This is a genomic window from Paenibacillus sp. M2 (assembly GCF_046713495.1).
In the GTDB taxonomy this organism is placed as follows: Bacteria; Bacillota; Bacilli; order Paenibacillales; family Paenibacillaceae; genus Paenibacillus; species Paenibacillus amylolyticus_B.
Window position 1 is genome coordinate 3,805,748 of the sequence record NZ_CP169648.1, and the last position, 57,671, is coordinate 3,863,418.

Annotated in this window: 46 protein-coding genes and 1 pseudogene (2 of these 47 running past the window's edge); 35 read left to right on the forward strand and 12 right to left on the reverse strand. The window is 44.2% G+C overall.

All coding sequences use genetic code 11. The annotated features are described in order from the left end of the window. On the forward strand, positions 1-983 hold the end of the coding sequence (locus ACETMN_RS17120) for an S-layer homology domain-containing protein (RefSeq protein WP_411734812.1). The gene continues 3,583 nt to the left of window position 1, outside the view; the window shows 983 of its 4,566 coding nt (coding positions 3,584-4,566); its start codon lies beyond the left edge, outside the window; the stop codon is at positions 981-983. 179 nt (positions 984-1,162) lie between these two features. Continuing rightward, entirely contained in the window at positions 1,163-3,274 is a 2,112-nt protein-coding gene (locus tag ACETMN_RS17125; protein WP_411734813.1) for an alpha-galactosidase, read from the forward strand. A gap of 66 nt (positions 3,275-3,340) precedes the next feature. Here ACETMN_RS17125 and ACETMN_RS17130 read toward each other — a convergent pair whose 3' ends face one another. Continuing rightward, a complete protein-coding gene (locus ACETMN_RS17130; RefSeq protein WP_411734814.1) occupies positions 3,341-5,143 on the reverse strand; it encodes a sensor histidine kinase in 1,803 nt (600 codons plus the stop codon). Positions 5,144-5,363: 220 nt separating this feature from the next. Between ACETMN_RS17130 and ACETMN_RS17135 the strand changes: the two genes are divergently transcribed. The 3 genes from ACETMN_RS17135 to ACETMN_RS17145 all read left to right on the forward strand — a co-directional run bounded on the left by ACETMN_RS17135 (position 5,364) and on the right by ACETMN_RS17145 (position 8,935). Then, positions 5,364-6,278, forward strand: a complete 915-nt coding sequence (locus ACETMN_RS17135) for an ABC transporter permease (RefSeq protein ID WP_373564964.1) — start codon at positions 5,364-5,366, stop codon at positions 6,276-6,278. A 28-nt stretch (positions 6,279-6,306) separates the two neighbouring features. After that, positions 6,307-7,197, forward strand: coding sequence for a carbohydrate ABC transporter permease (locus ACETMN_RS17140; protein WP_029880772.1), 891 nt, complete (start codon positions 6,307-6,309; stop codon positions 7,195-7,197). A 133-nt stretch (positions 7,198-7,330) separates the two neighbouring features. Continuing rightward, entirely contained in the window at positions 7,331-8,935 is a 1,605-nt protein-coding gene (locus ACETMN_RS17145; RefSeq protein WP_192131369.1) for an extracellular solute-binding protein, read from the forward strand. Between the two features lie 363 nt (positions 8,936-9,298). On the opposite strand, the gene ACETMN_RS17150 is transcribed toward ACETMN_RS17145, so the two are convergent. Continuing rightward, positions 9,299-9,571 carry a winged helix-turn-helix transcriptional regulator gene (locus ACETMN_RS17150; RefSeq protein WP_256975362.1) on the reverse strand — a complete coding sequence of 91 codons (273 nt, stop codon included), beginning with the start codon at positions 9,569-9,571 and terminating at the stop codon, positions 9,299-9,301. 54 nt (positions 9,572-9,625) lie between these two features. Between ACETMN_RS17150 and ACETMN_RS17155 the strand changes: the two genes are divergently transcribed. Beyond that, positions 9,626-9,727, forward strand: coding sequence for an ester cyclase (locus tag ACETMN_RS17155; protein ID WP_244660857.1), 102 nt, complete (start codon positions 9,626-9,628; stop codon positions 9,725-9,727). A 135-nt stretch (positions 9,728-9,862) separates the two neighbouring features. Here ACETMN_RS17155 and ACETMN_RS17160 read toward each other — a convergent pair whose 3' ends face one another. From ACETMN_RS17160 to ACETMN_RS17175, 4 genes are all read right to left on the reverse strand, one after another. Next, positions 9,863-10,333 carry a DinB family protein gene (locus ACETMN_RS17160; protein WP_091020117.1) on the reverse strand — a complete coding sequence of 157 codons (471 nt, stop codon included), beginning with the start codon at positions 10,331-10,333 and terminating at the stop codon, positions 9,863-9,865. 103 nt (positions 10,334-10,436) lie between these two features. Continuing rightward, positions 10,437-11,018 carry a TetR/AcrR family transcriptional regulator gene (locus tag ACETMN_RS17165; protein ID WP_091020115.1) on the reverse strand — a complete coding sequence of 194 codons (582 nt, stop codon included), beginning with the start codon at positions 11,016-11,018 and terminating at the stop codon, positions 10,437-10,439. Then, the gene (locus ACETMN_RS17170) at positions 11,015-11,476 is read right to left on the reverse strand and encodes a DUF1348 family protein (RefSeq protein WP_091020113.1); all 462 of its coding nucleotides are present in this window, start codon (positions 11,474-11,476) and stop codon (positions 11,015-11,017) included. Before ACETMN_RS17170 ends, ACETMN_RS17165 begins: the two co-directional genes overlap by 4 nt. 240 nt (positions 11,477-11,716) lie before the next feature. Beyond that, a complete protein-coding gene (locus tag ACETMN_RS17175) occupies positions 11,717-12,553 on the reverse strand; it encodes an alpha/beta fold hydrolase (protein WP_192131367.1) in 837 nt (278 codons plus the stop codon). A gap of 422 nt (positions 12,554-12,975) precedes the next feature. Here ACETMN_RS17175 and ACETMN_RS17180 point away from each other — a divergent pair, with 422 nt between their 5' ends. The 3 genes from ACETMN_RS17180 (at position 12,976) to ACETMN_RS17190 (ending at position 15,596) form a co-directional block, all read left to right on the forward strand. Continuing rightward, a complete protein-coding gene (locus ACETMN_RS17180) occupies positions 12,976-13,173 on the forward strand; it encodes a hypothetical protein (protein WP_411734815.1) in 198 nt (65 codons plus the stop codon). 236 nt (positions 13,174-13,409) lie between these two features. After that, complete coding sequence (locus ACETMN_RS17185; RefSeq protein WP_091020108.1) at positions 13,410-14,600, forward strand: glycine C-acetyltransferase; 1,191 nt, start codon at positions 13,410-13,412, stop codon at positions 14,598-14,600. A gap of 36 nt (positions 14,601-14,636) precedes the next feature. Beyond that, positions 14,637-15,596, forward strand: coding sequence for an L-threonine 3-dehydrogenase (locus ACETMN_RS17190; protein WP_411734816.1), 960 nt, complete (start codon positions 14,637-14,639; stop codon positions 15,594-15,596). 348 nt (positions 15,597-15,944) lie between these two features. On the opposite strand, the gene ACETMN_RS17195 is transcribed toward ACETMN_RS17190, so the two are convergent. Continuing rightward, on the reverse strand, positions 15,945-16,538 hold the full coding sequence (locus tag ACETMN_RS17195) for a TetR/AcrR family transcriptional regulator (RefSeq protein ID WP_105598929.1): 594 nt from the start codon (positions 16,536-16,538) through the stop codon (positions 15,945-15,947). A gap of 198 nt (positions 16,539-16,736) precedes the next feature. Here ACETMN_RS17195 and ACETMN_RS17200 point away from each other — a divergent pair, with 198 nt between their 5' ends. The 12 genes from ACETMN_RS17200 to ACETMN_RS17255 all read left to right on the forward strand — a co-directional run bounded on the left by ACETMN_RS17200 (position 16,737) and on the right by ACETMN_RS17255 (position 29,461). Next, a complete protein-coding gene (locus ACETMN_RS17200) occupies positions 16,737-17,396 on the forward strand; it encodes an SDR family NAD(P)-dependent oxidoreductase (protein ID WP_091020102.1) in 660 nt (219 codons plus the stop codon). Between the two features lie 39 nt (positions 17,397-17,435). Beyond that, positions 17,436-18,080: an NAD(P)-dependent oxidoreductase gene (locus ACETMN_RS17205; protein ID WP_411734817.1), complete on the forward strand. Its 645-nt coding sequence runs from the start codon at positions 17,436-17,438 to the stop codon at positions 18,078-18,080. A 56-nt stretch (positions 18,081-18,136) separates the two neighbouring features. Then, on the forward strand, positions 18,137-18,769 hold the full coding sequence (locus ACETMN_RS17210; RefSeq protein ID WP_411734818.1) for a DsbA family oxidoreductase: 633 nt from the start codon (positions 18,137-18,139) through the stop codon (positions 18,767-18,769). Positions 18,770-18,947: 178 nt separating this feature from the next. Continuing rightward, entirely contained in the window at positions 18,948-19,139 is a 192-nt protein-coding gene (locus tag ACETMN_RS17215; protein ID WP_411734819.1) for a hypothetical protein, read from the forward strand. A gap of 134 nt (positions 19,140-19,273) precedes the next feature. Next, positions 19,274-19,939 (forward strand): GntR family transcriptional regulator, encoded by a 666-nt coding sequence (locus ACETMN_RS17220; protein WP_091020097.1) that lies wholly within the window; start codon positions 19,274-19,276, stop codon positions 19,937-19,939. 17 nt (positions 19,940-19,956) lie between these two features. Continuing rightward, on the forward strand, positions 19,957-21,648 hold the full coding sequence (ilvD, locus tag ACETMN_RS17225; protein ID WP_091020096.1) for a dihydroxy-acid dehydratase: 1,692 nt from the start codon (positions 19,957-19,959) through the stop codon (positions 21,646-21,648). Between the two features lie 1,102 nt (positions 21,649-22,750). After that, positions 22,751-23,746: a glycoside hydrolase family 43 protein gene (locus ACETMN_RS17230; protein WP_411734820.1), complete on the forward strand. Its 996-nt coding sequence runs from the start codon at positions 22,751-22,753 to the stop codon at positions 23,744-23,746. A gap of 377 nt (positions 23,747-24,123) precedes the next feature. Then, positions 24,124-25,062 carry a VanZ family protein gene (locus tag ACETMN_RS17235; RefSeq protein WP_091020093.1) on the forward strand — a complete coding sequence of 313 codons (939 nt, stop codon included), beginning with the start codon at positions 24,124-24,126 and terminating at the stop codon, positions 25,060-25,062. 810 nt (positions 25,063-25,872) lie between these two features. Continuing rightward, on the forward strand, positions 25,873-26,835 hold the full coding sequence (locus tag ACETMN_RS17240) for a phosphatidylinositol-specific phospholipase C/glycerophosphodiester phosphodiesterase family protein (RefSeq protein WP_411734821.1): 963 nt from the start codon (positions 25,873-25,875) through the stop codon (positions 26,833-26,835). Further along, the gene (locus ACETMN_RS17245; protein ID WP_036613934.1) at positions 26,822-27,520 is read left to right on the forward strand and encodes a response regulator transcription factor; all 699 of its coding nucleotides are present in this window, start codon (positions 26,822-26,824) and stop codon (positions 27,518-27,520) included. The genes ACETMN_RS17240 and ACETMN_RS17245 overlap by 14 nt, the downstream gene beginning before the upstream one ends. A gap of 307 nt (positions 27,521-27,827) precedes the next feature. Beyond that, a complete protein-coding gene (locus ACETMN_RS17250; protein WP_411734822.1) occupies positions 27,828-28,796 on the forward strand; it encodes a sensor histidine kinase in 969 nt (322 codons plus the stop codon). A gap of 245 nt (positions 28,797-29,041) precedes the next feature. Further along, positions 29,042-29,461: a polymorphic toxin type 8 domain-containing protein gene (locus ACETMN_RS17255; RefSeq protein WP_411736423.1), complete on the forward strand. Its 420-nt coding sequence runs from the start codon at positions 29,042-29,044 to the stop codon at positions 29,459-29,461. Here ACETMN_RS17255 and ACETMN_RS17260 read toward each other — a convergent pair. Beyond that, positions 29,390-30,454, reverse strand: a complete 1,065-nt coding sequence (locus ACETMN_RS17260) for a GntR family transcriptional regulator (protein ID WP_307535912.1) — start codon at positions 30,452-30,454, stop codon at positions 29,390-29,392. The two genes, ACETMN_RS17255 and ACETMN_RS17260, sit on opposite strands and share 72 nt — an antisense overlap. 262 nt (positions 30,455-30,716) lie before the next feature. On the opposite strand from ACETMN_RS17260, the gene ACETMN_RS17265 reads away from it, so the two are divergent. From ACETMN_RS17265 to ACETMN_RS17285, 5 genes are all read left to right on the forward strand, one after another. After that, positions 30,717-32,054 carry an ABC transporter substrate-binding protein gene (locus tag ACETMN_RS17265; protein ID WP_307535910.1) on the forward strand — a complete coding sequence of 446 codons (1,338 nt, stop codon included), beginning with the start codon at positions 30,717-30,719 and terminating at the stop codon, positions 32,052-32,054. 84 nt (positions 32,055-32,138) lie between these two features. Further along, a complete protein-coding gene (locus tag ACETMN_RS17270) occupies positions 32,139-33,035 on the forward strand; it encodes a carbohydrate ABC transporter permease (protein WP_307535908.1) in 897 nt (298 codons plus the stop codon). Position 33,036: 1 nt separating this feature from the next. Beyond that, positions 33,037-33,885, forward strand: coding sequence for a carbohydrate ABC transporter permease (locus ACETMN_RS17275; RefSeq protein ID WP_124115006.1), 849 nt, complete (start codon positions 33,037-33,039; stop codon positions 33,883-33,885). Positions 33,886-33,912: 27 nt separating this feature from the next. Continuing rightward, entirely contained in the window at positions 33,913-34,896 is a 984-nt protein-coding gene (locus tag ACETMN_RS17280) for a family 43 glycosylhydrolase (RefSeq protein WP_411734824.1), read from the forward strand. A 377-nt stretch (positions 34,897-35,273) separates the two neighbouring features. After that, a complete protein-coding gene (locus tag ACETMN_RS17285; protein ID WP_411734825.1) occupies positions 35,274-37,259 on the forward strand; it encodes a glycoside hydrolase family 127 protein in 1,986 nt (661 codons plus the stop codon). A gap of 136 nt (positions 37,260-37,395) precedes the next feature. On the opposite strand, the gene ACETMN_RS17290 is transcribed toward ACETMN_RS17285, so the two are convergent. Continuing rightward, on the reverse strand, positions 37,396-38,289 hold the full coding sequence (locus ACETMN_RS17290) for a helix-turn-helix transcriptional regulator (protein ID WP_091020072.1): 894 nt from the start codon (positions 38,287-38,289) through the stop codon (positions 37,396-37,398). A gap of 332 nt (positions 38,290-38,621) precedes the next feature. Between ACETMN_RS17290 and ACETMN_RS17295 the strand changes: the two genes are divergently transcribed. Further along, entirely contained in the window at positions 38,622-45,938 is a 7,317-nt protein-coding gene (locus ACETMN_RS17295) for a DUF5695 domain-containing protein (RefSeq protein ID WP_411734826.1), read from the forward strand. A gap of 128 nt (positions 45,939-46,066) precedes the next feature. Here ACETMN_RS17295 and ACETMN_RS17300 read toward each other — a convergent pair whose 3' ends face one another. After that, a complete protein-coding gene (locus tag ACETMN_RS17300) occupies positions 46,067-47,296 on the reverse strand; it encodes a sugar efflux transporter (RefSeq protein ID WP_091020069.1) in 1,230 nt (409 codons plus the stop codon). A 792-nt stretch (positions 47,297-48,088) separates the two neighbouring features. On the opposite strand from ACETMN_RS17300, the gene ACETMN_RS17305 reads away from it, so the two are divergent. Together ACETMN_RS17305 and ACETMN_RS17310 are read left to right on the forward strand one after the other, a co-directional pair. Then, entirely contained in the window at positions 48,089-48,484 is a 396-nt protein-coding gene (locus tag ACETMN_RS17305) for a VOC family protein (protein ID WP_091020067.1), read from the forward strand. A gap of 29 nt (positions 48,485-48,513) precedes the next feature. Next, positions 48,514-49,047: a DinB family protein gene (locus tag ACETMN_RS17310; protein WP_091020065.1), complete on the forward strand. Its 534-nt coding sequence runs from the start codon at positions 48,514-48,516 to the stop codon at positions 49,045-49,047. Between the two features lie 184 nt (positions 49,048-49,231). On the opposite strand, the gene ACETMN_RS17315 is transcribed toward ACETMN_RS17310, so the two are convergent. Then, a complete protein-coding gene (locus ACETMN_RS17315; RefSeq protein WP_091020063.1) occupies positions 49,232-49,837 on the reverse strand; it encodes a GNAT family N-acetyltransferase in 606 nt (201 codons plus the stop codon). Between the two features lie 502 nt (positions 49,838-50,339). Between ACETMN_RS17315 and ACETMN_RS17320 the strand changes: the two genes are divergently transcribed. Both ACETMN_RS17320 and ACETMN_RS17325 read left to right on the forward strand, forming a co-directional pair. Next, positions 50,340-50,828, forward strand: a complete 489-nt coding sequence (locus ACETMN_RS17320) for an NUDIX hydrolase (RefSeq protein WP_091020061.1) — start codon at positions 50,340-50,342, stop codon at positions 50,826-50,828. A 200-nt stretch (positions 50,829-51,028) separates the two neighbouring features. After that, on the forward strand, positions 51,029-51,706 hold the full coding sequence (locus tag ACETMN_RS17325) for a hypothetical protein (RefSeq protein ID WP_223199714.1): 678 nt from the start codon (positions 51,029-51,031) through the stop codon (positions 51,704-51,706). A gap of 750 nt (positions 51,707-52,456) precedes the next feature. Here ACETMN_RS17325 and ACETMN_RS17330 read toward each other — a convergent pair. Then, positions 52,457-52,749: pseudogene (locus ACETMN_RS17330) on the reverse strand (phosphatidylglycerol lysyltransferase domain-containing protein); the annotation flags it as partial. Between the two features lie 135 nt (positions 52,750-52,884). Here ACETMN_RS17330 and ACETMN_RS17335 point away from each other — a divergent pair. From ACETMN_RS17335 to ACETMN_RS17350, 4 genes are all read left to right on the forward strand, one after another. After that, entirely contained in the window at positions 52,885-54,021 is a 1,137-nt protein-coding gene (locus tag ACETMN_RS17335; RefSeq protein WP_091020059.1) for a GntR family transcriptional regulator, read from the forward strand. A 169-nt stretch (positions 54,022-54,190) separates the two neighbouring features. Next, the gene (locus ACETMN_RS17340) at positions 54,191-54,973 is read left to right on the forward strand and encodes a hypothetical protein (RefSeq protein WP_256975357.1); all 783 of its coding nucleotides are present in this window, start codon (positions 54,191-54,193) and stop codon (positions 54,971-54,973) included. Positions 54,974-54,982: 9 nt separating this feature from the next. Further along, positions 54,983-56,416, forward strand: coding sequence for a hypothetical protein (locus tag ACETMN_RS17345; protein ID WP_411734828.1), 1,434 nt, complete (start codon positions 54,983-54,985; stop codon positions 56,414-56,416). 27 nt (positions 56,417-56,443) lie between these two features. Beyond that, positions 56,444-57,671 carry the start of an alpha-mannosidase gene (locus ACETMN_RS17350; RefSeq protein ID WP_411734829.1) on the forward strand. It continues 1,847 nt past the right edge of the window, so 1,228 of the gene's 3,075 nt are visible here — the first part of the coding sequence; it begins with the start codon at positions 56,444-56,446; its stop codon lies beyond the right edge, outside the window.

Genomic DNA, 57,671 nt, shown 5'->3' on the forward strand with positions numbered 1-57,671 from the left:
AGCTCGGCAACCATCCACTGGAAGTGAAATCAGGCAAGCTAACCCTGCAAATCCCTGCGAGTTTGTTCCAGCAGCTATTGGATAAGTTACCAGCAGGGCAACAGGATGATAGTACAATTTCCTTGAAAATGGTTCCGCTTGGCAGCAAGGCCAGGGAGGTCGTTGCTGCAGTGGAAACATCTTCCCGGGCAACGGTTTCCCTTAAGGGAGAAATCTATGAATTCAGCCTTTCGGCAACAACCAAATCAGGTACAACCGAAACACTCTCTGTGTTTGATCACCCCATTACGCTGAGCCTGGCAGCAGCTGAGGGCTTCGACCCTTCACAGGGAGGAATGTATTATATTAACGAAAATGGAGAACTGGAATTTTTAAAATCCGATTATGCGAATGGTGTATTAACGACTAAAGTGAGCCACTTTAGCAAGTATGCTGTTCTGGAACTGAATCGGACGTTCGCTGATGTTCCGGCCAATCATTGGGCTAGCTCTGTCATCAAGGAGTTAGCGGCTAAGCTGTTTGTTGATGGCACAAACGAGGAACAATTTGAGCCAGGACGTGCAATCACCCGCGCGGAATTCACCACCATGCTCGTTCATTCTCTGGGGCTGACCGTAGCAGGGGAAGTACACTTTACAGATGTAGCGACAGATGACTGGTACGCGGAACCCATCTCGATTGCGACCCAAGCCGGTATTGTGAAGGGACGAAGCGCAGTCAGCTTCCAGCCGGATTCAAAGATTACCCGGGAGGAAATCACGGTGATGCTGATGAAGGCATATGAACTGAATGTTGGAAACGTGCCTGTTGGTTCTACCGATATCTTGTTTACCGATATGGATCAGGTTTCTTCATGGGCAGCTGATTCGGTAAAGGATGCAGCCCGACTAGGACTGGTCCAAAGACAGGGACAGTTTGTGCCTAAAGGGATTGCTTCCCGGGCAGAAGCGGCTCAGGTCATCTATAACCTGATTTTGAAGTAAGCTTTAAGGCTGCGAATTATATCGCAGCCTTATTTTCATAACTTAGAATGACAGATGATTTCCCCTATGGATTGTAAGAATGCGATATGGCTAACGTAACTCCTGCTTCCTACAATAATAAGTATGTTCACAACACATAGCATTTAGGTACCAAAACACGGAACCTGAAAGGGGTAAACATGACGATTCAATATCATGAACAATTGCGTATATTTGCAATACAGACACAACATTCATCCTATATTTTCGGAATTAATGAGAGAGAACACCTACAGCATCTGTATTGGGGAGATCCAGTGAGTATCGAGGACAGCGTTCCTTTGCTCCATCTACAATCCCACAGCTCTTTTGACGCGGAAGTGGAAGGAGAGGTGGAGGAGTACAGCTTCTGGGGAGGTGCATCTTATACAGAGCCATCTCTGAAACTGCGGATGCCTGATGGTGTCCGCGATCTTCAGGTTAGGTATGACCGTCACGAGATCATAGAACAGGATGGCAGACAGACGCTGATTATTACCTTGAAGGATCAGGCATATGCACTTGAAACACAGCTGGTATATCGGGTTATCCCGGAGTTCGACCTGGTGGAGCGTTACGCCAATATCGTCAATAGGGGACAGGGGGATATTGTGCTGGAAAGCATGCAATCCGCAGCCTGGACTTTGCCATATCTCCAGGATTACCGTCTGACGCATGTTACGGGGAAATGGTCGGGTGAGTTCCAACTGCGCAATACCATTTTGACAGAGGGAAAAAAGGTACTTGAATCGCGGAGAGGTTTCACTGACGGTCATGCCAACCCATGGTTTGCGATTGATGATGGTCTTTCCACAGAAAGCGGCGGTGGGGTATGGTTTGGTGCTCTGGCCTGGAGCGGCAACTGGAAGATTGTTGCGGAGAAGACCCCATTCACGCATGTACGGGTAACAGGTGGCATCCATGATTTTGACAATGAATGGTTGCTGGGTGCCGGCGAAACGTTTGAGACACCTGTCTTTGTCGGCGGATTCAGCCCAGAAGGCTTTGGCGGAATGAGCCACCGTTTGCATCAGTACCAATACAATTACATACTGCCGCGAAGTAAAATCAGTAAAGTGCTGTACAACTCCTGGGAAGCTACCTATTTCGATGTTAATGCCCAGGACCAAATGGCGCTTGCCGAAAGGGCAGCCAAAATGGGTGTGGAACTATTCGTTGTGGATGACGGCTGGTTTGGGCAGCGGCATTCCGACCGTGCGGGGTTGGGTGACTGGAACGTGAACAAAGAGAAGTTCCCGAACGGACTAGTCGAGCTGATTGACCGGGTTCATGGACTTGGGATGGAATTCGGCATATGGGTGGAGCCGGAGTCGGTCAACCCGGATAGTGATCTCTACAGAGCACATCCGGACTGGGTATATCATTTTGAGACACGGGGACGTACGGAGCTTCGTAATCAGCTGCTGTTGAACATTTCCAAGCCAGAGGTCAAGCAATACATTATCGAATTTATGACCGAACTGCTTGGCAATCATGAGATTAAGTTCATTAAATGGGATATGAACCGGACCATTACGGAACCGGGCATGAAGGGTCACCCTATTAACCGTCAGAAAGAAGTATGGGTAAGGCATGTCCAGAGCTTGTATGATATCTGGGCACGGCTGCGAGCCAAGTTCCCGGATGTCGAGTTTGAGACCTGCACAGGAGGTGGCTCGCGGATTGATCTGGGCATCTTTCGTTATGCCGATCAGTCCTGGCCGAGTGACAATACGGATGCGTTCGACCGTTTGAGCATTCAGGAAGGCTTCTCGTATACATACGCACCACGTATGATGACCTGTTGGGTAACCGAGTCGCCTACAGGAATGAACGGCCGAAACGTCTCTCTGAAGTATCGCTTCCATAGTGCAATGATGGGCACACTTGGTATTGGTTCTAATCTGAACGAGTGGAGTGATGAGTGGATTGGGCAGTCCGGGGAATTCATCGATCAGTACAAAGCCATTCGCCACCTGGTGCAATTCGGCAGACAATTCCGCCTGACTGCGCTTCGTCATAAGGGAGTTACCGCTGTCCAGTACAGCGATGCAGCCGGAAGTGACCATGTGCTGTTCGCCTTTCTTCACTCGCAGAAGCTGGGTGAACCGTTGCCAAGACTCCGTTTGACAGGTCTTCAGGCTGACAAGACCTATCTCATTGAAGTGCTGGGGTTATCGGTTAGTGGACGTGCACTGATGAACATTGGGGTGGAATTGCCTATACGCGGTGATTTCGACAGCCTGGTGTATCGCATCCTTGAGCAAGTATAACGTTCTGGAAGAACTGTTTAAAAGGAGTGCTTTGCAAGCCACTAGTGGCTGCATTGCACTCCTTTTTTATTGGATCTCTTTTTGCGGCAGACGGATCTGTACGGTAGTTCCCATACCAAGTTTGCTATACACTTTAACACCGTAGTATTCACCAAATTTCAGCTTAATCCGCCGATCCACATTTGAAATCCCATAACCCCGTCCTTCTTTCTCTTCAAACAAAGCCTCAAGCTTCTCTCGCCGCATGCCCATTCCGTCGTCTATAACCGATAAGATGATACTATTGTTCTCGATGACACCCTTGATATGGATATTTAGAGGCCGATCCTGATTCCAAAGAGCGTGAATGACTGCATTCTCCACAAAAGGCTGCAGCGCAAGCTTCACGGTCGAGTAGGGCAGGATCGATTGATCTATCGTGTAGATGATGTTCAGCTTTCCCTTAAATCGAATAAGCTGAATGGCATTATAGCTCTGCGTCAGTTTTAATTCCTCATTGATGGTCAGGATACTCTTTCCTTTATTCAGGGATATCCGATAAAACTTGGCCAGATGAAGGACCATATCCTGAATCTGTGGATCTTGATGCTTTACGGCCAGAGAGGAGATCGAGCCCAGTGTATTATACAGAAAATGAGGATTGATCTGAGCTTGAAGCAGGTCAAGCTCGGCTTCCTTGCTCTGCAGCTCCTTTTGGTAGACCTCCGTCACCAGGCTTTTCAACCGGGTTGTCATCTGTTCGAATGCAAAGTGAAGCTGGCCGATCTCATCACTGCCCATTTGTTCCTCATGGGTAGGGTTGAAATCTCCCCGTTCAATGCGCCGAATCATCCGTATTAACGTCCTGATGCGTTTGCTGAATAGCGATGCGGTAATATAAATGAGCAGCAGCGCCACGCCGATGAAGCCTAGTGAAATTTTGATAATAAGCTGAGAGAGAGCTTTGGCATCCTTGATAATACTGTCATAAGGGAAAATGGATACCGTTTTCCAGCCGTTTTTGAGCGTGTTATAAACCGCTAGGGCCTTTACGCCTTGATACGTTGTATCAAATCTCCCTGAAGCCGCATCGTCAAAATGTTGATGAAGCAGTTCGGGCAGGCTTGTATTAATTAACTGTTTGTCGGCGGAGGACAGAATCATACCTTTGTCATTTATGATGAAAATATCTTTGCCGCCTGCTTCCTTTTCCATTAAGGAATAGATGACCGACTCCGAGATTTGAAAGACCAGCATCCCGTAGGGATACTGATTACTATTGTTGTTCAGCAGCCGGGCGAGTGTAAACATGGCAGGACCGTTCTCTGTCTGCGGCGTGGAGAGATGAATAATGTTCCCATAGGATTGCTGCAGCTTGTGAAACAGTTCCGTGGTCTGGACTTCGGATGTGATCGGCCGGATATAAAAATTGTCTTTGGGCAGCGACGGATTATCCGAATAAATGAATGCGCTATCAAAATCAGGGTAGGCAGCCATCACGGTGTCAATTCGATTGCCAATGTAATTATAGACGTCCAGATAGGATGGGTCATCCTGATACTCGTTCGTCAGGTAATTGGCAAGGCGGTTATCCAAATAAATGGAGGCGGAAATGTGTTCGTAGCTATCCAGTTTGTTCTCCAGATTTTTAGTGATCTGAGCTGTTGAGTTCGTCATATTGATGTAGATCTGCTCGGTAAGTTTCGTTTTGGTAAGTTCATAGGAAAAATAAACCAATAGCATCATTGGAATGATGGTGACCAGAACAAATACCATGAACAACTTGGAACGAAAGCTCAGGTTAACAAAAGGCATGTATATGTATTTTCGATAGAATTGGCGCATCCGGAAGCCCTCTCTTGACTGAATATTCGTTGCACAGTTCATCATAGCAGAGTGAATATGGAAATCCAATCCTCACTTTGCACAAAAACATCTTTAAAAAGCGGTATCTTTCGGAGAATTCAACTATGGCGAGTAATCCGTGTCAAATTTATGATTAATAGGAGAGAAGTTGAATCAAGATATGGCCGACCATGCTGCTGTATAGAAAAAGGGAGGGTACTTAATGCATAAGGTAAGCGCTATCAAAACAGTCAGGAGCAATAACTTGATAAGCAGACTAAAAGAGCAAAAATGGTTATTCGTGCTTATGCTTCCTGCCTTCATTGCGACATTGTTATTTTCCTATGGTCCGATGTTTGGACTGTATATGGCGTTTACAAATTATCAACCGGGTGGGGGATCGTTCTTTTACCAGTTCTTCCATGCCGAATTTGTAGGTTTCCAATGGTTTGAGTATTTCTTTACTACAGGGGATTTCTACCGGGTTATGCGTAATACGCTTGCGACAAGCTTGCTCACGCTGTTCTTCGGATTTCCTGCCCCGATCATCCTCGCGCTTGTGCTGAATGAAGCGAGACAGGGATTTTTCAAACGTTTTGTGCAGACGGTTTCTTATCTGCCACATTTTATCTCATGGGTTATTGCAGCCAACATTGTGATTACGCTGCTGGCTTCGGATGGAATGCTTAACAACATTCTGGTTCTGCTGGGCATTGTCAAAGAACCCGTTGCTTTTTTGCAAAACGGTCCTCTGTTCTGGTGGATTATCGCATTGTCGAACATGTGGAAAGAGATGGGGTTCAGTGCCATTATGTATCTGGCTGCAATCGCTTCCATTAATCCGGAGCTCTACGAAGCGGCCAGGGTGGACGGAGCCAGCCGGTTTAAGCAAATGTGGCATATTACGCTGCCATCCATGCGTCCTACCATTGTCATATTGGCTATTCTCGCGGTCGGAGGCATTTTGAATGCAGGATTTGAACAGCAATATCTGCTGCAAAATAACACCGTACTTGAATACTCCGAAGTTATTGATATTTATGCTTACAAATACGGACTACAAAACAGCATGTTCTCTTATGGTGCTGCTGTGGGGATGTTCAAATCCGTTGTCGCCTTCATTCTTGTCCTTATCGTGAACCGGATTTCCAGAAAAGTGAACGACCAGGCGTTGTTCTAACTACAGAAGACAGAGGGGAGCGCTTGTAATGATTCTGAACCGATTCGGGGATCGTATTTTCAAAATAATTGTATATTTCATTCTTATTCTCGTATTACTGGTTACATTTCTTCCGTTTTGGAATATACTCGTTCTTTCATTGAACAGCGCGGAGGATACGGTGCGAGGCGGCGTTTATCTTTGGCCCAGAGATTTGACCTTGGACAGCTATCAGCAGATTCTGAAAGATAGCGAGATTTTAAACGGTCTGTGGGTAACCGTCAAACGAACGCTGATTGGCGCACCGCTATCGGTTCTCGTCATTACGATGCTTGCGTATCCGCTAAGTCGGCGGAATCTGATTGGACGCAAAGGCTGGAACCTGTACTTTATCTTTACCATGTATTTCAGTGGCGGACTGATTCCATTCTACATGGTGCTTAAGGCGCTGAATATGATCGATACCTTTTCGGTATTCATTTTGCCCAGTTTGATGAATGTGTTCTATATGATCATTGTCCGTACCTTTATGGAGCAGCTGCCCCATGAGATTGAAGAATCGGCGAGGGTAGACGGGGCTAACGATCTGACAATTTTCTTCCGAATTGTGATGCCGCTGACAACACCTGTACTTGCAACAGTGGGACTTTTTCAAGCGATAGGGCATTGGAATGCGTGGTTTGATTCCTATGCGTTCACCTATAGTTCGGATCTGAAGACTCTGCAAGCCGTGCTCGTGAAAATATTGAATCAATTTCAGACCGGTGGCATGATTTCCCAAACGCAAATGTTGGCTAATTCCGCCAAACGAAACGCCGTTTCCAGCGATACCATTCGAATGGCTGCTACGATGGTAGCCACCTTACCAATCGTTATGGTGTACCCGTTCCTGCAAAAATACTTTGTTAAAGGCATGACTTTGGGAGCGGTGAAAAGTTAATCTGTTCCATAATCCGGTTACAGGGAAGGCTTGTCCGGTGGTCTCTCCCTGAAAGGGGGTGGGCAAAGATCGTTTTGGAAATGCTCAATCTAGCACAACAGGAATTTATTCATTGGGAGGAATTAGGGTGTCAATGACAAAGACTAAAAAATGGATGACCATGGGGATTACAGCTGCATTAGCGGTTGGTTTGCTGGCGGGTTGCTCCTCCAATGATGGGGAGAACAATACAGCTGGTAAAGACGGGGAACAAGGGCCGATTACGCTGACTTGGTTTGATGGCAATACCAAAGGAGAACCATTTACCGATGCAGTTGCCCAGGAAATCACCAAAAAGACGGGCATAGAGATCTCCATCCAACAGCCAACAGGTAATCCAACGGAAAAACTGAGCCTGATGCTCGCCAGTGGTGACTATCCGGATGTGGTAGTCATGAGCCGAGGAGATGCTTCCCTCGACAAATACATTTCAAGTGGGGCATTCATTCCACTGGATGAGTTAATTGAGAAATATGGTTCTGATCTGAAAGAAATGTACGGAGATACCTTGACCAAAACACGTAATACAGACGGCAAGAACTACTATCTGGCAAACTGGTATGGACTCGACAGTGATCCGGTTTTTGGTATGCTGATGAGACAGAGCCTGTTGGAAGAGTTTCTTCCGGACAAAGCAGATGGTTCACAGCCCCTCACAACAGACGAATTCGAAGCACTCCTGAAAAATTTTAAAGAGAAATACAATACGATTGATGGCAAAGAGTCCATTCCGATGACGATGAACGGGGAGAACATGGGTGCGAATCTGGGCACATTCAAAGGCATGTGGGGCTTAAAAACGTATTATGACAACAACGGACGTCTGCAATATGATGTCAAGGACCCCAAATATCGCGAGATGCTGTTATACATGAATCGCTTATATAGAGAAGGTCTGATCGAAAAGGAATTTGCGATTAGCAAAACACAGACCTGGATTCAAAAGCTGACGACTGGTGCGGTATTTGCTACCCCAGGTGCATATTGGGACCCGGGGAACGGCAATGCGGCCTTGAAGAAGGATGGCGGGGAAAAGAATCAACTCTTTGCTTACAAAGTTGTTGCTCCAGGTGTAGATCCGGCTCAAACGACGTTTGGCCCAAGAAGTTCGCTTGGATGGGATGCAATCGCCATTACCAAAAACAACAAACACCCGGAAGAAACGATAAAGCTGTTTAATTATCTGGCGAGTGATGAAGGACAGCATTTGCTGCTGTGGGGCAGGGAAGGCGAACAGTACACCATGGTGGATGGCAAGCGACAACCAAAACCTGAATTCCTGCAAAGCTTCAAGGATAATTGGGATGATACGGTGAAGAAAAGCGGCGTTCGCAAATGGTTATGGTTTATCAAAAATGGTCTGGACCCGAACGGACAGCCGTATGACATGGCAGTTAAATTCCAGCGCAGTGAAGTGGATGAACTGGCCATTAAGAGTCTGGGCGATTCCGTATGGGATACAGCGCAGTATGACAACCTGAATCCGGATGGGGGAACACCTCAAGCTCTGACGGCCCAGAAAGTGAAGGATATTATGGATCAGAGTATTACGAGAGCCATTATTGCCCCAAGTGAGGCCGAAGCCAATTCGGTATTCGACAAGATGCTGGAGGATATGAAAAAGGCTGGCGATGAGAAAGTGGAAGATATCATCAACGAAAAATATGCTCAGCGTATGGAACTTTGGTCTTCCAAATAATTGGATATCAACTTATAAATAAATACTTATGTCAAAAACCTATTTTTTTAAAAACCCGTTAATCTGTATGAGATTAACGGGTTTTTGTTGGGATAAAAATGATGGGGGGCGGCAGATATTTTAAAAATACATCAGAGAATTATCTAAGGGAAATCTCTCTTTTCGGTTTATCTTCATGCAGTAGTAATATTGCAGAAACTGGTGTTCAAAGATCAACTTTCTCTTACAAATCAATGGAGGGCATATGAGTCCTCCATTGATTTTACTTGGAGATGAAAATACAAAGTTTGTGATTCCGTGGGAGTAATAGAAGAGTTTATTCCATTTTGAAATGACCGTAAGTAACCTTTGACCTCATTCACTCTACTGAGTATCGTTTGGAAGTTCATCATTGAGTTTCTGGTACCCAAGTCCCCATGTTTCCATAGAGAATATAATTGGCTTAAGCGAATTTCCTAATTCACTTAAGCTGTATTCAACTCTCGGAGGAACTTCCGCAAAAACAGTACGAATGACAATTCCATCCTCTTCCATTGAACGTAAATTTTCAGTGAGTACCTTTTGACTGATTTCCTGGATACTTTTACGAAGTTCTCCGAATCGTTGAGTTCCCTTGAAGAGATCCCTCATAACCAATAACTTCCACTTCTCGGTTTTCCACCAACACGAAAAAAAATCGAAGTAAATGCAATGAATTTTTATCGTATCTCTAATGGCCAGATTAGTGAAGAGTATGGTCAACCCGATATGCTTGGCTTGCTTCAACAAATAGGGGCAATTCCAAAGGCATAGAAACCAACCTTATTCCAACTTTAGTAGGATTTAAGGTCGGTTTGTTCGTTTAAGTGAAGGGACACTACTAATAATGTAATAAGAAAACTCAATATTTCGTGGCCAGACATTGGTTTTAACAAATCCTTACTAATCCTAATTGTCAATTATGCTCTTTATATTTTTAATTGTTGCAAAGTGCATTGCTTCATGGTAAATCAGAAAACCCAGTAATTGTTCTACATTTGTAAAGATAAGTCCTGTAGAAGACTTGTAATGAGGATTGATTTCTTCTTTCAATTTGCTTAAAAGTAGCGATTCAACCCTTTCAATTTGTTCAATTAACAAGTCGATTATTTGAGACAACGTTGGAGGCTCTATATTCCAGTCAGATGGTTTAGTTCCAGGATCAAACAACTTATTAAAATTAGCAGGATAATTGGTTTCTTGCCCAGTAAGTTGAAAAGCGAACTTCTCATGTATAACATACATGTGGCCTAGATTCCATTTTATATTGTTTTTCAAACCTGTTGGAATTATTTCCGAGGCAGAGTCATTTATATTCCTCACATAATCAATTGCCTGACGGCGAACAAATCCCAATTGTTTTGCGACAAAATTGTTCATGATATTGACCTCCGATAAAGTCGCTAATGAAATCGTTAAGAAAAAAACACTTGTTTATTGGGGTGAAGAAATTCCGTCAGTTTTACTAAAATACACTTTTGTGTCAATGATCAGAGTTGCTTTTAGAAACATAAGTTGAGACTCGTTGTGACAGATTTGCCAACGTACGTTCAAAACAGGATTCATCATTAAGAGCTCTACTCAGAATTAATCCCCCTTGAATACTAGCAATTGTTTCTTCTGAAATTTGGTCAGCAGTCTCTTTAGAGTTCCCTGTTTGAACTAGTGCCGCGCTTAGGGCTTCAATCCATCTCACAAAATATTGCCGAATAACAGCAGCGAATCGATCTCTGGTTTCGTCCAAAGCGAATGCACCAATAAGGCATATACGCTGACCGGATTGAAAATAAGTATCGACCTCTTGCCACATATGATCAATGGCTGCCCGGGGTTCATTCTTTTCGAGCGGTTCAAAAATGTTCTTGATAAACCATTGATCAATATGTGCAAGAATTTCAGCAGCCATCTCATCTTTTCCACCCGGAAAGAAATAATACAAGCTTCCTTTAGATAGACGCGTACGGGCTGTAATTTTACTCAAAGATGCGCCCTCATAACCTAATTCACGAAATACCTCAGCAACGAGAGGGATGACATCAGCTTTTTCAAAAACAGTACGAGTCATAGGTTTAACTCACTTAGGCTTGGATGATCAGCGGGGCGCGTGCCGAGAGGCCAATGAAATTTACGTTCCTCTTCCTTAATCGGCATGTCATTAATCGAAGCAAATCTGCGCTGCATCAAGCCGTCCTCAGCAAATTCCCAATTCTCGTTTCCATACGATCTGAACCAATTGCCACTATCATCACGCCATTCATATGCAAATCTAACGGCAATACGGTTATCCGTAAATGACCAAAGCTCCTTGATCAGGCGGTATTCCAGTTCTTTGGCCCATTTCCGAGTTAGTAAAGATACAATTTCTTGGCGGCCTGTTATAAATTCGCTCCGATTTCTCCAATAACAATCCTCAGTATACACAAGTGAGACGCGCTGAGGGTCTCGGCTATTCCAGCTGTCTTCAGCCATACGCGTTTTTTGGATTGCTGTCTCAAGAGTAAATGGGGGAGTTAAATTATTCATTAGATTTCCTCGCTTTCTAAACTGTTTGTATCAATATAAACCGATCGGTTTATAAATGCAAGTTTACATCCGAAATTCAATACAAATTTCGAAACGGTTCAGATTCATAATGTACCAAGTAGCCATCAATCATATGCATATCCTATACAATAATGAAGAAGCAGGACGTCCCCTCTATAGGAGACGTTCTACTTTTCTCTCATTTTGTTCTTTTGGTTAAAATCATCAGTCGAACTTAATTTAACCCTGTAAAAATTCGATCAATGCTGCATTAAATTGTTCAGAATGGGTTGCATTAAATCCGTGTGGTCCACCTTCGACAACGACCAGACGACTGCCAGGGATGGATTCATGAGTACGTTGTCCACTCACCTCCAAAGGCACAATGGCATCTGAATCACCATGGATAACCAGTGTTGGAATGTTGAACTTCTCCAGATCCTGACGGAAATCCGTAAGGGCAAAGGCAGCAATACAATCCAATGTGCCTTTAGGTGAAGCCAGAGCTGCAATATCACGGTTATAAATACGGAATGGTTCGCTCACAAGGTCTGTACGATCTCCAGCAGCGAAAAAGTTGCTTGTAAAACCATCCAAAAATGCTAGCCGATCCGCTTTAACCCCGTTTTGGAATTCTGCAATCGTTGCATCATCCAACCCACCTTGAGGATTGTTTTCGGTTATATAGAGATATGGAGGAACCGCTCCCGCGAATACGGCTTTGGAAACACGCGCTGTTCCGTAGGTTCCCACATAACGTGCAACTTCGCCGCCACCCATGGAGAATCCGACTAATGTGGCATCGTGCAGATCAAGGTGCAGTATCAATTTATGCAAATCCGAAGCGAAAGTATCATAGTCATAACCATCCCAAGGTTGGGAAGACTGACCAAATCCACGACGGTCATATGTGATAACACGGTGGCCTGCTTCAATTAGGGCAGGAACTTGCTTCTCCCAGGATCGCCCACTCAAAGGCCAGCCATGAATCAGAATAATTGGTTTCCCCTCACCATGATCTTCATAATACAGTTCAATTGGTTGTTCATTCTCAGCGCCTACATTTACTTTAGACATAGAAAATACCTCCATGAGTTATTATATTTTTGTTCATACAGAAGCTATAAGCTCAGAAACATGAATGGGGGCTTGTTCATGGATCGCCTCACTCTCTATACTGTTTGTATTAGTATAAACCGATTGGTTTATACTTGCAAGTTTATATCTTAGCGTGGGTACTCAGTTAATCATCAACATCTTCCTTTGAGAAGCGCGAAAGGTTGATGACGAATCCCACCCAAGATTATCAGCATTGTCAGCCTACTTCACAAGATGAACAAAAGAGAATTTAAAATGAGAAAACTCGTTTAATTTTTGCACGCATCGCTTGACGGTTTTGCAGGAGGGCCGAAAGGTGAAATGGGAGTTTGGCTGGTTTCCTACGATGCTGATTTGGAGAAGCATGCGAAAGGAATTCTGAGTTCTGCCGACACTATCATTTGGGGGTGTGGACTTATCAGATGATGCACAGTTACTGGCCATCAGTGCCTTCGAACCCATCAGCTTCGCTACATGAACGCAATCATGCCAAGTGGATCGAAGGGATAGCCATCGTTTTTTCCACGAAGCTGGAGAAAGTAGAATGGAATAATTCCAGACTCGTGAAAGAATATCTGGAAGGAGAAGATCAATCTTAAACTAATCGAAAACAAGACCTTTGATTCTGGAGCCAAAACGCTTCCGCTACTTTCGGGGAAGGGGGAATAATCACTATATTTATTTGCGTATTTTTCACTTTTTTGTCCTCCACATGTGTACAAAGAATAAAAAAGATGCTACATTGAAATTAGTCAAACCCCCTTTATAACAAGGTTTTTTCGCATAATGACATGTCTCCTGTACAAGGACAAACGTATATCAAGGAGGGAATCGAATGTCAAGTCAAGCATTGGACCAATTTTTAAGTTCGAACATCGAAGATCTAAAGAATAAAGGTCTATATAACTTCATCGATACACTGCAGGGGGCAAATGGTCCTGTTATTCGTATTGACGGAAAGTCCCTAATCAATTTGTCTTCTAATAACTATCTGGGCTTGGCAACAGATTACCGCCTGATTGACGCTTCAGTTAAGGCGGCGCAGACATACGGGGCAGGAGCAGGGGCTGTGAGAACAATTAATGGTACGATGGATCTTCATATTGAGCTTGAAGAAAAACTGGCTCGTTTCAAAAAAACGGAAGCCGTTATCGTGTATCAATCGGGATTTAACTGTAATATGGCTGCTATATCCGCTGTAATGGACCAGCATGATGCGATTTTATCCGATGAGCTGAACCACGCTTCCATTATTGATGGCTGCCGCCTGTCGAGAGCCAAGGTGATTCGCTTTAAGCATTCGGATATGAATGATTTAAGACAGCAGGCAAAAGAGGCCAAGGAATCCGGTCAGTACCATAAAATTATGGTCATCACCGACGGGGTTTTCTCCATGGATGGTGATATAGCAAAACTTCCCGAAATCGTGGAAATAGCAGAAGAATTCGATCTGATTACTTATGTCGATGATGCACACGGTTCGGGCGTTCTCGGAGCAGGTGCAGGAACCGTGAAGCATTTTGAATTGTCCGACCGCATCGACTTTCAAATCGGTACTCTTTCCAAGGCGATCGGCGTTGTCGGCGGTTATGTGGCGGGTAAAAAACAGTTGATCGAATGGTTGAAGCTGAGAAGCCGTCCGTTTCTGTTCTCGACATCGCTACCTCCGGCTGCAATCGCTTCCTGTAGCGCTTCTATCGACATTTTGATGAATGACAAAGAACTGATCGAGAAGCTATGGGCGAACGGCAATCATTTGAAAAATGGCTTGAGCCGGCTTGGATATGATGTAGGCCAAAGCGAAACTCCGATCACACCTTGTATCATTGGCGATGAAGTAACCACCCAACAGTTCAGCAAACGGCTCTATGAAGAAGGCGTTTACGCCAAGGCAATCCTGTTTCCTACGGTTCCGAAAGGAACTGGAAGAATACGCAACATGCCGACAGCTGCCCATACCAAGGAGATGCTCGACCAAGTGATCTCTGTTTATGAGAAAGTTGGCAAGGAAATGAAGCTGATTTAGTGCATTCGCGGGAGTATATTTCGGGAGGAATGTCTTATGAACAAGATTTTGGTGACCGGGGCACTCGGCCAAATCGGTTCTGAGTTAGTTGTTAAATTACGTGAGATTTATGGTGCGGATGATGTCGTTGCTACGGATCTCAGGTCATCAGCCCACGAAATTACCCGATCCGGACCATTCGAGCTGCTGGACGTGACGAATGATAAGGCAATGTTCGAAATCGCCAAGCGGTACGAAGTTGATACCATCATGCATTTGGCTGCGCTGCTGTCGGCTACCGCAGAGGAGAAACCCCTGCTTGCCTGGAATTTGAATATGGGCGGATTGATGAATGCACTTGAAGTATCCAGAGAGCTCGGCTGCCAATTGTTCACTCCAAGCTCCATTGGATCTTTTGGCCCTACGACTCCGAAATACAATACCCCGCAGGATACAATCCAGCGGCCCAATACGATGTACGGCGTGAACAAAGTGTCCGGCGAACTGCTTTGTGATTATTATTTTCACAAGTACGGCCTGGATACTAGGGGGCTGCGATTCCCAGGATTGATATCTTATATGACGCCTCCCGGTGGAGGAACGACGGATTACGCGGTGGAAGTTTATTACGCAGCCGTGACGACTGGACGGTATACATCTTATATCGCCAAGGGCACAGACATGGACATGATGTATATGCCGGATGCCCTGAACGCTATTATCAATTTAATGGAAGCGGATTCATCCCGATTGATACACCGAAACTCATTTAATGTCACTGCAATGAGCGTGGATCCGGAGGCGATTGCTGCAGCGATTCGGGAGGAATTTCCCGGTTTTATCCTAGATTATGACGTTGATCCGAAGAGACAGGCGATAGCCAATAGCTGGCCGCATTCCATTGATGCGACAGCAGCAAAAACAGAATGGGGATTTCATGCCCGCTACGACTTGAAGGCCATGACGAAGGATATGCTATCACAGCTAAGCAAGAGACAAATGCTTCGCAAAGCTTAAATCTATTATAAATTCACTGTGCCAAGCGAGTAGAAATACAAAAGAATCTGCATCAAGAGGAGATTTGACGTTACCCGGACCTTTTGTTGCAGCTTCTTTTTTTTCATCCTCCATCTTGCGAGAGGAAATAAGGCTGGGTTGAAGGAACAGGACATGTTGATTACGAAATGTATCATTTACATTAAGCTAACGGGCAGAATAGTCGTAAAGCGAAGAGCGGAGGTATTAGTTTATCTTCAAGCGTACAATAATATTTTTTGAAAGTGTAATAACAGAAAAGGAGCCCTCATTCGAGGGGCTCCTTTTCTTTCCTATCTAGCCAGCTACTGTTCGCAAGCATTTATCACTTTAATCATCAATTGAAATACCTGCGGCTTTTAAGTGTCCATGAGTTAAAATTTTTCCGAATTGAGAAGCGAGTTCATTTGGAGTATAAGAAAAATCATTTTTAACCCACCATATTACAATGCCCATAAAAGTAGATGCAATATATTGAAGTAATAATTCCTTTGAAATCTTCAGGGAAATATCATCCAAGCCATCTTCCACTGTATTTTTTATAATTTCCTCCATCTTTGATTGAAAACCATAGATTCTATTCTCATCTAGTAACAATGCTCTGTAAAAGGGAATATTGTCCTTAATTTTCTCCAGTATGGTTTGCATTAGTTGTTCAAGCATAGAGCCGCTTACAGGAGTTTTGCTGCTTGAGCATTGCTTGAGTGTACTATTTAGTTCTTCTAGTAATTCGTCCATAGATACGTTTAACAAATCGGGTTTGTTCTGATAATGAAGGTAAAAGGTATTTCGGTTAATCATTGCCTTATCGGCAATATCTTGAATCGTAATTCCTTCGTACCCCTTTTCATTAAGAAGTTCTATAAACGCTTTTTTTATCGAATGTTTGGAGCGAAGGATACGCAAATCGATTTTTTTGTTCATTATGGCTCAATTCCCTTAACTTTTTTTGTTAGATATACGACATTTAAGTTGAAACTGTATTTTATCTCTCAAAATCAAAATTATTAAACATTGAAGGCTGACCTTATATTCATCATAATAAACAAAAGATAAATATACAACACGTTGACCATTATTTATCTTACTGATAATTAACTCTAATTAAAGGGGAGATTTTAGATGAAAACGATAGCGATTGTTGGAGCAGGAGCAGGTTTAGGAATGTCCATCGCGAAAAAATTCGGGCAAAATGGCTTCCGCGTAGCGCTTATTGCGCGAAATGAAGAAAAGTTGAACCAACTGGTTATTGAATTAGAACAATTGGGAATCGAAGCTGCTTCTTTTCAAGCGGACATATTAAACAAAGAACAAATTGAGATGGCATTTGCCGCTATTAAAGAGAAATACGGATATATTGATGTTCTTGAATACAGTCCAACGCCGAGCTTTGACACAGTAGCGCCAACACTAGATGTAACTGAAGAAAATGCGTTATACCAATTTCAATATAATGTTTTAGGTGCTTTATCGAGCGTTAAACAAGTGCTTCCGGATATGTTGGATAAGCAAAGTGGTGCCCTGTTATTTACGACTGGAGGCTCAGCAATTCACCCGGTACCGATGATGGGCAATGTCGGAATTGCAATCTCAGGACTTCGTAATTATATCTTTAATTTGAACAGCGAATTATCGGATAAAGGGGTTTATGCGGGTCATCTTTCAATTGGAATTTGGATGCAACCGAACTCAGGAGTTCAAGATAAAATCGCTGATATTTGGTACGACATGTACACCAAAAGAGACAGAGTAGAAGAGTTTATAACTGAAGATAAAGTGTAAGTTGAATAATTTATTTTGAAGGAGATACAAGAAAAGAATATGAACATCACTGTTTTTGGTGCAAGTGGTGCAATTGGACAGCTTGTAACCCAACTTGCATTAGATCACGGAGATTTCGTTACGGCATACGTTAGAAACCCCAAAAAAATCAGTCTCAAACATCCAAATTTGAGCCTTTTACAAGGGGAAATTTCAAATACTTCAACCATCGAGAAAGCCATTGCCGAATCCGATGTCGTAATCAGCACATTGGGTCCAGCATCCGATATGTCACGAAAGCTTAAAGGCACGCCGATTGCTGACGGGCACGAACTGATGATTAGGGCTATGAACAAACTTAACAAAAAAAGGTTCATTACACTTGCAACGCCAGCTTTGCAATCAGATGACGATAAGAAAAACATGTCCACGATACTTCCAGGTGTATTAGCCAAAGTTCTCCTTCCAAACGGTTATGCAGAAATGAAGAAAATAGAAGGAATGATTAAGGAATCGAATCTGGATTGGACAGTCGTTCGAATTATTAACCCCAATGTTAAATACACAGGGCAGTCTTATGACTATTCATTCGGAGATCAATCGGCTAAAATGTCTGTTTCCAGAGAAAATGTTGCCAAATTCATGTACTCTGCTGCTCGTGACAACCAATTGATTAGAAAAATGCCTATTATTTATAACAAATAAGCTCAATAAAAATGTAGTATTCACCGATTAAGGTGGTTAGTGAGGAAGGATTCAAAATGAAAATCGAGATATGGTCAGATTATGTTTGTCCATTTTGTTATATTGGTAAACGACGATTAGAGTCTGCACTGGAGCAATTCGCTCCTTCGAGTGAAGTGGTCATTGAATATAAAAGCTTTGAACTTAATCCGCAAACATCCATGTACTCAGGCAAAAGTATGCATCAAATACTTTCTGAGAAACATGGTATGAGTATCGAGCAAGCGAAAAAGGCACATGCTGAACTTGAACAACAAGCAGCAATGATGGGTCTCGTGTATAATATCGACCAAATAAAGCCCACCAATACGTTTGATGAGCATCGTTTAACCCAGTATGCCAAATCTGTGGGTAAAGATCAGGAATTAGCAGAGAAGCTGTTCTACTCTTATTACACGGACGCCAAGCTAATTAGTGATCATGTTACTTTAGCAGATATTGCAGAATCAGTTGGAATGAATAGGGACGAGTCAATCGCAGTTCTCCATGATTCATCCAAATATGCTAGCGAAGTGCGTTCAGATGAAGCCACAGCAAAACAATTAGGGATAACAGGAGCACCTTTCTTTGTCATTGATAGAAAATACGCGATATCCGGCGCACAACCAACAGAGGTATTTTTAAAAGCTCTTAACCAAGCATCTCAATAAATAAAACCAATAAGCATTGTAAAAAAAGGTGTCGACTGCTTTTTGTCGGGACCTTTTTTTATTGTATAAGCCCTTTGATGAGAGATTCGGATAAACCCAAAGTGGATGCGTATATGCACCAAGCTGTTGATCAATAGTATCCTACTATAATTGAGTCAATGTAAGTTGAAGTAATTGAATGGAGAGAAGGACAGGAGACAAATATGAGAAAGGCTGGATGCTATGTTTCCATCCGGATTTGATTAGAAAAAGTGCTTTAGAAAGTAAAATGGATGAGTATTCTTTCTTTTCTTATGCAGCTAATGAAGCGCTTCATTTATCAGAGAAAGAGAAGGATATCGTAACCAAAAATAGTGCATATCCTCATTGAGGAGTTCAACCTAAGCTCGGCTTCGAATATCCGGACAAATTAATGGAGTGAGTAATAAAATGAAATAATAATTGCTTCTCAATCGTGTATGCGATATATTGCATATAAGAATAATTGTAATGAGGATGAAAACCATGCCAATTCCTAAAGATTTTTCCTTGCCCGTCCGTATGTCCGCAAAAGAAAGAGCGTTTTCTCAGATTCAGCGATGGATCATTGATGGAACACTGCAACCAGGTGAAAAGCTTATTGATGCGGAAATGGCTGAATCGCTTGGAGTTAGCCGGACACCGATTCGGGAGGCATTTCAGTTACTCGAAGTTCAAGGCCTCGTGTCTATGCATCCAGGAAAAGAAACAAAAGTAACGAATATTGAGAAAAACGATATTTTTAAGATGTATTCAACAATGGCCGCTCTTCAAGCTTTAGCTGCTGAAATCACCGCCCAAATTATTGTTCCAGAACAGATTGAGAAACTAAGATCACTAAATTTGGAATTCGCAAGTTCCATTAAAAATGGGCAAGTTTATCAGGCTATGGAGGTGGATGAGCAATTTCATAATTATATTGTGGAGCTCTCAGATAATCCTTATGTGGCCACATTTAATACCTCTCTCCAGATTCACATTAGGCGATTTAAATATGTGTTTTTAAAACAACCTATTACAGCTACACTTGCTTCAGTCGAAGAGCATGATTTGATTATTAAAGCTTTTGAAGGCAAAAATAGTGAGGATGCTCACGTAATAATGAAACAAAATTTTATTCGACCAATGCAGGAACTGAACGAAATACTTTGAAATGAGGGGTAAGGGACATGGAAAACAAAAAAGATCTTCGTATTCGAAGTAAAGTGATCAGTGAAGGTGCTAACCGGGTTCCGAACAGAGCGATGCTGCGTGCAGTTGGTTTTCAAGATGAGGATTTTAAAAAGCCAATGATCGGAATAGCGAGTACGTGGAGTGAAGTAACACCGTGTAATATGCACATCAATGATTTAGCGGTGCAAGCTAAGCAGGGTGCACGTAATAACGGCGGTGCTCCACTAATTTTTAATACAATTACCGTGTCAGATGGGATCTCCATGGGGCACGGCGGGATGTTGTTCTCACTACCAAGTCGAGAAGCTATAGCTGATTCGATTGAAATTGTAACCGGAGCAGAGCGTTTTGACGGCGTGGTTGCGATCGGTGGGTGTGACAAGAATACGCCTGCATGTCTGATGGCTATTGGACGGATGAACATTCCTTCCGTTTATGTTTATGGAGGAACCATTCAACCGGGTAATCTCGATGGTAAAAATGTAGATATCGTTTCGGCTTTTGAAGCCGTGGGTCAATATCAAGATGGGAAAATAACAGATGAACAGCTGCATAAGGTCGAATGTAGCGTTTGTCCAGGTCCAGGGGCTTGTGGCGGCATGTATACCGCTAATACGATGGCGGCAGCTGCAGAAGCAATGGGTATGTGTTTACCTGGTTCTTCTTCAACATCAGCCATTTCAGCCGATAAAGCATTGGAATGCGAAGCAGCTGGTAAGCAGGTCATCTCACTTCTTGAACAGGAAATCTACCCAAGAGACATTATGACGAAGAAAGCATTTGAGAATGCGATCACGGTTGTTATGGCTCTAGGCGGGTCAACCAATGCGTTTCTCCATCTGCTAGCGATTGCGCACTCGGTTGAAGTAGATCTAACCCTGGATGATTTTGAGCGTATTCGTTTGCGTGTTCCTCATTTGGCGGATCTGAAGCCAAGTGGTCAATATGTCATGCAGGACTTGAATGATATTGGTGGTGTTTCCGGGGTAATGAAGCTATTGCTTGCTGAGGGTTTACTTCATGGGGATTGCCTCACCGTAACAGGTAAAACGTTAGCGGAGAATTTAGCGGAATCTGCTCCACTTGAAAATGATCAAGAGATTATACGACCGCTCAATAATCCACTTAAGCCAAATGGACCACTGGTTGTACTTCGAGGAAATCTCGCCCCTGAAGGCGCTGTTGCGAAAATGTCAGGCATGAAGATCCAACAGTTCTCTGGCCCGACTAAGGTGTATGATAGTGAAGATGAGGCGACAGTAGCGATTATGAATGATGAAATTAAAGAAGGAGACGTCGTGGTTATACGCTATTGTGGTCCGAAGGGTGGACCGGGTATGCCTGAGATGCTTTCCGTTACAGCACTCATCGTAGGAAAGGGACTCGGCGGGAAAGTAGCTCTCATCACAGATGGTAGATTCTCTGGGGGATCGCATGGATTTGTAGTCGGCCATGTATCACCTGAAGCACAAGTAGGTGGACCGATCTCGTTGCTTAGAAATGGCGATATTATTACCATTGATAGCGACATTCAGGAGATGAAGGTTGAGTTATCAGAAGAAGAGTTAGCTGCTAGAGCACAAGCTTGGGTACAACCGCCACTGAAAGTGAAATCCGGTGTACTTGCCAAATATGCTAAATTAGTTTCCTCCGCTTCCAAAGGGGCAGTAACCGATTTGATGGAATAAACCAAATACAATCGATAAATTTTAATGAGTACTTCTTCAAGTCGCTCCGCTATGCGGGGCGTCTTTTTGTTGCTATCTATCACATGAACGATATAGATATTGCGATTGAAAACAGAGTTCATTATGGATAGGAGACAATGTTGAGAAGGTTATTGGAAGGCTGAACCTTGAGGATTTATTAATGCTGGCAAATATGTAGTTATTCAACCTAAAAGTAAAGGAGCTTTTGTTAGAAAAAGCTCTTTTTAAATTTAAATGTACTTTGATAATTTTAAAATTGCTTGGTTTAATCATTCACACAAAGTTGGCAGAGAAAGAAGATATCAGAGTTCTGCTTAATGTAAGAAATAACAAGGATTTATTTACCACGTATTTGAACCAACAAGAGAAAAAGGAAGTGTATCTCCTAGTTGCTGAAATGGATAGATCAACAATTTTGGGGTTCTGTCTTCTAAAACTTAGTAGTTACGTATCTCCCAAATTGACTCGGCTATTCTGAAATATTCGTTGGTGTTGACCCAATTGGGAATCCAAAAATGATAAAGCTTATAACTAAGCTTGGATATAAAAGAATTACTGAACCATACTCAAGAACAGCTCTATTCCACAATGAAGACGGGACAACGTATGAGAAAACTTATACAAGGGTTGATTTGAAGAGGTCATTGAACTAACGGGGAACGTTAGTTCAATAAAACCAAAGAAGCAGGGTAAACAAAATGCGAGCAGTTGGTTTATATTTCCAGTATAATGAAATGGGCGGAAATTGTACATTTTTTCGGGGGAAGATCTTTAGTATGTGTATAGGAAAAAACAATAGGGACTTATACAATAGAGATTGTAAACGCTTGCTTTGAATTCTGAGGATCCAATCACTGAATTACCGTAATCCCGTAATCGCCGGATATTTGAGCGCTATTCCTGGGCCGAGCGCGGGAATGCCTACATGCTGGACGATGAGGTGCCTCCCGTGTTCGCGTGCCTCAGCAAGCGGCTTCACCGGCGTCTACTCGGGGCTGCGCGCCTCGAGCAACGGTACAGAGAACGCCAGCTCTGCTTATTATGAAGGATTCTATTATTCCAATACCAAAGGAGATGCCTTATGAATCAACAACAACTACCTAAGCCACATCAGCCGCTCGTAACCCACATCTTCACTGCGGACCCGTCCGTCCATGTCTACGAAGGCAAAATCTACATCTATCCTTCCCATGACCTCGATCATGACGAGCCGAGCAACGATAACGGCGACCAGTATAAAATGGAAGACTATCATGTCCTCTCGATGAACAACTTCGATTCCCCGGTGGTTGATCACGGCGAAGCGTTGCATCTGAGAGATATTCCGTGGGCCTCCAAGCAACTCTGGGCACCGGATGCCGCTTATAAGAACAATACCTATTACTTGTTCTTCCCGGCACGGGATCATGACGGCATCTTCCGTCTGGGTGTGGCAACATCAGAGTCTCCGGCAGGCCCGTTCACGCCGCAGCCGAATTATATGGAAGGCAGCTTCAGTATCGATCCGGCCATACTGGTGGATGAAGACAATCAGTCATACATCTATTTCGGCGGACTCTGGGGCGGCCAGCTGGAGAAATGGCAGACCGGCAGCTTCGTGCCAGATGCAGAAGGACCTGCTTCTGACCAGCCGGCGCTTGGACCGCAAGTTGCACTGCTTAGCGACGACATGCTGTCCTTCCAGGGCAAGCCTTCCGAGATATCGATTGTCGATGAAGACGGAAATCCGATTCTGGCCGAGGATGAGGAACGAAGATATTTTGAAGGCCCATGGGTGCATAAATATAATGGCTATTACTACCTGTCCTACTCTACAGGAACCACGCATAAGCTCGTATATGCGATCGGCAAGAACCCGATGGGACCATTCACGTTCAAGGGCGAGATTCTCTCTCCGGTTATCGGCTGGACAACCCACCACTCCATAGTGCAAGTTGAAGACAAGTGGTATCTGTTCTATCACGACAGTTCCCTATCGGAAGGTGTCAACCACAAGCGCTGCGTTAAATATTCCGAGCTGAAATACAACGAAGACGGAACGATCCAGAAGATCAATCCTTATCCGGATGCCGAGTAAGCTGGAAGGTTAGCGGAAACAGATAAGATTACAAGATAAGGCATAACATGAGGCAGCTCCTGGCGGGGCTGCTTTTTTGATAGGAGGATCAGTTGTGTCACTCAAACTTGTGAAAATTTCTGTTGAACAAAGAATATTTTTACTGTGACACTATGTGTAGAACAGTAGAAAATGATTCTTTCTATTGAGGACCATTACCATTAATCATAAGAGATCACGGAGTCATGGAAGAAGGAAACGTAAGGCGCTCCGATGTAGGGACACCACAAGGCGGCGTCATCTCACCCCTGTTGGCGATTCGAATCAAGCTAAGGGGTGCATGAAACGGGTAAATAAGGTATAGTGATGGATGGAAAAATGGAGTGGAGGAGTTAACCATGGTCAAACAACGCAAGATTTTATTAACTGTAACCGTATTGTACACATTGCTTGTTCTTTATTTTATGTTCTTCGCTTTCGGCAGAGGAGAGGATTTGGAGAACATTACCCAATATACCTTTATTTTCATGCCCGAGAACTTCCTTAAGTTGCCGTCTCCATTTGATCTTCTGCATCCCAGCCTCATGAGTATGGTGGGTTTCGGGAACACTATTGCGTTTATTCCTTTCGGTATATTGATTCCATGGCTGTACCGGGTCAGCTTCGTCCGGTTCATCACCTTATTCTTCATCGCGATTCTTGTGCTGGAAACGATCCAGGCCCTTACATTCCTGGGCAGCTTCGATATCAACGACGCTCTTCAGAATTCGATTGGAGCAGCCCTCGGTTTTGGGGCGTACAAGCTTGGTTTCCGTTACCGGAGCCTCGGGCGCAATCTGGTGGCAACGGCTATATCGGGTATGATTCTTTTTATAGCTTTATGGGGATTAGGGGCGGCGGTAGACAAAATAACAACAAAAGTAGAGGGCCCGTTTGTGGCGATCAATGACTGGACGGATACTTCGGGCCATTCATCCGCTGGAGACAAGCCGGACAGCATCCTAATCAACGGACAGAAGGTACCGCTTCGCTATAACCTATATGGCGCTGAAGACGGAGATTCCAGAACGTTCACGTACAAGTCTGAGGGACAGACGATTTTCTCCTTCGATTACGGATGCCCCGAACCAACGGATTATTCTGGTAGTATCAGTGTTACTCGGGATGGCAATGAAATATTGACCGGCTCTGGAGAAGATCAGCAGAGTAATCCCGATCTATTTCCGTCGCTATTCAAAATCCCGCTTGAGCCGGGCGATGAGCTGAAGATCACGATTAAGGGCGACATGAAAGCATGGGATGTCGGGTATACGCGGATGCAGTATTTCTGGAACTGAGTGCTTAAAGGGACTTCGCCCCATTTTATCATGAATTACACCTCGCGCTTGGGTTTTCAAGCGTTTTTTGCTTTTGAGATCGGGATTTTTCAGAAGGGGCTGTCCAAAAAGTCAGTAAAACGACCATTGGGCTGCCCCTTTATGATGGTATGTAAAAAATAGGAACAAAAAATCGCAGGACCGACTCGCTGAGGTTTAGTATAGATAACTCCGGATCAGTAGTAGTTCTTTAGTATAAGCACATTAAGGATTATGACTTGCCTCCTAACTGGCAAGAAATTATTAAAACTCGTTAAACTAACGGTAAACAATAGCTAATAAAACCAATCTTCATTTTAAAATCCACTTATATACAAGCGTATAGAACTTGTACCAATTACCGATAAGGACAAAACAAAATCCGATTAACCAATTAAAGCCAGTCGGCAAGTCTGGAACACATTTATAAGATGTATTGAGAAGAAGAGAAAAAATAATGACCAGACAAGACTTTGGCAAAATCATATTAAGAATGCGAAGACCTAAAGCGGTTTAGTAAGGTGATAGCTCGCAAATAAGGCTCCGATAATCCTCCCTAATTGATTGTCCCATAACTTGACTAAAAGCTACGAGTCCCATCGAAGTATCTGAGAAACAACCATTTAGTATAAGTTGTGCTTGTGCTCCAGGGAGCTACAACGTTATCACGAGATCTGAATCTCTCGTTCAGCAATGTATACAAACTTCATAAATTCATTCGTTTTTATACCACTCCTTCTTCATTTGAGTCCTGTAGTATGACTTACATCGGGATAACGAAGGAGCAAAAGAATGAAGAAAACGATGATGTTAACTTTACTCATAATCATAACGGCAGGAATGATCTGGTGCAGCTGGGGGCTTGTTAGGACAGATCAGAATCACCCGGACTCTGCAGCTGGCACCAGCGGCTGGCAGGAAAACAGGCTTATTGCACATGCATTTGGTGGAGTTGACGGTGCTAACTATACCAATTCTTATGAGGCATTTATAACCAATTACAATAGAGGGTACCGTTTGTTCGAGGTTGATCTTGTGCAGACGACGGATGGGAAGCTTGTAGCCAGACATGATTGGTCGCAGAAGCTACAGCCGGACTTGGCCGCTCATCGCGGACAAAACGTAACAAAGCTTCAGTTTGCAAACTCGCTTATTATGGGAAGATTCCACCCTCTTACCCTGCCGGACATATTGCACCTGATGAAACAATATCCTGATTTCGACTTAATTGTGGACACGAAAGCAGTCAGCAAAGAGCAAATTCAGCAGCAGTTTGCGCATCTAGTCAATGAGGTTCGACGTACGGATCCTGCACTGCTCAACCGGGTTATACCTGAAATCTTCAGCCCGGAAATGTATGACACGGTTATGGGAATCCACCCCTTTCCAAACAAAATATATTCACTTTACAAAACTGGCGCCTCCGCCGAAAGTATTGTAGAATTCGTAAGGGACAAACAACTGACAGCCGTTGCCATGCCTGCATACCGCGTGTATCTAAACCCCAATTTAGTTCCAGCACTGAATAAGTTTGGGGTAAAAAGTTATGTTCATACTGTCAACAGCAGACCGGTAATGCAGATTCTGTCCAGGTTTGGGGTACATGGGTTTTACACGGATCAGGAAGAATCACCAGAGGAGCTGATGCTTGCAGACGCTCCCCCCGGCCATGTTGAATTTTCGGGATACATGAGTTCCGGATTAGCAAGTATAAGAAATATCGTGATGAAGGTGAGAAATAATGGCTATCAATAACATTCTTGTTGTAGACGATGAACCGGAAATTCGAGAAGCGCTCGTTATTTATTTGAAAAGCGAAGATGTGGATGTATTAACTGCCTCTAACGGATTGGAGGCGCTGGAAATTCTTGAACAAGAAACCATTCATCTTATTATTATGGACAACATGATGCCGCAGCTCGATGGAATTAAAACGACATTTAAAATTCGTGAAAACAAAAATATACCGATCATTATGCTTTCTGCCAAGTCAGAAGATAGCGACAAGATTTTGGGACTCAACGTGGGCGCTGATGACTATATAACGAAGCCGTTCAATCCTCTAGAGCTGATTGCCAGAGTCCGATCTCAGCTGCGCCGGTTTACGAATTTAGGTTCCTTCCAGTCAAACGGGGATGAGCTCATTCAAGTAAGAGGACTCGTGCTGAACAAAAGCTCGAAGACTGTTGAGATAGATGGAGAGGACGTCAGATTGACCCCGAAAGAATACAAAATTTTGGAGCTGCTGATGGAGAACAAGGGTAGAGTTTTCTCGATCGAAGAGATTTATGAGCGCGTGTGGAATGAACTGATCTTCACTTCAGAGAATACGGTTGCCGTACATGTGAGAAACATTCGTGAAAAAATTGAAATCAATCCCAAAGACCCAAAATATTTAAAGGTGGTATGGGGAATTGGATACAAAATTGAGAAAAAATAAAGCCGATTGGAAGGTTCCAATCGACCTTATTGTCATCATTGTCGCCGCGATCTTATGGATCCTCTTACTCATAAACGAGTATTCATACACGGGGTTGAGTCTAAGCTATTCATCTTCAAGTTATATCCAGTCGCTGCTTGCCTTTATTATTCTTTGCTTACTGGCAAGCAGATTGTTTCTTTATTTTAAGGCACCCCACAGTAGGCGTTCCTTCTGGCATGGCAGTCTGCTGATGGATTACTTTCACATTTGGAGAATCGGTCTTAGAGCCAGTTTGCAAAACTGGAGACTAATGTTTGGCCTCATCATGATGCTTTTGCTAACCGCGATAGCCGGCATTTCTATTTGGCTGGCAGCCACATATTACGACATATACATACTTTATGTATTGCTGTATGTGCTGTTCCTGGTTCCGTATATCCTTTCCAAGCTTGGACGTTTCATCGCTATCATCAACGGGAGCAAAGAAATTGCTGAAGGAAATATTCAGAATACGATTCAAGATACCGGCAAGGATGCCCTATCCAAGCTTGCTGGCTATATTAACAATATGAAAGCCGGGTATCAAAGCGCGCTGGAGAATCAAATGAAGAGCGAACGGTTAAAAACAGAGCTGATTACCAACGTATCGCATGATTTGAAGACTCCGCTTACTTCTATTATCAATTATGTCGATTTATTAAAAAAAGAAGATCTGTCTACGGAGACTACCCGAGCCTATATTGAAACCCTGGACCGGAAGGCGCTACGGATGAAGCTGTTGATTGAAGACCTGTTCGAAATCTCAAAGATGGCCAGCGGTACAGTAGAGCTGGATATTGAGTATGTGGATGTAGCGACATTGTTGACACAGGCGATCGCCGAGTCCAACACCAGTATGGGACAAGCATCGCCTGTGATTCGGGAGAGGATCGCGAAATTCCCGATTCATGCACATATGGATGGCAATAAAATTTGGCGTGTATTCGAAAATTTAATTGGCAACGCGCAGAAATATTCGCTTTCAGGAACAAGAATCTATATTTATTTGGACGAGTCTGATGATCTGGTATTATTCAAAATTCAAAACACTGCTGCTTACGAGATTGATTTTGCTGCGGAAGAGTTGTTCGAGCGTTTCAAAAGAGCAGATGAATCCCGCCAGACAGAAGGCTCCGGACTAGGGCTGTCCATTGTGAAAAGCATCGTTGAGCTGCACGGCGGGGAGATCAAAATCGAGATTCATGGCGATCAATTCAACGTTATTCTGCATTTGCCCAAGCAGCGCTTAATTTAAAAGTCATAAAACTAGGTTAACTCTCATGCTCCCTTTCAGGATGTATGAGGGTTAACTTTACTTCAGGCTCTTTTCCAACCCCTTTTGCTATAAAAATAATTATAATTTTGGAACAAAATCGTTTCCTGATTACCAAGAAGAATATGCTTGCTCACATTGCGCATTACTTTAAAACAAAAAATCATGAAATAAATAAACGATAAGACTTTTTTCTCTGAGCAGGAAAACAAACTAAACTGAAAGGAATAGCAAATGAAGATAAGGTTTCAACTTCATTACGAGGAGAAATCAAACGTGATCTAAATGAAATTAAAAGAAAAAAACGCAAAAATGTAAGAGTTCCTCAGGGATACCAGATGCAGCACAAACGTGGTTTCGAGGCAAGAAAGGGTTACGGTTACGAACACAGTGTTTTAAATGTTACTGAAGATGATGAAGGTAACAGGATTGATGTTGCCGTTCCCAGAATTTCGACCGATGTCGAGGGACAAGAACATATTCCCATTGAAGTCGCTATTGAAGCGGCTTTTTTTATTTTATCGGCACAAGTTCTTGTCCCGAGCCAAGGACAAGAACTTGCAACGATTGTCGTGTCAAGGGAAGATGAGTTGCACGGGAATAATGGCGTTCTTAGGAGAATAAGTATCTTCCATCTGTTCACGTAACAGCTTTACGGCTGTTCGTGCCATTTCCTGTTCATCCTGCTGCACATAAGCTACGCCTGAAAGATGTGGATTATCGAAAGATAGCAAATCGATATTGGAGTGATCGTTCAGACGACGAATAGCGGACGATGTAAGGCGTGCTGTTTCTTCAGTCAAGGAGAAGGCTGCCGAAATTCCACTGTGGTTCTGCAAAAATTCGCTTACATAGTCCAATGCATGCTCGCTGCGTAGAATGTTGAGAGGGATGTGACACCACAAGCTCTTGTCAATCGAGATACCTTGATCTGTATATGCCTGCTCGAAGCCAAGCGTGCGATCCTCGACGGCTGTATTGGCATTTTCAGGTGAGATGAGCGCAATCTGCTGATGACTCTTGGATAACAAATGGGATACAGCCTTATACGCACCGCCGTAATTGTCGGATGTAATGGTGTACGTCTCAATGTTGCGCAGATAGCGGTCGATGAACACACACGGAAATTTGTCGAGCGACAGACGCAGTAATGATTCGTTGTACTTCTCATCTTCCGTCGGAAAAACGATCAGCCCCTTCACACCGAGTTCCGTTAGTGTACGGATGACGTTTGTTTCGATAGAGGAGGACTCTCGCGTGATGCTAAGTACCATGTTGAGGCCGGCTTCTTGCAGGAATTGTTCTGTGTAGTCAACGAGCTTTTGAATGACACGGGTTCTCATCGTCGGAATGATGAAGCCGATGAGGGGTATGGAGGACGCGCTGCCTTGGGATGGTGGAGAATGGATGCTAGAAACAACAAGACTTGAAGAGACGAATGAGCCTTTGCCTTGTACGCGTATAATTAATCCTTCGTCAGCTAGTGAGGTTAGGGCGTTCTTGACGGTTATTTTACTTACTCTAAATTCGTCCATTAGTTCTTGCTCAGAAGGAATGCGGTCTGTGGGCCGAAGCTGCCCTGATTTAATTTTCTGTATAATATTTTCTCGAATTTGTTTGTAGAGCGCCAGCTTTTTCAAAGAGTAGCATCTCCCCATAAACTTTATGATTTTATAATCAATTGGTTATATAAAGCTTATTTCATATATATTATAATACGGCATGTAAAGCGCTTACAATATGGAATCTAAGAAATTTTTGCGAAGGGGTCTTTTCTTTGAACGGTTAGAATTATGTTAAGGATGGTGGTGCCAAGGTAGATTGAAACCGCTTAAATTAACAGAACTAACTAGTCAGCCGACTTTTCAAATGCATAACACAAAAAGAGAGGATGACGAACAAATGAAGAAACGCAGTACGTTAATTTCCATCGTTACAGTCCTTATTATGTCCCTTTTTTTCACAGCATGTGGTAATCCTTCTGATTCAAAAACGGAAACACAGCAATTAGGCGCTAATGCCGGTGAGAATGCAACAGAATTGTCATTTTGGACATTCGTAGATTTGCACGGCAAGCATTTGGATAAAATGCTGGGGTTATGGAACCAAGAGAACCCAGACAAACAGATTAAGTTGAATGTAACGGTTATGCCTTACGATGATATGCACAACAAGCTCTTATTGGCAGTTACAAGCGGAAAAGGTGCTCCGGATATCGCGGATATCGAGCTTGGTCAATTCCCTAAATTCCTGGAAGGTGACAACGTTCCACTGGAATCTTTGAATGATGTATTTGCACCATACAAAGACGTTGTTGTTCCTTCGCGTGTCGAGATTTACTCCAAAGCCGATCAGGTTTATGGCTTTGATTATCACGTAGGTGCAACGCTTGCTTTCTACAACACTGAAATTCTCGAACAAGCAGGTGTTGACTACAAGAAAATCATAACGTGGGAAGATTACAAACAAGCAGGTATCAAGGTTTATGAAAAGACTGGCAAGTACTTAGGTACTGCTGATACATCTGCTACGTGGCAAGCATCGTTGCTGTTAGCTCAGCAAAACACTGATTTTACAGATGAAAATGGTAATCCAAAAGTTAACTCGCCTGAAATGATTAAAGCGTATGAAATGTTAGTTGATCTGCAGAAGAACAATGTTATTCATACGATCCCAGGCGGACAACCCGACACAGAAGAAGCAAAAGGCGAATACAACAAAGGCAACTACGCAAGTGCATTGATGCCTGAGTGGTACATGTCCCGCTTTGTAAACGAAATGAAGGACCTTAAAGGTAAGTATGCAATTGCTCCATTACCTGTATTTGAAGAAGGTAATCCTCGTTCCGTTGGCTTAGGCGGTACTGGCACAGTTGTTACTAAGAGTGGTAAAGACGTTCAATTGGCCAAAGAATTTGTAGCCTTTGCTAAGCTTTCGAAAGAAGCTACTACTGAAATCTGGAATACACTTGGATTTGACCCAATCAACATGGAAGTATGGAAAGATGATGCAGTAACGAAAAACCCTGATAACGAGTACGTACAATACTTTAAAACAAATGCATTTGATACTTTGAATGAAATCAAAGACGAAATTCAAGCGATCAAATCCGTTAAAGCTTCACCGACCATCGGCAATATCTTCAATACGGTTACTTTGAACGCCATCTTTGAAGATGGTCAAGACGTGAAGGAAGCGTTGGATGAAGCACAAGCAGCAATTGAACAAGAATTGAAATAAATATAATAAGTAAATGATTTGGTTAAACCTGTCGGCAGGTATAGTAGTCGGCAGGTTTAACCTTAGTCAAGGGAGATTGAGAATATGATAAAGAAATTTGTATACTCTCAAAAAGTTGCACCTTATGTTTTTGTGTTGCCATTTATACTCATATTTTTGATATTCTGGTTTTTTCCGCTTGTAAATTCATTCGTAATGAGCTTTCAAGATAGGATGTTGGGACAGGATCCTAAATGGATTGGTGAAGCGAATTATTCGAAATTACTTACTGATAAAGTGTTTTTGACATCTATTAGAAATAGCGTTGTGTACATGTTAGGAACCTTAGTGCTGTTAATTCCTTTCCCAATGTTATTCGCCGTTATGATAAACAGTAAGTTAATGAAGGGAAGAGAGTTTTTTAAATCTTCGTTCTTTCTCCCTGCATTGACTTCTGTCGCAGTAGCGGGTACCATTTTCCGCCTTACATTCGGTGAAATGGAAGGTTCATTAATGAATAGTTTCCTGGGGCTATTTGGTATAGAGCCTATTAAATTTTTGAAAGACGGAAATTGGAGTATGGCAGCACTGTTGATCCTCGCATGTTGGAGATGGACAGGTGTTAATATGCTTTACTATCTATCCGGTTTGAAAAGCATTGACAATGAATATTATGAGGCTGCTTCAATTGACGGGGCATCTGCTTGGCAGAAGTTTAGAACGATCACAATGCCATTATTGAAGCCGACCACGGTATATGTCACGACAATTAGTGTTTATGCAGGTTTAGCCATGTTTACCGAGAGCCTGATGATGTTTAACGGTAACAATTCACCCAAAAATATTGGCTTAACCATTGTTGGATACCTGTATAGACAAGGGATTGAGCAGAATAAGCTGGGTTACGCAGCTGCAGTTGGTATCATTCTGTTAGTCATTGCTATGGTTATCAATTTAACGCAGTTGAAATTTAGTGGAATGTTCAAAAAGGAGGAGGATTAAAGTGGGCAAAAGTCAGACGAGGAGTGATTTCATCTCTAGAATAGTAATTATTTGTTTATTCATTATACTATTCGTTTTAATTATGATTCCATTCTATGCAGTGGCCCTATCTTCCTTTAAACCTGGTGAATCGTTAGTTAGATATGGTCTTAACCTAAGTTTGGATTTTGAAATCATGAGTTTTAATAATTTCATCTATCTGTTTACTGGAGAACATGATTATTTTGTGTGGTTTTGGAACAGTATGATTTTAACAATCGTTCAAGTGGTTTTAACACTTTTTGTAAGCGCATTTGTTGCTTATGGTTTTGCAGCATATGATTTTAAAGGTAAGAACTTCCTCTTTATATGTGTTTTGCTCATTATGATGGTGCCTTTCGAAATACTGCTGGTTCCTTTATATAGCCTAATTAATGATTTGGGAATGGTGAATAGCTATTCGGCAATCATTTTGCCGGGTATAGCCAATGCCGCGACAATATTTTTCTTCAGGCAATATCTAAGAAGCATACCCAAAGAGATTATTCAATCTGGGCGGGTTGATGGGGCAAACGAGTATGCGATATATTTCAGACTAATTATGCCGATTATGAAGCCATCCTTTGCGGCAATGGCCATTCTGAATGGTATGAATAGCTGGAATAATCTGTTGTGGCCATTCATGGTGTTAGGAGATCAGAGTAAATATACACTTCCAATCGGTTTGAAAACGTTATTAACTCCTTATGGCAATAACTATGATCTATTGATCGTGGGCTCCTTCTTCTCCATCATTCCAATTTTTATACTGTTCATTGCTTTCCAGAAATACTTCATAGACGGTATGACTGCAGGTGCTGTTAAAGGGTAGTAATATTATGATGAAACAGGTGATAAGATGGCAGTCCAAAAAAGAGTGTTACACGACGTACAACCACTGATTGAGCAGAAAGCTGATCCTTTTATTTACCGACATTCAGACGGTTATTATTACTTCGTAGCATCCGTTCCGGTGTATGACCGGATTGAAATCCGTAGAGCCCAGAACCTTGAGGGGCTTGTTACATCAACTCCTGTAGTGATCTGGAGAAAGCGCGAGACGGGTATCCTTAGTGCCAATATTTGGGCACCTGAACTGCATTTTATTGATGACAAATGGTACGTGTATTTCGCTGCCGCACACACGACGGAAACGAATGAAGGCTTGTTCGACCATCGGATGTACGTGCTAGAGAATGAAAATGCCAATCCGCTCGAAGGCAGTTGGACGGAACGAGGACAGGTTCGTACCGCGTGGGAAAGCTTCGCCCTCGATGCCACTACCTTTGAGCATAATGGCAGCCGTTATTACGTATGGGCACAAAAGGATCCGAATATCGAAGGTAACTCTAATCTGTATATATCCAAAATGAGCAATCCGTGGACGTTGACTGGGCCGCAAACGATGATCTCGACGCCGGAGTATGACTGGGAGATCATTGGTTATAAAGTGAACGAAGGCGCGGCTTTTCTTCGAAAGGGTAATCTGGTATTCCTCTCTTACTCGGCTAGCGCCACCGATTTCAATTATTGCATGGGCCTGCTTGAAGCCGATGCGGATGCGGATTTGCTCAATGCCGCCTCATGGCGCAAGTCACAAACAGCGGTTCTCTCGACAGATGAGAGCATCTCGATGTATGGTCCCGGTCATAATTCCTTCACGGTGTCAGAGGCCGACGAAAAGACGCTATTTGTGTTCCACGCAAGAACGTACAAGAATATTATAGGAGATCCGCTGTACGATCCGAATCGCCATACATTTGTGACGGAGCTTTTGTGGACGGCTGACGGCAGACCTGATTTCCGCGGCTCTGTTGCAGCACTTGCACGTTCTGTAAAGTGAACGAGTGTCCAACAAGGTTGGTTGATGGATTCAGTTATCCCGGAAAATCATATCAATAAAAAAAGGCGCTGATCAATAGGATCGGCGTTTTTTTATGTGATCGGTACGAGTTTTAGTCCATGCCAAGGACAAGAACTTCTATCGATTGCCAGAATGGAAAAGAACATTGTCCAATTACCGTTTAGATGTGCATCTAAAGAACGGGCTTTGAATCACTTACAGCGAGAGGAACCGTAAGGGGGTAAGTTTCTGATTTGTTACAAGGTTATCATATGTACGAGGTTGTAATTATGTAAATTTCAGTTGGAAATGATGATTTCACCCTGATGTAATGATTTGTAAAATAAAGTTATTAAAAAGAACGAGGAGAGGTTCCCATGACAAACCCAGAGGTCCCTTACCATCCGCAGACATCAGGTTATAGCCATAAAATCAATGACCCATTTTGGTCACATTATATTGAACTGGTCCGCAACGTAGTTGTCCCTTATCAATGGGAGGCGCTCAATGACCGTATCGAAGGAGCTGAACCAAGCCGGGCCATTCGGAATTTTCGCATTGCTGCAGGGGATGAAGAGGGCGTTCATTATGGCATGGTTTTTCAGGATAGCGATGTTGCGAAATGGATTGAAGCAGCTTCGTACCTGCTCTCCGCGAAGCCCGACCCGGAACTGGAAGTCCTCGTGGATTCTGTTATTGAGACCATAGCTCGGGCACAGCAAGCCGATGGTTATTTAAATACGTACTTCACCCTGCGTGAACCTGGGGCGCGCTGGACGAACCTCGCCGAGTGTCATGAACTTTATTGTGCAGGACATATGATTGAGGCTGGTGTGGCGTACTATCATGCCACGGGCAAACGCAAGCTGCTGGATGTGGTTATTCGCCTGGCGGATCATATAGGCACCGTGTTTGGTACAGAGCCGGGACAATTGCCAGGTTATGATGGGCATCAGGAGATTGAACTTGCACTCTTCAAATTGTATGAGACGACAAAGGAAGAGAAATATCTGGAACTGAGCCGTTATTTTCTGGATCAGCGGGGAGCGAGTCCGCATTTTTTTGTAGAAGAATGGGAGCAAAGGGGCCGTACCATACATTTTGGCGAGTTGGACATGGTTCACCGTCATACGTACTCCCAGTCCCATCTGCCCATTAGGGAGCAGTCGACAGCAGAAGGCCATGCGGTTCGACTGGTTTACATGTGCGCGGCTATGGCAGATGTAGCTGCGAAGACGGGGGATACACCGCTGAAAGAAGCCTGTGAACGGTTGTGGAGCAACATCGTAAGCAAGCGAATGTACATTACGGGAAGCATTGGTTCATCAGCCAAAGAAGAAGCATTTACAGGCGATTATGATCTGCCGGGAGATACCGCCTACGCAGAGACTTGTGCCTCGATTGGCCTGATCTTTTGGGCGAAGCGCATGCTGCAGATGGAGCAGGATAGCCGGTACGCAGACGTTATGGAGCGAGCTCTGTACAACACGGTGATTAGTGGAATGTCTCTGGATGGTCAACGTTTCTTCTATGTGAATCCGCTTGAAGTCGATCCGAAGATTCAACGTGTGAATCCTAATTATGCCCACGTACGAACACGCCGGCAAGGGTGGTTTGGTTGTGCCTGCTGTCCGCCGAACATTGCGCGATTAATTGCTTCATTGGATCAATATGTATATACCCCGGCTGTGGAACAGGCTACGTTGTATGTGCAATTGTACATCGGAGGGGAAGGGGAATTCACACTTCAGGGCAGGAGAGCAGCCCTAACCATGGACTCTGACTATACTTCCACTGGAGATGTGAAGCTGATCGTTCGGCCCGATTCTCCAGAGGGAATGAAGTTTACGATAGCTTTGAGAAAGCCGGATTGGTGCAAGATTCCCGAGCTGTGGATTAATGGGGAGAAGAGCAAACAGGATGGGTTTACTTTTGAATACGGTTATATTAAGGTGACCCGTTCGTGGGAAGCCGGTGATGAGATTAAACTTCACTTCCCTACGGAGTTGCTTCGGATGAAAGGGCATGATCACATCAAAGCCACTTTCGGAAAAGTAGCCATCCAGCGAGGACCATTTATGTACTGTCTCGAAGAAGTCGACAATGGCCACGGATTGCATCGCATTCAGCTGCCCCGGGATGCCGAGTTTCATATCGGTAGCGGGGAACGGATGCCTCTGGGGGTTCCGGCACTTACAACCATCGGGCAGCGAATCGTATCCCAAGAAGACTGGGGAATACATCTGTATCGCAGTAATGTCCACTGGAATACACAGCCTGCCGAGCTTCGGTTCATTCCTTACTTCACTTGGGCCAATCGGGATGAAGGAGAAATGAGCGTTTGGATTCGCGAAAGCGAATAAGAAGAAGTCTACTAGTACTGCTGTAAAAGGTATGCAAAAGGAAATCGCCCGATAGACCCAGAATACGCGCTGTAGGATAACGCGATCTTTGGTGAGCGGACACTTTTTTCACGGCATCAGTTCTGATTGAGTCAGTTTATTTATCTGAGTTGGTAAACTTGCTGCGGAAGTTGGAAGGAGAGATGCCCTCTTTTTTCGAGAAACAGGAAGAGAAGTAGGATACATGATTGAAGCCGATCTCTTCGGCGATGCGAGCAACGGACCAGGCGGTTTGCAGCAGCAGCTTTTTGGCCTGTTCGATTCTGTAATGCAGCAGATATTCCATGGGTGTCATGCCATACACTTTCAGCATGCTGCGTGCGAGATAGTTTGGATGGTAGTTGAGTTCCTTTTGCAGCATCGGATTGGAGATCGGTAGCGGGTAATTGTGGCGGATGTAGAGTTCAACTTTCTCGGCAATCCGGATTGCGGCAACGTCGAACATTGAAGACAGCCCAAGATCCAGATGCTGCATAAATTGCTGGAATGTCGCCTGTCGTTTCCAATTGCGCATGGACTGAGGCTCCTGATCAAGCTGAGAGAAATGCTCCAACAGTTCCATATCTTTGATTGCAATGTGCAAATGTTTGGGAATGAAGATGGAACAGACATCACAGTGGTTCAGATATGCGCTCACCTTATGTGTTTCGATTAGTTCGGCTTGATTCGTGAGGCATTCGTCCATGTTGGCAGACTCTCTCCAGCTGCCAAAGGTTTGAAAATGAATCCAGATCAGTTCCGTTTCCGTTTTACAGGCTGCGCTGCCGTAATGATGTCCATCCGGCTTAAGGATCAGGGCCTCTCCTTGGTTCAGAAGCCACTCATTTCCGTTCTCGCTAATGGCGAGCGAACCGCGTGTAACAACAATTAGATCAAAGACACCGATGTCACTGCGGCTAATGTGATATTCACCGGCTTCGTAACGAGCACGTCCGCAATCAATAAAATATGGAATGGGCGGGGTGATGAAATGAAGAATGGGCGAGTCCAATCCGGCACCTCCGAACAGGTTGAAATATTTAAAATTCATGTTGTCATCGAGCATTTATTTTTATGATACAGCAAGTAAGATAGAAAATAAAGCGCTTACGAAATTCCATTCTACCTTTTGTAGTGGCGCTATGACGAAATAAAATGGATGTCCCAAGGTTCACATTCCTGTTTTTAATGCCTCTGCTTCGAACAAGGAAGTCTACTTTAGACAAAGAATGAACGTCATTTTCGATGGATCGGTCAAAGGTATTTCATAGAAGAACCTATATTTACCGGTTTAAGAGAATTAAACCCCTAATGGATATGATCACATATATATAGGAGGTTATAATGACAATGATTTCGAAGAAGTGGAAGCCGCTTATGATCGCGCTGCTCCTGGCATTTTCAAGTCTGCCGCTGCAGGTTAGCGCTTTGCCTGGGGCCGCGACGGCTGCAGTAAAGACCGGAATCTCCAATGCCAGCTTGTCGGCCAAAGTCGGCGACTTAGGTCAGATTGAGGAGCTCTATATCAACAACAATCCTACCAATAAACAGGGGAAGCCAATCAATTTCGTCCTGCCTAACACTACATCACCGCAGAATGGTACACAGCACCAGTGGATGGGTGAAATAATCTTCTCTTACCGTACGGGTGCCAATGGACAATTCCCTGATAACAGGGACGGCTTTGTAGAAGTTGATACCAATAAAACATTGGCTGCGGGGGGATCTACACAAGTTTCGACCATTAATCCGGATAACCCCTATATGAAAAAGAACGCATCAGAAGACGGCAAGAAGGTAGAAGTCAACTTTATTGGACAGAAGCTGAATTCTACAGACCAGCGGGTAATGAAGGGCTTTGATGTGAAATCCGTTTTTGATATGGAGACCGATGACGGTTCACTGCTTTGGGAAATTACGCTGAAGAACAAGAGCAATCAGTATATCGAATTCGGGGATATCGGCTTGCCGATGCCTTGGAATAACAAATATCAGACCTTATCCGATACCTATGATGACCGTGTGACGGTGCATAATTTCGCAGGTGCTGACAGCGGGTATTCTTATGCCATTCGCACCAGTGGTGAGGGGAATTTCATGCTCTTTACTCCTGTTCCGGAGAGCGGCGCTCGAATCGAGTATGTGGATTATTGGATGCATGAAGCAGGAGAGCGACGTGCTGCAGACACCTTTAAAAACTGGACAGGGGACAGTGGTGGCTGGTATCCGGGGCTGAACGTGCTTTATATTCACTCCAAAGAAATCCAAAAAACGGGACGTGGATACTTTACTGATGCTTCCAGCATCGTCCTAGGACCGGATGAGTCCAAGACATATAAGTTCAAATTCTCAGCAGTCCGTGGAGGTGACAATACGCCGCAGGAAAGCGCCCAAAGCCCAAATAACAGTTCGACTTCGATGGAAGACCGTGAAGCCAATCTCCGATCCATCCTATATAAATCAGGCATGATTGATGCCTTAGCGGTGCCGGGCTTCCAGACAGCGATCAATATGCCTGTCAAGCTAGACTTGCACTACGACGACAGTATCGTTGATGTACAATCCATCGATATTCAAAATGTGGCAGAGAATGATCCGTTTGACGAAGCACATATTCCGGATATCAAGCCAGGGAAGAGCAGAAAGGAAATGGTTGACAACTCGCGGGCCGGACGTGGACTGCCTGACGGAAACCCTGGCTACCACGATTCGGTTGAGTTTGTGGAGACCAAGATCGTAAATGGCGAACAGCATCATATCTATTCACTTCAGTTTGATTCGATCGGCAATAACAGCGTGCGTATTGAATATAAGCTGAAGGACGGCAACGAATGGGTGGATAAATTCACTCAATTTGAATTCAATGTTCTAGCCGAGCTGGATGCAATCTCGGATGCCCATTCCGAATTCATGGTCCAGCAAACACAGGATAAAAATCCGGAAAGTCCGACTTACGGTAACTATTTCGACTGGTATCTTACAAGCGGCATCGATCTAAATACAAGCCATTGGGGGGATGACTGGAGCCATGACAACATCAACTTCATGACCATGAAAAACTATCTGGCCCCCAACCCCGATGAAATTCGCTCTATCGAGACATACCTGATCGACTTCATGTGGGAACGATACATGAAGAATACGCAGGATAGCTACATCGTTGCGAACTGGCTGAAAGACTCTGGAGCGTACACTGACAAAGATAAACCTTATACACGGGCGTTCTCCGAAATCATGGAAGCTACCGGATTTTTCAACATGTACCGGATTCAGAAGGCTTATCCTAATCTGATCGAGTACCGGGAATCGCCTCAGTTTTATCTGGAGAAAGCTTATAACATCTACTATAAGCGTGTTTCCACCGGAGCCATCGGATTCTATGGCGAGCAGCAAATCCCTGATCTGATTGAAGCACTGAAGGAAGAGGGGATGCAGACCGAGTCTACCAATCTGCAGAAGAAGTTCGCCCTCGACAAGGGACGGAATATGACTAGGGCCACTTATCCTTACGGTTCGGAATTTGAATATGATAATACTGGCGAAGAAGGGGCTTATGCAGCAGCGAAGGCGCTGCGTACGTACTATCCAGCAGATGCGCTTACAGATGCAGCTGAGAAAAGTATGGAGATGGCCGATTGGAAAACACGTGCCATGCGGGGGATTCAACCTACCTGGTTCCATTATTCCGTGCCTGTTTTCCGCGGCGGTGAAGGCTGGTGGAATTTCCAATATACTGCGTCTTTAGCAGGTTACATTATGGATGACTGGCTAAGGTATGAGAATGATGGCAGATCGGTGGAGCAGAAGCCAATTGCACAGCAGCGCAATTATGCCGCGAAGATTTCGAACTTCAATGCCGTCAATATGGGACAGATTTCGGCTAATTCAGTTGGCAGCACCTCGTGGAGATATTCGATGTATAAGGGAGGAACGGGTACGAAGGACGTATACGATGGCGGATCACGCGTCATGAGTAACGGCTGGAATGATTTTTCGGGCGAATCGGAAGAAGGCCTCTATGGTTCCCTTCTCAGCATCAGCTCTGATATTGTTACAGATCCGATATTCGGGCTGTTCGGTTATGGAGCGCTGGTCACTGACGAAGGAAACAGCTACAACATTACGCCGAAAGACGGTTTCGGCAAACGGATCAATCTGATCAACGAGAAAATCTATTTAGAGCTAGAAAGCGATAAAGTGGAAAGCGCGCAAATTCAAAAAGATGGTAAGGGTTATACTCTCCATCTCCTGAATCCATCAGGGAAAGAGCATACTTCACGGATTTTGTTCGATGGAGTGGGGATGGAGAATGGCTACTATACCATGAAGCTGAATGGTGCAGCTGCCGGACAGTTCTATGTTCAGAACAATGAAGGCGTTGCCATGTTTCAGATGGGAAGCATGCAGCGTGGTGAATTGATCATTGAAAAGTTAGCCGGCGGTGAAAATGAAGCTCCGCAAATTACTGTAGAGCTGGCGACACAGCATCCACAGGCGTTGATTCCATTGATGCTGAATGGGATTGTAACCGATGATGGCGCGCCGGAAGGGACTCTGTCTTATCAATGGGAAGTGGTCAGCGCCCCACAAGGCTCCAAGCTAACCTTTACTCATTCGAAAGCAAGTATTACACAGGCTACAGGTACTAAAGCAGGCTCATATACAGTTAAGCTTAGCGCAAGTGATGGACAAATGACTGGCTCCAGCCAGATAATCTTCGAACTGGCTTCACCGCCGGATAAACAACCTCCAGCAATTGGCCAAGTGACTGCTGTTCAGGATGTTGCCAATAACAGTATCGTGGTATTGTCCGGGGAAGCCATTCCTGACCCTGTGCATAGTGAGGCAGAAGAACCCCAGTTGAAGTACTCTTGGGCCATTAAGCAAAAGCCTGAAGGTTCAGCGGTCATTTCATTTGTAGATGGTGACAAAGCAGCAGCCTATGCGCGTATAAGCACGGCAGGCACCTACGTGTTTACCTTCAGTGCTACAGACGGAGACAAGAAGGCCAGTAAGGATGTAACGGTAGAGATCAAGGAAGATACCGTTGACGTTTATCGGGCACTCAGCGTAGTGACCAAGAAGGATATAGTACCAGAACTTCCTAGACAAATTTATATTTTAACAGAGGACGGGTATTTAGAGCAGGAAATCACTTGGGATGTCATTGATCCAAGCAGCTATGCTAGTGCAGGCCAATTCGAAGCCAGAGGAAACGTAGATGGCAGTGCTTTGGAGGTTTGGGCTACCGTACATGTCGTGAATTCTGAGCTGCAAAATGCGGCGCTGACAGCCAAGGCTTCTGCTAGCTTCTCTGGTGGCGACGGATATCCGGAAGCGATGAATAACGGCATTGAACCTAAAAGCTCGGCAGATTTCTCGCCGAACCGCGGTGCCCCCAACAGTGCATGGCATAACTGGGGGAGAGAAGGAGATCCGTCATGGGTGACGTATGAATGGGAGCAGCCATTCCTGGCCTCTTCCACAGATGTATATGTATTTCAAGACAACGGCGGGAACTTCCGTCCGAAAGATATGCAGCTTATGCTTCGCGACGAAAATGGGAAATGGTACACCCCGCGGGACATAAAGGGATTGGGCAATGAACTTAATAAATACAATACAACGACCTTTGAGCCCGCCTATATTACAGGTGTCCGTATTGACATGAAGCCTTCCGTTAATGGCAGCGGTATTCTGGAATGGAAGGTATACGGCTATACCGGAGCGGTAGATAAGACAGAACTGATCAAGGTCTATAACTATGTAAATACATTAAATGCTTCGAACCTTGCAGATCCAGGTCTTGCGCCAATAGAAGCGGCGAAGACAGAATCATCTGCTGTGATCAAGAATACGAATGCCACAGACGAAGAAGTTACTCTGGCGCTTCAGAAGCTGCTGATGGATTTGCGTCTGCTCAGTCCGAGAGACGGCAATATGGCCTTCCTCGCAAATGCTTCTTCCAGCTATACCTCTCCTTGGGAGAGTCTGGCTGCAGTAAACGACGGAAAGAAAGATGGCAACAACATTGCGCATTGGGGGACCTGGGGCCATGAAGGCGCAGAGGAGTGGGTGCAATATGAATGGCCGCAGGGTGCATCTATCCAAAGTTCGAATCTGGTGCTGTGGTCAGATGGCGGCGGAATCAAACCGCCTACCCAGATTGTATATTCCTACATCCCGGCGGATAGCGCAACTGATGAATGGGTAACAGCGGGAACGCTTACGGAGGGAATCAAAGTGGTTGAACATTCTCCAGCAGAATCTTCAAATCCGTACACGTTTGATCCAATGCTGGAGGTAAAGGCACTACGGGTTACCCTGACCAAACAATCGCGGGCAGGCGATAACGGTGTAGGCCTATGGGAATGGGAAGTTCACCAGGCCATATCCAGTCCTGATCGTGAGGCTCCAGTAACACCGGCCGGTGTGGCACCGTCCATTCCTAAAGGAGATGACGGCAAATTGATCGGTGTGACAACAGAAATGGAGTATAAGAAGGAAGGCGAAGAAGAATATATTGCAATTGCAGATATTGAGGTCACAGGTCTCACCGCCGGTAAATATTATGTCCGGTATATGAAGACTGGTTCGCTGAGCGCCAGCCTGGATAAGGAAGTCGTTATTCCGGAAGGGCAGACACAGGAGCAGGCTGCACCCGATGCGAGTGGGTGGGTGATCTCACACGCCAATTCGGATACCGACATAAAAGGTATAATTGAGGGCTTGAATGATACGATGGAATACCGGAAGCTGGGCGAAGAGGACTACACGCCTGTTACAGGTTCAAGTATCAACAATCTGGAGCCTGGCGGCTATCAGATTCGGTATGCAGCCACAGACAGCCTAAAGGCAAGTCCGCCGGTAACCGTGGACATTCGCAATGAAGCCAAGGCAGACAGAGAGGCACCAACAGCGGAAGGACTCGTCATTACACCGCCTACAGCGGCAGGCGGGAATGATGGCAGAATTGAAAATGTGACTGCCGATATGGAGTACCGAAAGGCGGATCAAGGTGGTTACATGCCGGTTAGTGGAACCAGCATTGAAGGCCTTGAGGCCGGTAGCTACGAGCTCCGGTACGCCGGAACGGATATGAGCAATCCAAGTCTTGCTATCCTGATCGTTGTGCCTGACGGAACCAAGCAGGAGCAAAGTCCGCCGTCCAGTGCAGAAGTCAAGGCTGTAAATGTCAGTGCAGCAGGGGCCAAGGATGGTAACATCACTGGTGTAAGTCCTGTAATGGAATATCGGCAAGTAGGAGTGGACGCTGGCAGCTGGAATGCGATCACAGGCACAGAGGTTACAGGTCTTGGTAACGGAATCTACGAAGTAAGATACAAAGAAACGGCAACTCATTATGCGAGCCAATCCCTTACTGTCGTTATCAGCAATCCAGTCATCAATCCGAAGCCTACGGAAACACCGCCGTCAACGGATGCACCTGTCTCAGTGACCACGCCTTCACCGGCTCCTGAAAACATCAAAGTCGAAGGGAATTGGATTAAGATTGTGGCACCAAAGACGGATACCAAAACCGGTAAAGCTAAAGGAGCACCCATCCGGCAGGAAGACCTTAATAAGGCTCTTGAGCATGTAAAGGCGAATAGCAGTAATATTAAAACAATCATGGTGGACATTCCGAAAGCAGAGGGAGCCAATTCCTATGCGGTTGAGCTTCCAGCAGCTGCACTTACCGCAGCGCATGCCAACATCAAAATCGAGATTAATACGGAATTTGGAACCGCTACAGTACCTTCTAATTTGCTGAAATATGTATCAGGTGCCAAAAGTGTGGAACTGACACTGAGCTGGCTAGATACGGCAAAGCTACATTCAGAAGTAAAATCCGCAACAGCCAGCAGACCTGTTATCGCATTCGCTGTCCAATTAGATGGAGAAGAAATGGTAGTCTTGAATGCACCGGCTGAAATCAGACTGCCTTATACTCCTGATGTTGAAGAATTGGTCAATTCCAAATATCTTACAGTTTCGTATATGGCTGCAAACAGTACGTTTGTTCAGCTACTGAATGGCCAATACGATAGTGCTCTGCAAGCCATGGTTTTTACAGCCGCCAACACAGGTGAATATGCAATTGTTTATACGAAGAAGTACTTCAATGATGTCATCAAGGATTCGTGGTACGCACCAGCGATTGAAACAATGGCGTCCAAAGGATTCATCGACGGGACATCAGCAACAAGCTTTAGTCCTGGCCAAAAGGTCACAAGAGGTGAGTATCTAGCTTGGTTGGTAAGGACACTGGATCTCAAAGCAGAGTTCAACACCACCTTCGGTGATATGAAGCAAACAGACCTCTATTATGAGGAAATCGGAATCGCCAAAGCACTCGGGATCGCCCTGGGCACGAACGGCAGCTTCTATCCGGAAACGGAAATTGCTAGACAAGATTTGGCTGTGCTGACCATGCGGGCTTTGCGGGCAGTGGGGAAAACTGAGCAGACCCATACAGCTGAGGATCTCAAGAGATTTACAGATGCAGCAAACGTAGCAAAGTACGCAGTTGATGATATGGCTGCAATGGTTAAAATGGGTTTCATAAACGGGCGAAGCAATGTAACCTTGAGTCCTGACGGAACGACAATCAGAGCAGAAGCTGCTCAGGTTCTATATAAAATTTTCTTGCAACTATAATTGTAGAAACCGACCTTGATCCTGTTTTCTGCAGGTCCAAGGTCGGTTTCTTTTTTAGGGAGTGCTTCAAGCATAATGCCGTGCCCAATGTTAATTACCTATACGTAGAAAAAGCTTAAAAATCTAAACTACCCCGTTGAATCGACGTAGTTAGGTTGAAATTTGCGTTCATCTGAAGGCTGTCGTCCACTTACCACAAGCATAATTACAGCAATGATGATAAGTATAAAGCAGAAGATAAATGAATATCGGTAACCTACAATGCTGGCTACTCCACCACCAACAAGACTACCAAGCAGTCTACCGATTGTGGATGAATTCGAATAGAGTGTGGAAGCATATCCCGGCATACTAGGCAGCAGGTCCTGAATGTAGCTAATTCCAATCGCAGAAATGACGGCGACAAAAACAGCGAGCAAAATTTGTGCTGCAAGCATTTGCCACATCTCGTTCGAGATAAGTATAACGAAATAATAAGCTCCTCCAAAAATAGCCCCGCAAAACACCAAGATTCGGTTACTATACTTTGCACTAAGTAGACCGAGTATAATCATAAAGGGAATTTCCAACGCAGCACATATACTGCTGATTAAACCGACATGACTTGTCGTACCCCCAAGATTGTTTGTAATAAAGAGAGCCGTGTTTATGCTGCTCATCCAATGAGCCGTATACATGAGTGTCAGAATGAGAAAAGGAATTAAAATATTCCGGTTTTGAGTCAGTCGGAAACTTTTTATATTCGCTTCAGCATTATTGTTCTTCATTTCTGTGTTTGATTGGAGAAACAGGAAAACAAGCAGAGCAACGAGTAGGAAAGCTCCGATCGTTCCCAAAAAAATCCCCTTAAATCCAATAGCAGCGAGTAATAAAGTGCCGATTAAAGGACCTGTAATAAAGCCGAGAGAGAAAGCAGAACGCAAGGTAGAATTAGCAAACGCACGCTCCGTAAAATGACTCTTTATCACTGCTTCTCTAGAAATAGCGAACAACTGGGGCATTCCTGGTGCACCAAGGGCAGTAAACACAGTCATGTAAATGAACAAAATCGGAAAATCTTGAATAAACAAGTATCCACTAAAGGCCAGAACATTAGAGAGAGTAGAGAAAAGATAAACGCTCTTCCGATTCAAGCCGAGATCAGAACGTCTCCCGATTAGCGTACTAATCCATATTCCTGCAATTAGTGTAACGGCTAGATAAAGACCAAACATTCCAATAGATACGCCAAGCTGTTCCGTGAAATAAATAGATAAAAAGGGGGCACTGAGTGAAATGCCCATTCCCTGTAATGCCATACACATAAAGAGTAGCGCATACGAAGGAATGGAAAATAAGCTGATGAATCGATTGATCATAGTGTAAAATTACTCCTCAGAATTTGTGTTGTGTAATTACCATACATGACCTTGCTTTATCTCGTCTAATTGTATCTTACTGGTGAATGCTTCACACTACTTTGGGAAGCTAATAAACGCTCACATTCATGGCTGAATAGAATCAATCGTGCATCTTTATTATGTACTAAATGACAACACAAACAATATAACATTCGTGCCAAATGCTTGCCTAAACCTATCATAGACTCGTGTAAGTGTATGTACAGTAAAGTAAAGGCAGTTTCCCGGAAAAAGGAGGTTCCACTATCAACAGGTAGTTTTTAAGGAAATACATAGACATTTTTAAGACAGTACATGTGGAGCATGATCCAAGGCCTCATTCTGCTGTAAACTTTGCTTGAAGCCACCGAAAATCCCTTTACAAGATAGAGGAATGAGCACCAAATGAAGGGAGATGGGGCTGCCGGTCGACATCATAGGATCAAACGATGATTTGGCAAGCTATAAGCTCCTGCTTATACCAATGGCTTAAAACTACCTGTGAACGGTGCTTATATCTTGCGACGGAACGTGTCGAGGGACAAGAACATAGTCCCATTGCCGATTAGGCGTATATCTAATCGGTATCTTGCTCCTCGATTCATTATACTAACGGGCAGGTTAGTTGAATAAGAACGTCGAAACACATATTGCATACAGAAAGTTCCAACCAAGCGAAATTGAGTTACTGGATGTAGAGTAGAAGGAACAAACAAGCAAACGACCGGAATGATTCGAGAGTTTTCTAATAAATGATAGGAGCGGATGTAGATGGGGATAACTGGCTGGGGGAATAAAATTACCGAAATCACATTATTTGTGGAAGATCTGCAGCGGTCGAAGACGTTTTACCAAGAGTCGTTTCAACTATTAATCCAATACGAAGACGAAAACTGTGCAGTATTTGATTACGGTAATACATGCATAAACCTCTTAAATCAATCAAATGCACGAGAATTGATTGAGCCGGCTCAGTTTGGTCGTGTCGAGAATGGTGCAAGGGTCCTGTTTACAATCCAAGTGCCCGACGTTGACCGGGTATGCAACGAGTTGGAAATACGGGGCGTTACATTGTTAAATGGGCCAATAACGCGTCCTTGGGGGCGGCGAACGGCTTGTTTTGCCGACCCTGACGGGCATATTTGGGAGATAGCGCAGGTTCTTTAACGACTATTATGTGATGGGGTGAAAACCTTATGTTAAAAAATGATTCCGTGGCTATTATCGAGCAATATAAGCGAAACCTGGCTGGATATACGATAGACCAGTTGCGATATAAATTTCAGGAAGACGTTTGGTCGATTGGACAAATGTATATTCACGTGATCGATGTGGCAGAAGAGTACATCGATCATATTCAAACTTGTACGATGGAGACTCAAGAAAAACATGGAGGCAAGACTGAAGTCGGAACGAAGGCGTTTATCGAAAAAGTGTGGCCCGATGTCCGTGTTAAACTTGAGGAACCAGTCAACAGGACCCGTAACCCCAATAGTAAGGAAGAGATCATAGCCGGTCTAGAGCAGGTGTTAAAAAAAATGAGATACTGGGAGGAACACGTTCGCGGAACGAATCAGGCTTGCAAGGTGCGTCATGGCTGGTTTGGCTGGCTTAACGCGCGTGATTGGTTTGAGATGATTGGCATGCACAGCAGGCATCATTTGCGCCAAAAGGCAAGACTGGACGAGAAGCTTGTGGAGGCAGGCTTATGTAATAATTCACTAAATTAACGGGAAACGATAGCTCATAAAACCAACAAAGCAGCTGATCAATGTCATCGGCTGCTTTTGTTCAAGTAACGGGCAGGATAGCTCAATAAAGGTCCTTGTTACGATGGGCTTTTATTGAGCTATCCAATGGCATTTGGCTAGGAAAATATCAGGGTGCTTCTTTTACTTTCTTTTGTACAAACATCTATCTTGTGTTTTTTGGGGAGTATTTTATATGGATCATATGTTCAAGAGTGCTTTTTACCTCCGGCCAGTCGTTATCCGTAATGCTATAAAAAACATTGTCATGAAATCTACCTTGAGTATCCCGCCTATGCTTCCTAAATATGCCCTCTTTAGTTGCCCCAATCCGTTCTATCGCTCGCTGTGACCTTATGTTATTGCCGCTGATGGAAAATTGCACGCGAACTAGCGCTAATTGTTCGAAGCAATAATTTAACAATAAAAACTTACATTCCGTATTTACACCTGTACGCCAGTAAGTCGGTGTTAGCCATGTCCAGCCGATTTCCGCATTTTGATTGATCATATCAATATCTCCGATTCTTGTGGTTCCAATAATTTTTTCCGACATGAGTTCGACGATGACGAAAGGGAGTTGGGTGCCATGAAGCTGGTTTTGTATGGCTTGTTCGATTAAATGCTTAATATCATCATATGTTGCATTTTTTCTCCAAGTAAATTCCCATATGTTTGGATTCATTAGTGTTTCAAGTAAATCTTCTTTATGTTTAGATTCTAGGGGTAAGAGTTTTATTGTCTTGCCTATTAAAGTAACATTTTGATACATGTCATTTACACCTCCGATTCCGTTGTGATTCATTATCTTAACGTGGTGGGATTAGTATATATTTATTGGTATCGACGTTGAATGCATTAACCGTTGAATTATTGTACTTTCATGCATCACAAATTCCTTTTAATATTGATTGGGATGAGGCTGAGGTACCCTCAATTCAAAATGGAGAAGAATATGATTGAAATGGGGTGGACATTCAGGTCATGCTTTTACTAATTATGTAATATCTCCGCCATTACCAAATAGATCAACTGCGGTTTACAACTAGTGGATGATAATAGGGATCGTTGCAGAAATGCTGACGATCCTTTTTATATACCTTTAGGGACGGTAGAGAACGAAGAAATTATATTAGAGTGATGATGCCTCATTAAGCCAACGGGCAGGTTGTTTCAATCATGCCGACAGTATCTTTTAGAAATTCACAAAGGCAGGAAAATGTAGGAATTGTGCGGAATAAATATACAACTTTATCTTATTTGGAGGTTGTAAAATGGCGTTCCCGACACATATTGTATCTGCAGGCGGAATTGTAGAAGATGGAACTGGAAATATCCTTTTAGTAAAAGCTCATGACGATGGTTGGGTGTATCCTGGTGGGATAACTGAAGTAGGAGAAAACCTAATTGATGGCGTCATTCGTGAAATCAAAGAGGAAAGTGGAATAGATGCCACGGTTAGCCATTTGATTAGTGTTGTTTCGAATACAGCAATCCATAAGTGGTATGACGGTGTGACTGATGTGCCTACGAAGGTCATGTTTGATTTCGTGTGTAAAGCTGTGGGTGGAGAGTTAGCGACTTCTAATGAAACGAGCGAATGTAGGTGGGTACCGAAGGAAAATGTTCTGGATTTGATTACTTTACCTGGAATCCGCATGCGTTATGAAGCTTATTTGAACTTTAACGGATCTGTGAATTATATGGAGTATGTAACTGCGTCAACGACAGAATTTGATGTCAAGCTTCAAAGGAGTGTTTAGTTGTATTAGGGTAAAGTGTATTAAGCAAACGGGGAACGATAGTTCAATAAAAAAACAAGGAAGCAGCTGACCAATGAAATATCTTCGTGGGTTAATGAAAAGGTCTGATGAACTAATAAGGACCAGCACAATAAAGTGGTAGTTTTATGGATATACAATAGTCGCCGAATGGAACTTGGTACTATAAGGAGGCAGAACACATGCTAGAAGAACAGGAAATATTCGCGGGCGAAGGATATAACAGGTCGTACGCAATTGCTACGGGTATGCCGATTTTGAATCTTAGGGGTAGCATACCGCGTGAAGGTAACGGCCAACTATCATTTCCGTGGGTGACAACGGGCATCAGGATTGATAAAGAACAGATGTTGGAAACCGTTATGAAGCAAAAGACACTCGAGTATTTGTTTAACATGCAATTCAGTAAGGAGGAGATGACCGACCGCAATTTGGTTGTAGGCTGTTATGAATACAGGAATCCGAATGACAAGGAACAAATATTGCTATATGCGCTGGTTTCGTTGAAGGAATTTCTCGCGAGATACGGTGATGAACGGGCATCAGAGATTCTGATGCGAGTTGGCTGCACATACGAGAAGATTATGGAGGAATGCGATGAAGCCATTGAAGAACACTTTGCAGTGTTGCGCCGGTCACTTCATTTAAAGAATTTGAGGGACAAATATGATGTCGTTTACGAGTGGAGTGAAGAGGAAGGGGTAAAGACGTACATTATCAGATACACCAAATCGAGTTATACGAAGATTAAAGCTAAATCATTCGAAGAGTTGACTAAACTCTATGACGAGCAACGTAAGAAGGATGCAAAGAAGACGTTCGCGATTCTGGAACCGTTAGAAGCATTTATGCAAGCCTAAGAAAACCGCCCCTTTACGGGGCGATTTTTCACCATTTCATCGAAAGAAGATTCGAGGATGTCGCGGGACAAGAACATTGTTCCATTCCGCTATTATAGCGGCTTTTTTGTTTTAAGGAACCAAGTTCTTGTCCCAAGCTTAGGACAAGAACTTGGTTCCTTTGCCGAAATGGACACGAACTTGTTCCCATTTCCGATTAGACAAAAACCTGAATAATGAGTAGATACAACTAAGAAATGCACCGCTGAAGCAGCTAGCCAGCACAGTCCCAACACCTATAGGTCCTTTAAGAGATCATGTGTCGGCAGGTGGTAGCCGCAGCAACCGCTTCGGCGAGCACCTGCGTGCTGAAGACCTGTTGGCAAATGCCCAGTGAAGCTTGGGGTTTTCACGGTTCCGACGATCGCGACGCCAAAGGCGCTGCCGAATTCCCGGATTGTAGACTCTTTTCCAATGGCTAGAGTACCGGTGCCAGTTCGCAACCTAGGTTTTTTACACTTTCAAGCAATAACTCAAATCAAGTAAACACATCATATATCTGCAACCACGTGCTGCTTGACTAGTACTGTTGAAATAATAATGAGTATAGAAATGATTGCAATAATTAAAGGTATAGTACGGTTAAAGACATGACCACCTCTTAACATTAGGTAGATTGTTAAAACGTGAATGCTTGGAAAACAGTTACATAATGCAATTAATGTTTGAAAATAGACCATTCTGTTCCGGAATGCAAGAGCAATCAATACCCCCATGATGAAAGGATACATATTTAAATGCTAGACGGGGGAATCTCTCTTCGCGATGAGCATTTGAATTTTCACCTACCCGGGATAATGGAGACATTCCCAGATTGAAATAGGAGTATCCTTGTTCTTTTGCCCACTCCATTAGATTTACAAATAAGACATCCATCGTACCATTAGGAGTTTCGTTTAAATGTCTCCTTAAATCAATAGAGATCAATCTGTTGTGGTCATAACCTGGTGCTAGTGTTGCAAAGGCAAAATTTTGCCTTCGGCATCCCGGAGCAGAGCAATAGGGAATCACTGTAATAAAGAAGGTGAGTCAAGGAATGAAGGATTGACAGGCATTATACGGTTGTTTATTGTACTTATATGTGTAAAAATATATTTTATATATAAAAATATAATGAATGAATTGGTGATGTGATTATCATGAGTACGAATGATAGAATACCGTTGTACCAACAAATTCAAGACTACATCCGCAAATTCATTGCTTCCGAAAATATGAAGCCGGGTGATCGAATACCGACAGAGAAGGAACTCATGGATCGATTTAACGTTAGCAAAATTACAGTTGTGAATGCCCTGACAGGCTTGGCTAACGAGAAATTGATTGCACGCGTCCCGGGGAAAGGAAGCTTTGTCGCGGAAGGCACAGATGCAGCAGACACCTCATTTTCTGAATTTCCGGCAGTAAAAGGAGGCAGATCGAGTACAAGAATGATTGGGGTGATCATGCCTACGATTCACGACTACTTTGCGATTCGACTCATCGAAGGGATCGAGCAGTCACTCAATCAGGAAGGCTATCGCAGCATGATCATGCTGACACATGGCAACATTGAGAAAGAAAAGGATGCGATCAGGGAGTTAAAGGCACTTGGAACTGAGGGGTTGTTAATCTTTCCTGTGGATGAAGGTAACTATAACGAGGAGATTCTCGGCATGAAGTTATCCGGCTTCCCTTTTTTGCTGATTGACCGATATTTGCCTGGCGTCGAAACCCATTACATTGCGGCTGATGGAAGGTTGGGCGTGAGGCTGGCCGTTGAACATCTATGGGAGCTTGGACATCGTGATATAGCGATCTGCTCGGATTCTCCATTGCAAACCGTCACGGTCCAGGAGCGAATTGATGGTTATATTGAAGCACTGAAGGATAAAGAAGCATTGATTAACCCTGCACATATGATTACAGATTTCAAACCACTGTCTGTTCTGAAGGATGCAGAAGCCCATCCATTGTACCGATATATCAGCAACAAGATGGTGACTGCTTATATATCGCTGAATGGCAGGCTGGGGGTTCAGATCTATCAAATGGCCAAGCAAGCCGGTCTTCGCATTCCCGAAGATGTATCGATTGTAAGCTTTGATGACCCCACTTCCATCGTGGAGGAATTCAGTATTTTTACGCATGTAAAACAATTTGAGAGAGAGATGGGAATCCGCGCAGGCAACCAGCTTCTCGAAGTCATTCGGAATAGCCGCGAGATTACAGGTTTCAGCAAAATTCTGATTGAACCTGAACTTGTCGTTCGTCAAACGACTGGAAGCTGTCCCTAATCATCATTTCAATGCTTAAATCAAGTCTTTTCCGTAGATGTACGGAAAGGGCTTTTTTATTTTTCTCAAAAAAACATATTGAATATATTCTTAATGTATATTATATTTTGTAAAATGGTGAATATTTACAACAAAAGACCAATCCAACATGGGCAGGGAGGTCATAGCTGTGGTTAGAGATCGGAAAGAAGAACGAACCGGATTCCAGGAATCAGCACCCTATCATCCTGATTATGATCTGCAAACGGATTTTGTCATGGTCTATGGAATGGACGATACGATGCCGCAACGTATTCAGGAATGGAAGGATAAAGGGTACGTGGTTCATTTAATGACAGGAGTAGCATGGGGGTCCTATAACGACTATCTGGACGGAGAAGTAGACGGGGAAACGCACTGGGATGAAGCCCAGATGGATCGCGATGGCGAGATGATTGTCCATGGGAAGGAACCTATTATTCCTTACATGGTCCCAACGGTTTCCTTTGGTAAATATATCGCTGAACGCATACGTGCAGCTGTTGATTCTGGCGTGGAGGCGATCCATCTGGAGGAACCTGAATTCTGGGTAAACGGGGGGTACTCGGAATCGTTTAAGAGAGAATGGCAGTTGTATTACAAAGAACCCTGGAGTCCGCCTCACTCCTCACCCGATGCACAGTTTCGGGCTTCCAAATTGAAAGCGTATTTATACACACGTGTGTTAGACCGATTGTGTACCGAGATGAAAGATTACGCTCTGAAACGTTACAATCGCATCTTGCGATTCTACGTTCCGACCCACAGCCTGATCAATTATACGCAGTGGCGAATTGTTAGCCCGCAGTCTCGATTGATAGAGCTTCCCTCCGTAGATGGATATATTGCTCAAATCTGGACCGGGACATCACGAACACCGAACGTGTATGAAGGGGTGCGCAAAGAACGCACTTTTGAAACCGCTTACCTGTAATATGGTGTCATGCAAGAGCTTGTGCGGGGTACAGACAGACGAATGTGGTTTCTGCATGACCCGATCGAGGACAATCCGAATTATACATGGGCCGACTATAAACAGAACTACCTGAAGACCGTTGCTGCTTCCCTGCTTCATCCCGGGGTTTCCCATTACGAGGTCGCACCTTGGCCGCGAAGAGTTTTCAAAGGAACTTATCCTTCCGATGAAGGCACGCATAAAGAACGGATTCCACCTGACTATGCAACGACATTGCTGCATGTCATGCACACGCTTGGCAACATGGATCAGGACCGGATTGAAATGGATGGTGAATCTCCCCGCATTGGTGTATTGATTGCCGACTCAGCGATGTTTCAGCGCATGAAGCCTGAACCGGAAGCACCGAATGCAGGAAAGTATGACGGCACAGATCCAAAAGGTTTTCAAGAGGATGGCGACACTGAGCTGCTGGATTTCTCTCCATTCTATGGTCTTGCTCTGCCATTGCTTAAACACGGAATACCTGTGAGGCCTGTCCAGCTCGATAATGTGAGGCGGTATCCGCATTACCTGGCACCCTATCGTGTCCTGCTGTTGAGTTACGAGTACATGAAACCGGAGCACTCCGATATCCATTATGCACTGGCCCAATGGGTACAGGACGGTGGTGCGTTGATCTATGTGGGAGACGACAGCGACCCCTATCACAACATCCGGGCATGGTGGAATGATGACCAGCGCAGGGAAAGCACGAATACCACATATACCTCACCACGCGAGCACTTGTTTGAACAGCTAGGGCTTAAGGTAGAACAGGAAGGGATTCATCATGTGGGCAAAGGGGCGGTGCATTGGCTTCCTGTACATCCGGCTGCATGTACGTCAAGTAAAGTGAGTGCAGATCAACTTCGCCAGACTGTGAAAGAAACATGGGAGAGACTACAGGATTCCAACTTCCGTTGGGAAGCCAAGCATTATTTTAAAATTAAACGTGGGCCCTACATCATAGCCTCTGTCCTGGAAGAGTCCATATCCGAAGAACCACTTATTATCCCAGGTCCGCTGGTGGACTTGTTCGATCCATACCTGCTTGTTCGGCAAGAAGTAAGGTTGGCTCCTGGTGAGCAAGCACTGTTATACGACATTACGGCAGGAAGGCCACAGCAAGACAAGGTGAGCCTGATCTCTGCCTCTTCCAGAATTGAAGATCTGACGATAACGAATACAGGTTTTCAATGTGTAGCCAAGGGTCCGACCAACATGCAGGCCACCGCCAGATTCTATTGCCCATTTGAACCCATATCCGTTTGCAGTATCTATCAACACCAGACTGTACCTGTCGAATGGAAATGGGATTCAAAATCGAAAACCGTACTGCTGAACTATGAGCATGGCAGCAAGAACAAGGTGGAGATTCAAGTAAGGTGGGATCGTGAGAATGCAGAAGCAAAAGCTTGATGAACGAGAGGAGAGAACAAAACAATTATGCCATATGAACCGATTAGACTCGGACATTTGAATCAAATGCTGTCCAAACTCCGTGAAGCCATATATGAGCCCATTGCCCAGTTGAATGTGACGGCATGGGTTACCCCGGAGCCTGTTCCATTCGAGGAAAGAATGTCAGGTCAGCAAATCACTCTTTCACAGGGCGAGCGTTGGGGGAAGTTATGGGATTGTGCCTGGTTTTGTTTTACAGGGAGCATTCCACCGTCCGGTAGTGACGCCAAGGCTGTTCTTCTGCTGGACGTGAACGGCGAACTCTGTCTGGTAGATCAGGAAGGAACACCTGTACAGGGTTTGACAACCATCAACTCGGAGTTTGAATTCACATTGGGTCTGCCCGGGAAAAGAGTGGTTGAACTGGAACATGCGTCGATAACAGTGACAGACGGGGCATTCGAACTGTGGGCTGATGCTGGCAATAACGACTTATTCGGCAAATACCAAGGCGGTACGGTAAAAGAAGCGGTTATGGCCATCTGTCGTGAAGATATCCGAAGTCTCTATTACGACACTGAAGTGCTTCTGGAGACGGCAGAACATCTTCCTGTCAACACGGCGCGCAGAGAAAGAATTCTTCAATCCCTATATGACGTTTCCATATTATTGACGGAACTCAGCCCTGACCGCATTCAGCGCGCCAAGAAATTATTAAACGAACCATTATCACGTCGTGGCGGAGACCCCGTGATGAACATAAGTGCGGTTGGGCATGCCCATATCGATTTGGCCTGGTTATGGCCGATCCGTGAGACGATCCGAAAGGGCGCAAGAACATTCTCCACGGTGCTTCGCATGATGGAGCGTTATCCCGATTATGTGTTCGGAGCGAGTCAGCCTCAGCTATACGATTGGATGAAACAGCACTATCCCAAGATGTATGACCAGATCAAGGAACGGGTGCAGGAAGGCAGATGGGAACCGCAAGGGGCCATGTGGGTCGAGTCGGATACCAATGTGCCAGGCGGTGAATCTCTTGTACGCCAGATTCTGTACGGCAAACGTTATTTTCAACAGGAATTCGGAATGGAGATGAAGTCGCTGTGGATGCCAGATGTATTTGGATACTCCGCAAGCTTGCCGCAGTTGTTGAAGAAATCCGGTGTAGATTACATGATGACCCAGAAGCTCTCCTGGAGTGAGTACAACCGCCATCCTCACCATTCCTTTCTGTGGGAAGGAATCGACGGTTCCTCGGTGTTAACACATA

What these genes read in the sequence shown, in the direction of transcription:
- ACETMN_RS17310 (WP_091020065.1), top strand. Translation starts at nt 48,514, where the DNA reads ATGTTAAAAAATGATTCCGTGGCTATTATCGAGCAATATAAGCGAAAC.
- ACETMN_RS17240 (WP_411734821.1), top strand. Translation starts at nt 25,873, where the DNA reads ATGAAGAAAACGATGATGTTAACTTTACTCATAATCATAACGGCAGGA.
- ilvD (WP_091020096.1), top strand. Translation starts at nt 19,957, where the DNA reads ATGGAAAACAAAAAAGATCTTCGTATTCGAAGTAAAGTGATCAGTGAA.
- ACETMN_RS17230 (WP_411734820.1), top strand. Translation starts at nt 22,751, where the DNA reads ATGAATCAACAACAACTACCTAAGCCACATCAGCCGCTCGTAACCCAC.
- ACETMN_RS17270 (WP_307535908.1), top strand. Translation starts at nt 32,139, where the DNA reads ATGATAAAGAAATTTGTATACTCTCAAAAAGTTGCACCTTATGTTTTT.
- ACETMN_RS17140 (WP_029880772.1), top strand. Translation starts at nt 6,307, where the DNA reads ATGATTCTGAACCGATTCGGGGATCGTATTTTCAAAATAATTGTATAT.
- ACETMN_RS17175 (WP_192131367.1), bottom strand. Translation starts at nt 12,553, where the DNA reads ATGTCTAAAGTAAATGTAGGCGCTGAGAATGAACAACCAATTGAACTG.
- ACETMN_RS17220 (WP_091020097.1), top strand. Translation starts at nt 19,274, where the DNA reads ATGCCAATTCCTAAAGATTTTTCCTTGCCCGTCCGTATGTCCGCAAAA.
- ACETMN_RS17215 (WP_411734819.1), top strand. Translation starts at nt 18,948, where the DNA reads ATGGAGAGAAGGACAGGAGACAAATATGAGAAAGGCTGGATGCTATGT.
- ACETMN_RS17145 (WP_192131369.1), top strand. Translation starts at nt 7,331, where the DNA reads ATGACAAAGACTAAAAAATGGATGACCATGGGGATTACAGCTGCATTA.
- ACETMN_RS17305 (WP_091020067.1), top strand. Translation starts at nt 48,089, where the DNA reads ATGGGGATAACTGGCTGGGGGAATAAAATTACCGAAATCACATTATTT.
- ACETMN_RS17195 (WP_105598929.1), bottom strand. Translation starts at nt 16,538, where the DNA reads ATGAACAAAAAAATCGATTTGCGTATCCTTCGCTCCAAACATTCGATA.
- ACETMN_RS17190 (WP_411734816.1), top strand. Translation starts at nt 14,637, where the DNA reads ATGAACAAGATTTTGGTGACCGGGGCACTCGGCCAAATCGGTTCTGAG.
- ACETMN_RS17125 (WP_411734813.1), top strand. Translation starts at nt 1,163, where the DNA reads ATGACGATTCAATATCATGAACAATTGCGTATATTTGCAATACAGACA.
- ACETMN_RS17285 (WP_411734825.1), top strand. Translation starts at nt 35,274, where the DNA reads ATGACAAACCCAGAGGTCCCTTACCATCCGCAGACATCAGGTTATAGC.
- ACETMN_RS17200 (WP_091020102.1), top strand. Translation starts at nt 16,737, where the DNA reads ATGAAAACGATAGCGATTGTTGGAGCAGGAGCAGGTTTAGGAATGTCC.
- ACETMN_RS17185 (WP_091020108.1), top strand. Translation starts at nt 13,410, where the DNA reads ATGTCAAGTCAAGCATTGGACCAATTTTTAAGTTCGAACATCGAAGAT.
- ACETMN_RS17265 (WP_307535910.1), top strand. Translation starts at nt 30,717, where the DNA reads ATGAAGAAACGCAGTACGTTAATTTCCATCGTTACAGTCCTTATTATG.
- ACETMN_RS17325 (WP_223199714.1), top strand. Translation starts at nt 51,029, where the DNA reads ATGCTAGAAGAACAGGAAATATTCGCGGGCGAAGGATATAACAGGTCG.
- ACETMN_RS17320 (WP_091020061.1), top strand. Translation starts at nt 50,340, where the DNA reads ATGGCGTTCCCGACACATATTGTATCTGCAGGCGGAATTGTAGAAGAT.
- ACETMN_RS17250 (WP_411734822.1), top strand. Translation starts at nt 27,828, where the DNA reads ATGATGCTTTTGCTAACCGCGATAGCCGGCATTTCTATTTGGCTGGCA.
- ACETMN_RS17295 (WP_411734826.1), top strand. Translation starts at nt 38,622, where the DNA reads ATGACAATGATTTCGAAGAAGTGGAAGCCGCTTATGATCGCGCTGCTC.
- ACETMN_RS17335 (WP_091020059.1), top strand. Translation starts at nt 52,885, where the DNA reads ATGAGTACGAATGATAGAATACCGTTGTACCAACAAATTCAAGACTAC.
- ACETMN_RS17345 (WP_411734828.1), top strand. Translation starts at nt 54,983, where the DNA reads ATGCAAGAGCTTGTGCGGGGTACAGACAGACGAATGTGGTTTCTGCAT.
- ACETMN_RS17205 (WP_411734817.1), top strand. Translation starts at nt 17,436, where the DNA reads ATGAACATCACTGTTTTTGGTGCAAGTGGTGCAATTGGACAGCTTGTA.
- ACETMN_RS17315 (WP_091020063.1), bottom strand. Translation starts at nt 49,837, where the DNA reads ATGTATCAAAATGTTACTTTAATAGGCAAGACAATAAAACTCTTACCC.
- ACETMN_RS17160 (WP_091020117.1), bottom strand. Translation starts at nt 10,333, where the DNA reads ATGAACAATTTTGTCGCAAAACAATTGGGATTTGTTCGCCGTCAGGCA.
- ACETMN_RS17170 (WP_091020113.1), bottom strand. Translation starts at nt 11,476, where the DNA reads ATGAATAATTTAACTCCCCCATTTACTCTTGAGACAGCAATCCAAAAA.
- ACETMN_RS17130 (WP_411734814.1), bottom strand. Translation starts at nt 5,143, where the DNA reads ATGATGAACTGTGCAACGAATATTCAGTCAAGAGAGGGCTTCCGGATG.
- ACETMN_RS17245 (WP_036613934.1), top strand. Translation starts at nt 26,822, where the DNA reads ATGGCTATCAATAACATTCTTGTTGTAGACGATGAACCGGAAATTCGA.
- ACETMN_RS17165 (WP_091020115.1), bottom strand. Translation starts at nt 11,018, where the DNA reads ATGACTCGTACTGTTTTTGAAAAAGCTGATGTCATCCCTCTCGTTGCT.
- ACETMN_RS17280 (WP_411734824.1), top strand. Translation starts at nt 33,913, where the DNA reads ATGGCAGTCCAAAAAAGAGTGTTACACGACGTACAACCACTGATTGAG.
- ACETMN_RS17300 (WP_091020069.1), bottom strand. Translation starts at nt 47,296, where the DNA reads ATGATCAATCGATTCATCAGCTTATTTTCCATTCCTTCGTATGCGCTA.
- ACETMN_RS17235 (WP_091020093.1), top strand. Translation starts at nt 24,124, where the DNA reads ATGGTCAAACAACGCAAGATTTTATTAACTGTAACCGTATTGTACACA.
- ACETMN_RS17155 (WP_244660857.1), top strand. Translation starts at nt 9,626, where the DNA reads ATGAATTTTTATCGTATCTCTAATGGCCAGATTAGTGAAGAGTATGGT.
- ACETMN_RS17210 (WP_411734818.1), top strand. Translation starts at nt 18,137, where the DNA reads ATGAAAATCGAGATATGGTCAGATTATGTTTGTCCATTTTGTTATATT.